Source organism: Mesorhizobium sp. SEMIA396 (genome assembly GCF_024518615.1).
Lineage (GTDB): Bacteria > Pseudomonadota > Alphaproteobacteria > Rhizobiales > Rhizobiaceae > Mesorhizobium.
Window position 1 is genome coordinate 112,572 of record NZ_JANIFC010000014.1, and the last position, 56,718, is coordinate 169,289.

At 61.1% G+C, this 56,718-nt stretch carries 50 protein-coding genes and 5 pseudogenes (2 of these 55 running past the window's edge); 20 read left to right on the top strand and 35 right to left on the bottom strand.

The genetic code is table 11. The features are described from left to right. Positions 1 to 1,252 carry the 3' portion of a glycolate oxidase subunit GlcF gene (gene glcF / locus NP503_RS28385; protein WP_127272185.1) on the top strand. 74 nt of this gene lie to the left of the window's left edge, so the window shows 1,252 of its 1,326 coding nt (coding positions 75–1,326); the start codon falls outside the window, past its left edge; the stop codon is at positions 1,250 to 1,252. A 16-nt stretch (positions 1,253 to 1,268) separates the two neighbouring features. Here the strand turns inward: glcF and NP503_RS28390 are convergent, their stop codons facing one another. Then, a complete protein-coding gene (locus NP503_RS28390) occupies positions 1,269 to 2,189 on the bottom strand; it encodes a bifunctional 5,10-methylenetetrahydrofolate dehydrogenase/5,10-methenyltetrahydrofolate cyclohydrolase (RefSeq protein WP_127268830.1) in 921 nt (306 codons plus the stop codon). Positions 2,190 to 2,450: 261 nt separating this feature from the next. After that, positions 2,451 to 3,188, bottom strand: a complete 738-nt coding sequence (locus NP503_RS28395) for a L,D-transpeptidase (RefSeq protein WP_127268831.1) — start codon at positions 3,186 to 3,188, stop codon at positions 2,451 to 2,453. A gap of 215 nt (positions 3,189 to 3,403) precedes the next feature. Between NP503_RS28395 and NP503_RS28400 the strand changes: the two genes are divergently transcribed. Beyond that, entirely contained in the window at positions 3,404 to 4,042 is a 639-nt protein-coding gene (locus tag NP503_RS28400; RefSeq protein WP_127268832.1) for a DNA-3-methyladenine glycosylase I, read from the top strand. A 2-nt stretch (positions 4,043 to 4,044) separates the two neighbouring features. Here the strand turns inward: NP503_RS28400 and NP503_RS28405 are convergent, their stop codons facing one another. After that, positions 4,045 to 4,296 (bottom strand): hypothetical protein, encoded by a 252-nt coding sequence (locus NP503_RS28405; protein ID WP_127268833.1) that lies wholly within the window; start codon positions 4,294 to 4,296, stop codon positions 4,045 to 4,047. A 459-nt stretch (positions 4,297 to 4,755) separates the two neighbouring features. On the opposite strand from NP503_RS28405, the gene hisS reads away from it, so the two are divergent. The 5 genes from hisS to NP503_RS28430 all read left to right on the top strand — a co-directional run bounded on the left by hisS (position 4,756) and on the right by NP503_RS28430 (position 11,607). Further along, entirely contained in the window at positions 4,756 to 6,258 is a 1,503-nt protein-coding gene (gene hisS / locus NP503_RS28410; RefSeq protein WP_127268834.1) for a histidine--tRNA ligase, read from the top strand. A gap of 255 nt (positions 6,259 to 6,513) precedes the next feature. Next, entirely contained in the window at positions 6,514 to 7,635 is a 1,122-nt protein-coding gene (locus NP503_RS28415; RefSeq protein ID WP_127272184.1) for an ATP phosphoribosyltransferase regulatory subunit, read from the top strand. Beyond that, the gene (gene hisG, locus NP503_RS28420) at positions 7,632 to 8,330 is read left to right on the top strand and encodes an ATP phosphoribosyltransferase (RefSeq protein WP_127272183.1); all 699 of its coding nucleotides are present in this window, start codon (positions 7,632 to 7,634) and stop codon (positions 8,328 to 8,330) included. The genes NP503_RS28415 and hisG overlap by 4 nt, the downstream gene beginning before the upstream one ends. Before the next feature lie 331 nt (positions 8,331 to 8,661). Continuing rightward, the gene (locus tag NP503_RS28425; RefSeq protein ID WP_127272182.1) at positions 8,662 to 10,434 is read left to right on the top strand and encodes an AMP-binding protein; all 1,773 of its coding nucleotides are present in this window, start codon (positions 8,662 to 8,664) and stop codon (positions 10,432 to 10,434) included. A 69-nt stretch (positions 10,435 to 10,503) separates the two neighbouring features. Continuing rightward, on the top strand, positions 10,504 to 11,607 hold the full coding sequence (locus NP503_RS28430; protein ID WP_127269260.1) for a calcium:proton antiporter: 1,104 nt from the start codon (positions 10,504 to 10,506) through the stop codon (positions 11,605 to 11,607). A 420-nt stretch (positions 11,608 to 12,027) separates the two neighbouring features. Here the strand turns inward: NP503_RS28430 and NP503_RS28435 are convergent. From NP503_RS28435 to NP503_RS28445, 3 genes and pseudogenes are all read right to left on the bottom strand, one after another. Beyond that, positions 12,028 to 12,225, bottom strand: a pseudogene (locus NP503_RS28435) (DUF899 family protein); the annotation flags it as partial. 373 nt (positions 12,226 to 12,598) lie between these two features. Further along, the gene (locus NP503_RS28440; protein WP_206517178.1) at positions 12,599 to 13,183 is read right to left on the bottom strand and encodes an N-acetyltransferase; all 585 of its coding nucleotides are present in this window, start codon (positions 13,181 to 13,183) and stop codon (positions 12,599 to 12,601) included. A 459-nt stretch (positions 13,184 to 13,642) separates the two neighbouring features. Further along, complete coding sequence (locus NP503_RS28445) at positions 13,643 to 14,326, bottom strand: glutathione S-transferase family protein (RefSeq protein WP_127269670.1); 684 nt, start codon at positions 14,324 to 14,326, stop codon at positions 13,643 to 13,645. 348 nt (positions 14,327 to 14,674) lie between these two features. Between NP503_RS28445 and NP503_RS28450 the strand changes: the two genes are divergently transcribed. After that, positions 14,675 to 15,568, top strand: coding sequence for an SMP-30/gluconolactonase/LRE family protein (locus NP503_RS28450; protein ID WP_164748887.1), 894 nt, complete (start codon positions 14,675 to 14,677; stop codon positions 15,566 to 15,568). A gap of 45 nt (positions 15,569 to 15,613) precedes the next feature. On the opposite strand, the gene NP503_RS28455 is transcribed toward NP503_RS28450, so the two are convergent. Next, positions 15,614 to 16,537 carry a LysR family transcriptional regulator gene (locus NP503_RS28455; protein WP_127269668.1) on the bottom strand — a complete coding sequence of 308 codons (924 nt, stop codon included), beginning with the start codon at positions 16,535 to 16,537 and terminating at the stop codon, positions 15,614 to 15,616. A 205-nt stretch (positions 16,538 to 16,742) separates the two neighbouring features. Further along, positions 16,743 to 17,420, bottom strand: coding sequence for an MIP family channel protein (locus tag NP503_RS28460; RefSeq protein ID WP_013530368.1), 678 nt, complete (start codon positions 17,418 to 17,420; stop codon positions 16,743 to 16,745). A 181-nt stretch (positions 17,421 to 17,601) separates the two neighbouring features. On the opposite strand from NP503_RS28460, the gene NP503_RS28465 reads away from it, so the two are divergent. The 5 genes from NP503_RS28465 (at position 17,602) to NP503_RS28485 (ending at position 23,454) form a co-directional block, all read left to right on the top strand. Next, positions 17,602 to 18,891 carry an RsmB/NOP family class I SAM-dependent RNA methyltransferase gene (locus tag NP503_RS28465; protein WP_127270409.1) on the top strand — a complete coding sequence of 430 codons (1,290 nt, stop codon included), beginning with the start codon at positions 17,602 to 17,604 and terminating at the stop codon, positions 18,889 to 18,891. Positions 18,892 to 19,017: 126 nt separating this feature from the next. Continuing rightward, positions 19,018 to 19,476: a PaaI family thioesterase gene (locus tag NP503_RS28470; protein ID WP_013530371.1), complete on the top strand. Its 459-nt coding sequence runs from the start codon at positions 19,018 to 19,020 to the stop codon at positions 19,474 to 19,476. A 141-nt stretch (positions 19,477 to 19,617) separates the two neighbouring features. After that, positions 19,618 to 20,286, top strand: coding sequence for a 5'-methylthioadenosine/S-adenosylhomocysteine nucleosidase (locus NP503_RS28475; RefSeq protein WP_127270410.1), 669 nt, complete (start codon positions 19,618 to 19,620; stop codon positions 20,284 to 20,286). 55 nt (positions 20,287 to 20,341) lie between these two features. Then, positions 20,342 to 21,904: a glutamine-hydrolyzing GMP synthase gene (gene guaA, locus NP503_RS28480; protein ID WP_127267909.1), complete on the top strand. Its 1,563-nt coding sequence runs from the start codon at positions 20,342 to 20,344 to the stop codon at positions 21,902 to 21,904. A gap of 293 nt (positions 21,905 to 22,197) precedes the next feature. Further along, entirely contained in the window at positions 22,198 to 23,454 is a 1,257-nt protein-coding gene (locus tag NP503_RS28485) for a site-specific integrase (RefSeq protein WP_127267910.1), read from the top strand. Positions 23,455 to 23,573: 119 nt separating this feature from the next. Here the strand turns inward: NP503_RS28485 and NP503_RS28490 are convergent, their stop codons facing one another. The 5 genes and pseudogenes from NP503_RS28490 to NP503_RS28510 all read right to left on the bottom strand — a co-directional run. Further along, entirely contained in the window at positions 23,574 to 24,908 is a 1,335-nt protein-coding gene (locus tag NP503_RS28490; RefSeq protein ID WP_127267911.1) for a hypothetical protein, read from the bottom strand. A 174-nt stretch (positions 24,909 to 25,082) separates the two neighbouring features. Continuing rightward, positions 25,083 to 25,516, bottom strand: a pseudogene (locus tag NP503_RS33450) (TfuA-like protein). 99 nt (positions 25,517 to 25,615) lie between these two features. Then, positions 25,616 to 25,870, bottom strand: coding sequence for a hypothetical protein (locus tag NP503_RS28500; protein ID WP_127267914.1), 255 nt, complete (start codon positions 25,868 to 25,870; stop codon positions 25,616 to 25,618). 207 nt (positions 25,871 to 26,077) lie between these two features. Beyond that, a complete protein-coding gene (locus tag NP503_RS28505) occupies positions 26,078 to 26,362 on the bottom strand; it encodes an AlpA family transcriptional regulator (RefSeq protein ID WP_127267915.1) in 285 nt (94 codons plus the stop codon). Between the two features lie 162 nt (positions 26,363 to 26,524). After that, positions 26,525 to 26,757: pseudogene (locus tag NP503_RS28510) on the bottom strand (hypothetical protein); the annotation flags it as partial. 2,122 nt (positions 26,758 to 28,879) lie between these two features. Here NP503_RS28510 and NP503_RS28515 point away from each other — a divergent pair. Then, positions 28,880 to 30,466 (top strand): FAD-dependent oxidoreductase, encoded by a 1,587-nt coding sequence (locus NP503_RS28515; RefSeq protein WP_127270412.1) that lies wholly within the window; start codon positions 28,880 to 28,882, stop codon positions 30,464 to 30,466. Between the two features lie 126 nt (positions 30,467 to 30,592). On the opposite strand, the gene NP503_RS28520 is transcribed toward NP503_RS28515, so the two are convergent. After that, positions 30,593 to 30,925 (bottom strand): hypothetical protein, encoded by a 333-nt coding sequence (locus NP503_RS28520; RefSeq protein ID WP_236383374.1) that lies wholly within the window; start codon positions 30,923 to 30,925, stop codon positions 30,593 to 30,595. Between the two features lie 211 nt (positions 30,926 to 31,136). After that, positions 31,137 to 32,023 (bottom strand): annotated as a pseudogene (locus NP503_RS33455) (hypothetical protein). A gap of 369 nt (positions 32,024 to 32,392) precedes the next feature. On the opposite strand from NP503_RS33455, the gene xth reads away from it, so the two are divergent. Continuing rightward, entirely contained in the window at positions 32,393 to 33,184 is a 792-nt protein-coding gene (xth, locus tag NP503_RS28525) for an exodeoxyribonuclease III (protein WP_127266514.1), read from the top strand. Between the two features lie 459 nt (positions 33,185 to 33,643). Here xth and NP503_RS28530 read toward each other — a convergent pair whose 3' ends face one another. The 8 genes from NP503_RS28530 to NP503_RS28565 form a co-directional block, all read right to left on the bottom strand. Continuing rightward, complete coding sequence (locus NP503_RS28530; RefSeq protein WP_127266515.1) at positions 33,644 to 33,946, bottom strand: hypothetical protein; 303 nt, start codon at positions 33,944 to 33,946, stop codon at positions 33,644 to 33,646. A gap of 103 nt (positions 33,947 to 34,049) precedes the next feature. After that, positions 34,050 to 34,364: a DUF982 domain-containing protein gene (locus tag NP503_RS28535; RefSeq protein WP_127266516.1), complete on the bottom strand. Its 315-nt coding sequence runs from the start codon at positions 34,362 to 34,364 to the stop codon at positions 34,050 to 34,052. A 515-nt stretch (positions 34,365 to 34,879) separates the two neighbouring features. Then, positions 34,880 to 35,248, bottom strand: coding sequence for an SPW repeat protein (locus NP503_RS28540; RefSeq protein WP_127266517.1), 369 nt, complete (start codon positions 35,246 to 35,248; stop codon positions 34,880 to 34,882). A gap of 31 nt (positions 35,249 to 35,279) precedes the next feature. Continuing rightward, positions 35,280 to 35,591 (bottom strand): RNA polymerase rpb6, encoded by a 312-nt coding sequence (locus tag NP503_RS28545; RefSeq protein WP_127266518.1) that lies wholly within the window; start codon positions 35,589 to 35,591, stop codon positions 35,280 to 35,282. A gap of 12 nt (positions 35,592 to 35,603) precedes the next feature. Then, the gene (locus tag NP503_RS28550; protein ID WP_127266519.1) at positions 35,604 to 36,371 is read right to left on the bottom strand and encodes an NADH dehydrogenase ubiquinone Fe-S protein 4; all 768 of its coding nucleotides are present in this window, start codon (positions 36,369 to 36,371) and stop codon (positions 35,604 to 35,606) included. A 71-nt stretch (positions 36,372 to 36,442) separates the two neighbouring features. Continuing rightward, positions 36,443 to 36,952 (bottom strand): Hsp20/alpha crystallin family protein, encoded by a 510-nt coding sequence (locus NP503_RS28555; protein WP_013525023.1) that lies wholly within the window; start codon positions 36,950 to 36,952, stop codon positions 36,443 to 36,445. A 73-nt stretch (positions 36,953 to 37,025) separates the two neighbouring features. Next, a complete protein-coding gene (locus NP503_RS28560) occupies positions 37,026 to 37,496 on the bottom strand; it encodes an Hsp20 family protein (protein WP_127266520.1) in 471 nt (156 codons plus the stop codon). A gap of 238 nt (positions 37,497 to 37,734) precedes the next feature. Continuing rightward, entirely contained in the window at positions 37,735 to 38,088 is a 354-nt protein-coding gene (locus NP503_RS28565) for a hypothetical protein (protein WP_127266521.1), read from the bottom strand. 285 nt (positions 38,089 to 38,373) lie between these two features. Between NP503_RS28565 and NP503_RS28570 the strand changes: the two genes are divergently transcribed. Beyond that, positions 38,374 to 39,714, top strand: coding sequence for a Do family serine endopeptidase (locus NP503_RS28570; RefSeq protein WP_236383373.1), 1,341 nt, complete (start codon positions 38,374 to 38,376; stop codon positions 39,712 to 39,714). 1,125 nt (positions 39,715 to 40,839) lie between these two features. Here NP503_RS28570 and NP503_RS28580 read toward each other — a convergent pair. The 3 genes from NP503_RS28580 to NP503_RS28590 all read right to left on the bottom strand — a co-directional run bounded on the left by NP503_RS28580 (position 40,840) and on the right by NP503_RS28590 (position 44,854). Next, entirely contained in the window at positions 40,840 to 42,093 is a 1,254-nt protein-coding gene (locus tag NP503_RS28580; protein WP_127266537.1) for a diguanylate cyclase, read from the bottom strand. A 1,381-nt stretch (positions 42,094 to 43,474) separates the two neighbouring features. Beyond that, positions 43,475 to 43,906, bottom strand: a complete 432-nt coding sequence (locus NP503_RS28585) for a Ku protein (RefSeq protein ID WP_236383371.1) — start codon at positions 43,904 to 43,906, stop codon at positions 43,475 to 43,477. Positions 43,907 to 43,993: 87 nt separating this feature from the next. Then, positions 43,994 to 44,854: an ATP-dependent DNA ligase gene (locus tag NP503_RS28590; RefSeq protein ID WP_127266525.1), complete on the bottom strand. Its 861-nt coding sequence runs from the start codon at positions 44,852 to 44,854 to the stop codon at positions 43,994 to 43,996. 41 nt (positions 44,855 to 44,895) lie between these two features. On the opposite strand from NP503_RS28590, the gene NP503_RS28595 reads away from it, so the two are divergent. Beyond that, positions 44,896 to 45,165 carry a hypothetical protein gene (locus tag NP503_RS28595; RefSeq protein WP_236383369.1) on the top strand — a complete coding sequence of 90 codons (270 nt, stop codon included), beginning with the start codon at positions 44,896 to 44,898 and terminating at the stop codon, positions 45,163 to 45,165. On the opposite strand, the gene NP503_RS28600 is transcribed toward NP503_RS28595, so the two are convergent. The 6 genes from NP503_RS28600 to NP503_RS28630 form a co-directional block, all read right to left on the bottom strand. Continuing rightward, entirely contained in the window at positions 45,090 to 45,314 is a 225-nt protein-coding gene (locus NP503_RS28600) for a KTSC domain-containing protein (protein WP_164748849.1), read from the bottom strand. The genes NP503_RS28595 and NP503_RS28600 overlap by 76 nt on opposite strands. A gap of 693 nt (positions 45,315 to 46,007) precedes the next feature. After that, positions 46,008 to 46,196, bottom strand: a complete 189-nt coding sequence (locus NP503_RS28605) for a hypothetical protein (protein WP_236383367.1) — start codon at positions 46,194 to 46,196, stop codon at positions 46,008 to 46,010. Continuing rightward, positions 46,196 to 46,336: an entericidin A/B family lipoprotein gene (locus NP503_RS28610; protein ID WP_127266527.1), complete on the bottom strand. Its 141-nt coding sequence runs from the start codon at positions 46,334 to 46,336 to the stop codon at positions 46,196 to 46,198. Before NP503_RS28610 ends, NP503_RS28605 begins: the two co-directional genes overlap by 1 nt. 12 nt (positions 46,337 to 46,348) lie before the next feature. After that, complete coding sequence (locus NP503_RS28615; protein WP_127266528.1) at positions 46,349 to 46,540, bottom strand: hypothetical protein; 192 nt, start codon at positions 46,538 to 46,540, stop codon at positions 46,349 to 46,351. Between the two features lie 722 nt (positions 46,541 to 47,262). After that, entirely contained in the window at positions 47,263 to 47,460 is a 198-nt protein-coding gene (locus NP503_RS28625) for a hypothetical protein (RefSeq protein ID WP_127266529.1), read from the bottom strand. Positions 47,461 to 47,502: 42 nt separating this feature from the next. Beyond that, positions 47,503 to 48,324 (bottom strand): hypothetical protein, encoded by an 822-nt coding sequence (locus NP503_RS28630; protein ID WP_236383366.1) that lies wholly within the window; start codon positions 48,322 to 48,324, stop codon positions 47,503 to 47,505. A 558-nt stretch (positions 48,325 to 48,882) separates the two neighbouring features. Between NP503_RS28630 and NP503_RS28635 the strand changes: the two genes are divergently transcribed. The 3 genes from NP503_RS28635 to NP503_RS28645 are packed head-to-tail and all read left to right on the top strand — an operon-like array spanning position 48,883 to position 54,345. Beyond that, positions 48,883 to 49,647, top strand: coding sequence for an ImuA family protein (locus NP503_RS28635; protein ID WP_127266530.1), 765 nt, complete (start codon positions 48,883 to 48,885; stop codon positions 49,645 to 49,647). Next, positions 49,559 to 51,082, top strand: coding sequence for a DNA polymerase Y family protein (locus NP503_RS28640; RefSeq protein WP_127266531.1), 1,524 nt, complete (start codon positions 49,559 to 49,561; stop codon positions 51,080 to 51,082). Before NP503_RS28635 ends, NP503_RS28640 begins: the two co-directional genes overlap by 89 nt. After that, the gene (locus NP503_RS28645; RefSeq protein ID WP_127266532.1) at positions 51,079 to 54,345 is read left to right on the top strand and encodes an error-prone DNA polymerase; all 3,267 of its coding nucleotides are present in this window, start codon (positions 51,079 to 51,081) and stop codon (positions 54,343 to 54,345) included. The genes NP503_RS28640 and NP503_RS28645 overlap by 4 nt, the downstream gene beginning before the upstream one ends. A gap of 85 nt (positions 54,346 to 54,430) precedes the next feature. Here the strand turns inward: NP503_RS28645 and NP503_RS28650 are convergent. The 3 genes and pseudogenes from NP503_RS28650 to NP503_RS28660 all read right to left on the bottom strand — a co-directional run. Beyond that, a pseudogene (locus NP503_RS28650) lies at positions 54,431 to 55,284 on the bottom strand (alpha/beta fold hydrolase). Between the two features lie 154 nt (positions 55,285 to 55,438). After that, positions 55,439 to 56,149 carry a hypothetical protein gene (locus NP503_RS28655; RefSeq protein WP_236383365.1) on the bottom strand — a complete coding sequence of 237 codons (711 nt, stop codon included), beginning with the start codon at positions 56,147 to 56,149 and terminating at the stop codon, positions 55,439 to 55,441. A 5-nt stretch (positions 56,150 to 56,154) separates the two neighbouring features. Continuing rightward, positions 56,155 to 56,718: the 3' portion of an SOS response-associated peptidase gene (locus tag NP503_RS28660; RefSeq protein WP_127266533.1), read on the bottom strand. 30 nt of this gene lie beyond the right edge of the window; the window shows 564 of its 594 coding nt (coding positions 31–594); the start codon falls outside the window, past its right edge; it ends in the stop codon at positions 56,155 to 56,157.

The window sequence follows — 56,718 nt, forward strand, 5'->3', positions numbered from 1 at the left end:
CGTGCATTGCGGCTTCTGCACCGCCACCTGCCCGACCTATGTGACGCTTGGCAACGAGCTCGATTCACCGCGCGGGCGCATCTACCTGATCAAGGACATGCTGGAAAATGGCCATCCCGCCGACAAGCAGATCGTCACCCATATCGATCGGTGCCTGTCGTGCCTCGCCTGCATGACCACCTGCCCGTCGGGCGTGAACTACATGCATCTGGTCGACCATGCCCGCGCCCATATCCAGGAGACCTACAAGCGGCCGCTGCTCGATCGACTGACCCGCGCCATGCTGGCCTTCGTGCTGCCTTATCCCCAGCGGTTTCGCGCCGCGCTCAAGCTGGCGAAGCTGGGCAAGCCGTTTATAGGCTTGTTCGACAAGGTTCCGGCGCTGAAGCCGCTCAGTGCGATGCTCAAGCTCGCGCCGGCCTCGATCCCGGCAGCTTCGCCGATGGGCTCGCCAGGCATCCATGCCGGGCAGGGGAGCAAAAGAGGCCGCGTCGCCATCCTCACTGGCTGCGCGCAATCGGTGCTCGATCCCGCCATCAACGACACCACGATTTCGCTGCTGACGCGGCTCGGCGTCGAGGTCGTGGTGCCGCCGGGCGAGGGCTGCTGCGGCGCGCTGGTGCATCATATGGGGCGCGAGCAGGCCGCGCTTGCCTCGGCGAGGCAGAATGTCGATGCCTGGACGCGCGCCATCGAACAAGGCGGGCTCGATGCCATCGTCATCACTGCATCCGGCTGCGGCACGACGATCAAGGACTACGGTTTCATGCTGCGGCTGGATCCGGCCTATGCCGACAAGGCCGCGCGCGTTTCGGCGCTGGCCAAGGACATCACCGAATATCTCTCGACCTTCGATCTGCCTGAACCGGTGCGCAAGCCGGGCACGGTTGTCGCCTATCACTCGGCCTGTTCGATGCAGCACGGCCAGAAGATCACCCGCCAGCCGAAGGAACTGCTGGCCAAGGCCGGCTTCATCGTGCGCGAGCCGCGTGAAGGACATCTCTGCTGCGGCTCCGCCGGCACCTACAACATCCTGCAGCCCGAGATCTCGGCCAAACTGCGCGACCGCAAGGTGAAAAACATCGAGGCGACGGGGGCTTCGATCGTCGCCACCGGCAACATCGGCTGCATCACCCAGATCGCTTCCGCCGCGAAGCTGCCGGTGGTGCACACGATCAAGCTGCTCGACTGGGCCTATGGCGGACCAAAGCCGGAAGGCGTTCGGGAAGAGAGCCTGATCGCCGCGGAGTAGGGCGCCAGCCCCAGCGCTACTCTGCCGCGAGCCTGTCCGCCGTACCGTAGGTCGCCTCATAAAGCGCACGCTGGCGGCTGAGCGCCACCATGGTGTTGCGCAGCAGGATGGCGACCGTGATCGGGCCGACACCGCCCGGCACCGGTGTGATCCAGGAGGCGACCTCGCGCACGCTTTCGGTGTCGACGTCGCCGACGATGCGGCTGGAGCCGTCGGGGCCGATTTCGGAATTGATGCCGATGTCGATGACGGCAGCACCCGGCTTGACCATGTCGGCCTTGATCAGCCGCGGCTTGCCGACGGCGACGAACAGCGCATCGGCACGTCGCGCATGGGCGGCGACCGACCGCGTCATGTGATGGCACACGGTCACCGTCGCGCCTTCGCTCATCAGCAGGAAGGCGATCGGCTTGCCGACGATTTCCGAATGGCCGACGATGACGACTTCCAGTCCCTTGAGGTCGAGGCCGGTTTCCTTGAGCAGTTCGACCGAGGCGGCCGCCGTGCAAGGCGCGAGATCGAGCTGATTGTAGACGATGTTGCCGATCGAGGCCGGATGCATGCCTTCGACATCCTTGAGCGGATGCACCGCCGCCTGCAATGTCCTGATCGGGATATGCACCGGGACCGGCCGCTGGATGATGATGCCGGTGACGCGCGGATCGGCATTCAGGCCGTGAATGGCCGCTTCCAACTCGCCTGCCGTGATGGTGGCGGGAAAGCGCCGCTCCTCGAAATCGATGCCGGCGAGCTCAGCCTTGGCGCGCTGGTTGCGCACATAAACATCCACCGCATCGGTGTCTCCGACGGTGATCGAGACCAGCTTGGGGGGAAAACCCTCGGCTTTGGCGATCGCTGCGTCCTCGGCAACGGCGGCGATGATGCGCTGGGCGACCGGGCCGCCCTTGAGATAACGGCTGTCTTCGGACAGGGGCATGGGTGAACTCTTTTGTGGAACTAGCCACCGAGATAGCAAAAGAATGCGGTAAAGGGCAGCATGAAAGCGAACCGCTATGCCCGTTGCGCGACGCGTGGGTGACCTTTGCCCTCGATTTCTGCTCAAAAACGGAAAGGGCAGCGCGGTTTCCCGTGCTGCCCTTCCTGACCGGCCGCATCCCCATACGGCCCGTCCCCCGTTATCCCTAAACTGGCCTCGAAAAGCGGACTGCTTTGCTGGCCAGGTGATTCGCAAGGATTATTATATCACCTCGACCGTGGTTCCGACATTGACCCGCTCATAAAGGTCGACGACGTCCTCGTTGCGCATGCGGATGCAGCCTGACGACACCGCGCCGCCGATCGTCCACGGCTGGTTGGTGCCGTGGATGCGGTATTCGGTCGTGCCGAGGTAGAGCGCGCGGGCGCCAAGCGGGTTCTCCGCGCCGCCGGCAAGATAGGTCGGCAAATAGCGGCCCTTGGCGGCTTCGCGCTTGATCATCTGCGCCGGCGGGCGCCAGTCCGGCCACTCGCGCTTGCTGGTGATCTTGTGCGTACCCGACCATTCGAAGCCCGGCTTGCCGGTGCCGACGCCATAGCGCCTTGCCTTGCCGTTCTTCTCGACGAGGTAGAGGAAGTTCTGGGTGGTGTCGATGACGATCGTGCCCGGCTTCTGGCCTCCGTCATAGTCGACTTCCTGCGGCAGGTAGATCGGGTTGATCTGAGGACGCGCGAGCATGCGCTTGGCCGGCGGCTGCACCGCCGCCGTCTGCACCCGGTCGGGCTGCGCCAGGCGCAGGCGCCGCTGTTGCTGCACCACCTGGCGGTTCTGGCGCACGATGCCGGGTGCCTGGCCAAGCTGCAGCACCCAGGGTGCGGAAAGGTCGGGGCTCACCATTACCGGCGGCCTGTCGGCATAGCGGTCGCCGGCGGTGGAGGGTGTGACGCCGGCGGCAAACACAGCCACGGCGCCGAGCACGGGAAACAGAACTGTCTTCATCGTAACGCACCTTGATCGTCTGATACAAAACGGGTGGAAACGTCCTCCCGGTTCGGCGATCATTGGCGCGCAAGCAGCAACCGAAACATGAATCGGAATGCGTAAAATGCGGAACTGTCGGTAAACCTTTTGGTGTGGTTACCGCAGGGTTCAGGAATCTGGTAAAGCCGCAGTAAATGCCGCGCAAAAGCGCGTTAACGAACGGATTTTGGCTTATGGACAAGGAAAACACCGGCCTGCTCGCCGGTCCCGACGGTGTCGCGCGCTGCTTCTGGCACGGCAATCTGCCCGACTATCTGCACTACCACGATCATGAATGGGGCCGGCCTGTGGCCGACGACCGCAGGCTGTTCGAAAAGATCTGCCTCGAAGGCTTTCAGTCGGGCCTGTCGTGGCTGACCATCCTGCGCAAGCGGGAGAATTTTCGCGAAGCCTTCGCTAATTTCGAGTTCGACAAGGTCGCCGCCTTCACCGACAAGGATGTCGAACGCCTGCTCGGCAATGCCGGCATCATCCGCCATCGCGGCAAGATCGTCTCGACCATCAACAACGCCAAGCGCGCCCGCGAAATGGCCGACGAATTCGGCTCGCTGGCCGCCTGGTTCTGGAAGTTCGAACCCGGTAAGGACGAGCGGCCGCAAATCGTCGACCTCGCCCATCTGCGCGCCAACCCGACAACGGCCGTCTCGGTGCGGATTTCGAAGGAGCTGAAGAAACGCGGCTGGAGCTTTGTCGGCCCGACCACGGTCTACGCCTTCATGCAGGCCATGGGCCTGGTCAACGACCACCTCGAGGGCTGCGTCTGCCGCAAAGAGGTCGAGAAGCAGCGGAAGGCTTTCAGGCGGCCGAAATAGGCTCAGGTGCCGTTGGCGCTGGCCAGCACCAGGCCGGCGACGATCGCCACCACCGTGGCCACGGTCGGATAGATCACCAGCAGGCCGGTCATCAACGCGTCGCGCATGGATGGTCCCTTGCCGGTCTCGCCGGGCACTTCGAACGGGCCGGCAGCCTGGCTGATCATTTTCGGGGCGTTGATGTCGGCCGGGCGCAGGCGTGCGGGCAATTCGGCATCGCTGTCGATGGCGTGGAATCTTGCTGTGCTGGTCATGGCCGCGAACCCCTCATTTCCCGCGCTTTATCGGCGACGATTGTGTCGGCACAATGCCGTACCCGTGGCGGGATTGTTTCATTTTCGCTGCGTTTTGTTTCAGAGCTTGGCTCGGTGGTAGGCCCAAATCTTGGTCGTTCTGCGCCGCCCCTCATCGCCCTGCCGGGCACTTCTCCCCGTATAGCGACGGGGAGAAGGACGCCCTCGTCGATGGTTTCGCCAGTCGTCCAGGTTGCAAGAGAATGCCCGAGTCCGCGTTCAGCTCTCTTCTCCCCGTCACTATACGGGGAGAAGGTGCCGGCAGGCGGATGAGGGGCGGCGCTGTACTTGCAAAGCTATCGAACTGTTCCTAGCCACCTCGTAGAGAGGGTGCAAACCCTTGCTGGTCCTCGCCGCTTCGGTTAGGACACGCCCACTCGCAATATGTCATCGATTACTTAGCAAAAAAGACCCCAGCTCATGGCCGACAAATCGGAAAAGACGAAAGCGCGACTGCCGCGCGGTTTTGCCGACCGCAGCGCCGAGGACATCCGCGCCGTCGAGAAGATGATGGCGACGATCCGCTCGGTCTATGAGCTTTACGGTTTCGAACCGGCAGACCAGCCGCTGATCGAATACACCGATGCGCTCGGAAAATTCCTGCCCGACCAGGACCGGCCGAACGAAGGCGTGTTCTCCTTCCAGGACGATGACGACCAGTGGCTGTCGCTGCGCTACGACCTGACCGCGCCGACGGCCCGTTTCGTCGCCGAGAATTACGAGCGCCTGCCCAAGCCTTACCGCAGCTATCGCTCCGGCTGGGTGTTCCGCAACGAGAAGCCAGGCCCCGGCCGCTTCCGCCAGTTCATGCAGTTCGACGCCGACACGATCGGTACGCCGGGCGTGGCCGCCGACGCCGAGATGGCGATGATGATGGCCGACGTCATGGAAGCGCTCGGCATCAAGCGCGGCGACTACGTCATCCGCGTCAACAACCGCAAGGTGCTGGATGGCGTGCTGGAGGCGATCGGCCTCGGCGGTGAGGAGAATGGCGGCCGCCGGCTGACGGTCCTGCGCGCGATCGACAAGCTGGACAAGCTCGGGCCGGAAGGCGTGAAGCTTTTGCTTGGCCCGGGCCGCTGGGACGGCGGCAAGGAGGGCGAAGGCGACTTCGCCAAGGGCGCCGGGTTGAACAACGGGCAAGCCGAGGCGGTTCTTCTCGCGACTGCGAGGACCATACAAGCCGGCCAGGATTCCACGGTCAGTTCGAACGCCATCTACCAGGAAGGCGTCGGCGAACTCGCCACGATTAAAGCGCTGGTCAGGGCGGCGGGATATGGCGAGGACCGTATCGCCATGGACCGCTCGGTCGTGCGCGGCCTCGAATACTACACCGGCCCCGTCCTCGAAGCCGAGCTTCTGGCCGAAATCCCCAACGAGGACGGCCAGATCGTACGCTTCGGCTCGGTTGGTGGCGGCGGCCGCTACGATGGCCTTGTTTCCCGCTTCCGCGGCGAGCCTGTGCCGGCGACCGGCTTTTCCATCGGCGTCTCCAGGTTGATGACCGCGCTGAAGAACCTCGGCAAGCTCGACGCCTCGGACGTGATTGCTCCTGTCGTCGTGCTGGTGATGGACAAGGACACCGACAGCCTCGGCCGCTACCAGAAGATGGTGGCGGAGCTGCGCGCCGCCGGCATCCGTTCCGAAATGTATCTCGGCGGCGCCGGCATGAAGGCGCAGCTCAAATATGCCGACCGGCGCGGCTGCCCGGTCGCCATCATCCAGGGCGGCGACGAGCGCGCCAAGGGCGAGCTGCAGATCAAGGACCTGATCGAAGGCGCGCGCATGTCTGCCGAAATCACCGATAACGCCGAATGGCGCGCCGCGCGCCCGGCGCAGGTGACGGTGGCGGAGGGCGAGCTGGTCGCCGAGGTGAAGAAGATTTTGGCGGCGCAGGCCGAGGAGAGGGCGCGTGGCAAGTAGAGGCCGCGTTCTACGGCGCCCCCCTCTGTCCTGCCGGACATCTCCCCCTCTAGGGGGGAGATTGGCAGCTTGGCCGAAGGCATTCTCCTTGCAACCTTTGAGATTGGCGAAAGCCGAGCCGACATCTGATCTACCCCCTAGAGGGGGAGATGCCCGGCAGGGCAGAGGGGGGCGCCGTAGAGCGCCGGCCTTCGCCTGGATCGTTGGCGCCTCTGGTTTGGGACCAGAGGGTCGTGCAGCACTGAGGTCAGCAAGTTGACCTCCCGCACCCCCGCCATCTCCACCGACATCACCAACCTCTTCGCCACGCGCAACACGCACGCCGTCGAGGTCGCCATATTGCAGCCGGCGGACCCCTTCCTCGACATGGCCGGCGAGGATTTGCGCCGCCGCATCTTCCTGACCGAAAGCGAGACCGGCCAGACGCTGTGCCTGCGGCCGGAATTCACCATCCCCGTCTGCCTCGACCACATAAGCTCGCAGGCCGGCACACCCCGCCGATATTCCTATCTCGGCGAGGTGTTTCGACAGCGCCGCGAAGGCGGCAACGAGTTCTTCCAGGCCGGCATTGAGGATCTCGGTGACCGCGATACCGCTGGAGCCGATGCCCGCTCGGTAGCCGACGCGCATGCGCTGCTGTCGCTGGTGCTGCCTGGTCAGGCGCTGGCGATCACGCTAGGCGACCAGACCATTTTCGAGGCGGTTCTGGCTGCCCTCGGCCTGCCGCGCGGCTGGCGCATGCGCCTTGCCCGTGCGTTCGGCTCGGCGCCGATGCTTGAGACGGCTCTCGCCGATCTCGCCAACCCGCCGCGCAACGGCCAGCTTTCCGGGCCGGTCGCCGCCCTCGTCCTCGATGGTGATCTGGACGGTCTTTCCGCCCATATCGCCAGCGGCATGGAAGAGGCGCGCCTGTCGGCGTCCGCCGGACGCGCGCCGTCCGACATTGCCCGGCGGCTGATCGAGAAAGCCGAGTTGCGCAGCGTTCGGTTGTCGAGCGGGGCCTTTTCCGCGCTGAAGGATTTTCTGGCGATCGACGTTCCGCTTGATGGCGCGGCCCAGGCACTGGAGACCTTCGCCACCGGCGCCGGGCTGTCGCTCGATGTCGCGCTGGAAAAGTTCGCTGCCCGCGCCAAGGCGATCGAGGCGCACGGCTTGCCGGCCGATAAAATCCGCTACGACGCCGCCTTCGGCCGCCCGCTCGATTACTACACCGGCCTGGTTTTCGAAATCGCGGCCGACAATGGCGACCGGCCGCTGGTCGGCGGCGGCCGCTATGACCGGCTGCTGACCCTGCTTGGCGCGAAGACGCCTATCCCCGGCGTCGGCTTTTCCGTCTGGCTCGATCGCATCGAGGCATTGCGGGAGACGGCGCCATGATCACGCTGGCGATCCCGTCGAAAGGCCGACTGAAAGAACAGGCGCTGGAAGTACTGGCCAAAGCCGGCCTCGCCGTCAGCCTGCCCGGCGACGAGCGCAAATACCACGCCCGCGTCGAGGGCCTGGACGATGTCGAAGTGGTGTTCCTGTCGGCTTCCGAAATATCAGGGGAGATCGGCCAGGGCGCCGTCGATCTCGGCATCACCGGCGAGGACCTGGTGCGTGAAAACCTCGCCGACTGGGAGAGCCGCGCCGAAATCGTCGCCCGTCTCGGCTTCGGCAATGCCGATGTGGTGGTTGCCGTGCCGGACATCTGGCTCGACGTCGACACCATGGCCGATCTCGACGACGTCGCCGCCGATTTTCGCCAGCGCCATGGCCGGCGGCTGCGCATCGCCACCAAATACTGGCGGCTGACGCAGCAATTCTTCTCGCAGAAGCACGGCATCCAGGTCTATCGCATCGTCGAAAGCCTCGGCGCTACCGAAGGCGCGCCGGCGGCCGGTCTGGCCGATGTCATCGTCGACATCACAACCACCGGCTCGACGCTGCGCGCCAATCATCTCAAGGTGCTGGGCGATGGCCTCGTCCTGCGCTCGCAGGCCTGTCTGGTGGCGTCGAAGAAGACACGGGCGGCGGCCGATGAAGCGGTCCTGCGCGACATCGCGGCGAAGATGGCGGCTGCGGTCGGATAGGAATTATTTCCTTGACCGGTGAGGGCAGCTATGCTACATTTTTGCCCATGGTGCTGATTTGCGCCGGTGACCCGCCGCCCAGGCGGGTTTTTTCGTTTTGGCGCGCTTCGTCAGCCAACGCGAAGCTCCGAAGCATCGTTGACCGGATCGTTGCCCTTTCACGACCATCGGCGGGATTTCCTCCACTCCGGCAGGCTGATAGGCTCGGCTAATGCATGTCGCCCAAAGTGATCTCGGTTTTGGGAGAACGACATGCATAAAAACAAGGACCTAGAACGCGTCGCATGATTCTGTTTCAGCGCGACGCACTTAGTCCCGGGAGGAGAGAGCGATGCCGGTCAATCTCGACGAGCTGAAGAACGCCAGCAATCTGCGCGGACCCGGCGCGCGTGCTGGCGGTGTCTTCGTCGCACCCGTCGACAACAGGGCGCATGTCTCTGGCGAACGCAGCGTGCCGCTGCTCGACAAGACCATCCCCGCGCTGTTTTCCGACACCGTCAGCAAATACGGCACGCTCGACGCCGCTGTCTTCGTCGATCAGGACAAGCGCTTCACCTGGAGCGAACTGTCGGACACGGTGGACGCGCTGGCTGCCGGCTTCCTGGCACTGGGGTTGGCAAAGGGCGATCGCGTCGGCATCTGGTCGCCCAACCGCTGGGAATGGCTGGTGACGCAGTTCGCCACCGCCCGCATCGGCCTGATCCTGGTCAACATCAACCCCGCCTATCGGTTGACCGAGCTCGACTATGCGCTGAACAAGGTCGGCTGCAAGGCGCTGGTCACCGCTGCCAAGTTCAAGACGTCAGACTATCTCGGCATGATCGAGACGCTGGCGCCCGAGATCGCCAAGGCCACACCGGGCAAGCTCAAGGCGCAGAAACTGCCGGCGCTGAAGATCGTCATCCGCATGGGCGACGAGAATTCGCCCGGCATGTTCAATTTCGGCGACGTGCTGGCCATGGCCGGGCGTGACGAGCATGACAGCCTCGACCGCATCTCGGAGAAGCTGAAGCCGGGCGAGGCCATCAACATCCAGTTCACCTCAGGCACCACAGGAGCCCCCAAGGGCGCGACGCTGACCCACAACAACATCGTCAACAACGGCAATTTCGTCACTTCGGCGATCAAGCTGACCGTCGACGACCGGCTGTGCATACCGGTGCCGCTCTATCACTGCTTCGGCATGTCGATGGGCACGATGGGCTGCGTCACGAAGGGCGCCACGATGGTTTTCCCGGGCGAGGGCTTCGATGCCGGCGCGACGTTGAAGGCGGTGGCTCAGGAACGTTGCACCGGGCTCTACGGCGTGCCGACCATGTTCGTCGCCCTGCTGGATCATCCGGATTTTTCCGCCTTCGATCTCTCCAGCCTGCGCACCGGCATCATGGCCGGCTCGCCATGCCCGATCGAGGTGATGAAGAAGGTGGTGTCGCTGATGCATATGGAACAGGTGACCATCGCCTACGGCATGACCGAGACCAGCCCGGTGTCGTTCCAGAGCGGCGTCGACGACCCCTTGGAAAAGCGCGTCTCGACCGTCGGGCGCATTCACCCCCATGTCGAGGTCAAGGCGGTCGATGCCGATGGCGCTACCGTTGCGGTCGGCGTACCGGGCGAGCTTTGCACGCGCGGCTATTCGGTGATGAAGGGTTACTGGGACGACGACGACAAGACCCGCGAGGCGATCGACAGCGACGGCTGGATGCACACCGGCGACCTCGCCACCATAGACGCCGAGGGCTATTGCAACATCGTCGGCCGGGTCAAGGATATGGTTATCCGCGGCGGCGAGAACGTCTATCCCAGGGAGGTCGAGGAATTCCTCTACCGCCATCCAAAGGTCAAGGAGGTGCAGGTGTTCGGCATTCCCGACGCCAAATATGGCGAGGAGCTGTGCGCCTGGATCGTGCTCAAGCCCGGCCAGATCTCCACCGAGCAGGAGGTCAAGAACTTCTGCGCCGGCCAGATCGCCCATTACAAGATCCCCCGCCACATACGCTTCCGCACCGAATTGCCGATGACGGTGACCGGCAAGCCGCAGAAGTTCTTGATGCGCGAGGCGATGGTGGAGGAACTGGGGCTGGTGGCGCAGAAGACGGCGTGAACGGGTGAACGCTTCGATCTGTCGGTGCGCGAATGCAGCCACGGTTCGCAGCAGCGCGCAGGGGCTTGCATGAGCGGTTTCGGACGTTCGGTGACTTCGTATGCGATGCCCTTGGCCGCCTTGGTGATGGCTGTCGCCGTCAGAGCCGGCGGACTGTCGGCGGACGAAGGTTCGCTGAGCGCCAGGATACTCGTCGGAGCGCTTTCGAGTGCGATTATGTTCACCACCATTTTCGTGGTCCTCGACCACGCCGAGGCGGTGGCTCGGCGTGTAGGAGAGCCCTACGGCACATTGGTGCTGACTTTTGCCGTGACGGCAATCGAGGTGTCGATCATCGTTTCCATGATGCTGCATGGAGAGAACAACCCTACGCTTGCACGTGAGTCTGTCTTTTCAACAGTGATGATTGCATCCACCGGCGTCGTCGGCACCTGTCTCGCGCTTGGCGGCTGGCGTCATCGCAAGCAGGCAATTGTTCGACAAGGGACCAGCGCATATCTCGCGGTTCTGATCGCGCTGACCATCATGACGCTTATTCTGCCAACCTACACACAAGCTACGGGGCCGGGCACATTTTCGGCAGCTCAACTTGGCTTTGTGAGCGTGCTTTCGGTGCTGCTTTATGCAAGTTTTGTGTTCGCGCAGACTGTCCGCCACCGAGAAGACTTTGTCGAAGGGCAGGCCCACGGTGTTTCGCTGCGGACTGCCCCTCACGAAAGCGTCTTTGCCGGCGCATTGCTGCTTTTGATCGGGCTGATTGGCATTGTCATGCTCGCCGAGCAGGTCGCCGCAAGCGTCGAGGATACGCTCGTTGCCTATCAGGTGACCCAGGCTGACAGCATTGTGGGGGCATTGATCGCCGGGCTGGTTTTGATGCCAGAGGCCATTTCGGCGGTTCGCGCTTCACTCAACAATGAGCTGCAACGCGGTTTGAATGTCGCGATGGGTTCCGCTTGCGCCACAATCGGTTTGACAATACCGGCGGTCGCGGCCGCCAGCCTGCTGACGGGAAGAGGGTTAACCCTGGGGCTTCCAGCGACTGACACAGTGCTTTTGATTTTAGCGCTCTTCATATGCAATGTGAGTTTTAGCACTGAAAGAACAACATTCTTGACGGGCGCTGTCCATATCGTGGTATTTCTTACATATATATTTCTTATATTTGTACCATGAAAACTTGGCCCAGGCTGGCAATTAGATACAGTGGCGCGACTGGTCGTCAACGGACTGCTTGGGTTCTTCAGTCTGGAAGCCGACAGCGAACTGCAGCCCGTTGCCTGAGATGGCGTTTCCGCTTCCGCACCGAATTGCCGATGACCGTGACCGGCAAGCCACAGAAGTTCCTGATGCGCGAGGCGATGGTGGAGCAACTGGGGCTGGTGGCGCAGAAGACGGCTTGAGGGCTGGCTTCGCGGTGCGGCTGGGTTGCTTTGAGCCAACTGTCGACGACGGCGACGAGGTAATGACGTCTCAATCGGGCCGAGAGCGGACTGGCGGCTTTGGGCGGCTTCCGCACAAAGCTGCCGGCCGTGAGCCGTGACGCAGAAAGGCTCATTTGTCATCCGAGCGTCATTCCACGGCTTCCCGGAGTGGCTACTCGTATCGATCGTGGCGACGTACCCAGTCCATTCCCTCCTTCTCGTTGCGGCCTTTCGGCATGAGGTCGAGCATGGCGTAGGTGCCCATCATCACCTCAACGCCGCGCCCGTAGGTGGAGTAGGTGCGAAAGACCTCGCCCGCGTGCTTGAAGAAGGCGCTAACGCCGGGCCATTCCTCGCCGGTCTCCCGCCATGGGCGTTCCCCGTTGCTGCAAACATCGTCATTTCCGGTCCTCGGTCGAATTCGGCGTTTCCAACGGTTGCGATCCGGAAACGCTATTTCGGACGGAGGCCAGATGGGAGTTACAAGTGTGACGTGATTTCAATGGGGGCCGTCTGCAGAATGGCGGTTCACCGCGCGGCAAGCGAGATAGCTGTCATAAGCTGATCTATAGGCGGGCAGCGGCCCTATCATCCCGCGAAGTTGGCACAGTTGCCAAGAGGTGCCCGCGATCCGCTTTCCCACCGGCGAGAAGGGCCAGGTGTGCGGCTTCGACGGTGTGCTCGACAGCTCCGTGGACGCCCTGAACGTCCCACAGGGTCAAACTATCTGATCAAACTGACGCTTAACGAGGTCGCCGCAGCATCGGGATGAGCGTCGGCGACGAACCGACCTGGATCGCGCCGAGCGATTCGAAGCCGTGCCGCTGGTAGAATGATATGTTGCGCGGGTTCGAGGATTCCAAATAGGCCGGCGCGTGATCGCGGTCGCACTGCGCGAGTGCGTACGCCATCAAGGCATCGCCGTGACCTTCGCCTTGATGCGCCGGGTCGACGCCGATCAGGGGCAAGTACCAATGCGGTTCGGTCGGGTGGTACGTGGCCATCTGCTCGAATATGGCCGCGGTTTCAGGGGCGAGAGAGGATTCAACCGTGCTCTCGATCACGGCGCCAAGCTCTTCCTCGTCGGAATGCACGCCGGGCGGCAGCCACAGCGCCGTCCCGGCGTAGCCGTCGGTGCAAAAGGCGCTTCCGTTAGAGAATGCCCTGCGCCCGAACGCGCGGGCCATTCGCGGCATGGCTGCAAGGTACGGGTGTGCATGCGGCCAGGTCCACCGCGCCATAGGGTCCGCTGCAAACGCCAGCACGATTATCTCGACCGCTGAATCTTCATCGGCTGCGTCCATAACTCTCACTGTCGGCGACTTCACGCTGCCCTCCTGACGTAGGTGGTTCGACGAGGCGCCCGCGCCCGTTCTCAGCAACGCATCGTAACCCGGATGGAGTGGGAGCGATACCGGTTGCTGTCGGCTCAGCGGTTCTGGAAAAGCTGAAGCTGCCCGGATCGTGCTCAAGCCCGGCCAGATCGCCCGCGACAAGATCCAGCGCCACATCCGCTTCCGCACCGAATTGCCGATGACGGTCACCCGGCAAGCCGCAGAAGTTTTTGATGCGAGGCGATGGTCGAGGAACTGGGGCTCGTGACGCAGAAGAAGGCTTGAGGGCTGGCCTCGCGCCGACGTCGAGCCGTGAACTCGATTGGCGTCTAATATCGCTGGGTCGTCCAGGCTGACATTGCACTGCATTGGTTGGGCATCCGAGCATCGCACTGAACCCGGCCGCCAGCGGTGCTCGAATCCACCGGCAGCAGAAACTGCCGGTGGCACGGGTCATACGGCATCTGCCTCGTTTTGCGGGAACATGGCGCGACGTGATTCCGCATCGAGATCAGCCTTGAAGGTATGCCTTGCCTTCATGTCCAGGGCTCGCTGGACCGCAGGGCGCTTGGTCGCCTCGTCCATGAAGCGCACGACATTGGGATAGTCGCCAAGACCCTTCTCGCCGAATGCATATCCGGCGGAGGCGGCCCAGCCCCAAAGCGCCATGTCGGCGATCGTGTACTCGTCGCCGGCCAGATAGCGGGCCTTTCCAAGCCGACGGTCCAGAACCGCGTAGTGGCGCTCGAGCTCCTTCACGTAACGATTTTTCGCATAGGCGATATCTTCCGGCGCGTAATGCAGAAAGTGGATTGCCTGGCCGGAAAACGGCGATAGGCCCGTTGCCACGAACTGAAGCCATGACAGCATCAAAGCCTTGGCCTTCAGTTCGCCCGGAATGAATTTTCCGTGCTTCTCGGCGAGGTAGAGGAGGATGGCGTGGGAGTCGAATATCGTCACCTCCCCGTCAACCATCGCCGGCACCTTGCCATTTGGATTGATCTCCCTGAATTCCGGCGTGTGCTGCTCGCCTTTGAAGATATCGACCGGCGAGACGTCGAAGGGCAATTCCAGCTCTTGCAGCAGCACCGCCACCTTCATCGAATTCGGCGTGGCGTGAAAATACAGATTGAGCATCTTTTTCTGTTCCATCGTTGAACATCCACCCAGTCCGCCCGATCGGCGTCTGCTGATGTTGAGCGCCTGAAACATGCTGGCCTGCCCGCCACCACGCCAATCGATCTTGCGGATTGGTGGCATCGAGCCCGTTCATGGCAGGTCGGGCGATCGGACGGGTTTGGATTTTGACAAGTCCCAAACCCATGAACGCGATCGATTCGTCTCATCGTGAAACGCGATTTCTCGAGGCGCGCTCAGAGTTCTAGAGCGGTGACATCAACCGACCGAAAGGAACCAATCATGATCTCTCGTTCTCTAATGTCTGGCGTCGCAGCCATGATTCTCTTCAACATTGTATCGCCATCGATGGCCGGCAGCACGGCTCAGGGGATTTCGTTCGCCTCCGACCAGAGTTATCCGGAGAGCATGACATGGTCGGCCAGGCAGGACACCTTTATGGTCGGCTCGGTGCGTCATGGCCTGGTGGCCAAGGTCGACAAAACCGGGAAGTACACGGTGTTCGTGCACGATGCGAGGCTGGTTTCCACGGCGGGTCTGCTCGTCGACGACAAGCGCAACACGCTTTGGGTGACGAACTCCGACCCGGGCGTCGGCGATCGCACCGGTGCGGCGAGCAAGGGCAAGCTTGCGGCGGTGGCCACCTACGATGCCACGACCGGCCAGCCTCGGGCCTATTACGATCTCGGCAGCCTCAGCGAAGGTACGCATTTTGCCAATGACATCGCGCTCGATGCCGACGGAAACGCTTATGTGACCGACAGTTTTGCTCCGATCGTCTATCGGATCGACACAGCGGGCAAGGCGGCGATCTTTGCGCAGGATCCACGGTTCACGAATGGCGACGGCTTCAAGCTGAACGGCATCGCCTGGCACAAGGATGGCTATCTGCTCGTGGGCAAATACAATACGGGTGAGCTGTTTCGCGTCAGTATCGCCGACCCCCGCACGGTCGAACCGGTTAAACTGCCCGAGGCCCTCACGGGTGCCGACGGCATTCAGTTGATCGATGACCAGCACCTCATCGTGGTGCAGAACCTGGGCGCAGATCGCACCGTCGAACTGGTATCCGCCGACGGGTGGGCATCGGCGACGATTGTCCGGCAGGAGCGCAGCATCATGTCGATGCCGACGGCCGCGGCGATCTTGGGCGACGATGTCTACGTACTGAATTCGCGGCTCGACACGCTGTTCGATCCGGCTGCCGACAAGGTTGGCGACTACCTGCTTCAGAAGCTCTGATTGCACGGCATGTGGTAGCCGGAACGATTGCGTGGTGTTCGGCCACTACCCCTCGTGACCGCTGCGAGCGCTCTGTATCACCAGTTTGCGCAGCCATATGTGGGCGGGGTCGCTGCGCATTCGTGGGTGCCAGAACAGGTTCATGGCGAACGGCGAGAGCTCCAAGGGGGCTTCGAACAGATCGAGAACTTGAGCGAAGCGCCTCAGGAAACGCCGGGGCAGGGTGCAGATCAGATCGCTGTTTTCCAGAACGAGCGGGGCCAGTGCGTAGCTCTGGATGGAGACCGTCACATTGCGCGAGCGGCTGATCTCGGCAAGCGCGTCGTCGATCATCCCTGCAAAATGCCCGCCGCTCGTCGAAATGAGCAGATGGTCGAGGGCACAGAATTCGTCCAGGGTGATTGACCCCTTGCCACGCGGATGGCCGTGCCGCTGGGCGGTAACGAATTCTTCTTCGAACAGCTTCTGCCCGATCAGACCACTCGAACCGTCTTCCGCGGCTCCGATGAAGAGATCGATGTCGCCCTGCTCCAGATGCTCGACGATCCTCGGCTTGTTGGGCACCGTAAAGGCGACCTTTGCGTTGGGAGCTTGGGATTTGAACCGCGGAATGAGGTCCGGCGCCAGGATCGCTGCCGGATTGTCCGTGGCGGCAATGCGATAGACACGTTTGCTTGTCGCGGGGTCGAACAGATGAGCAGTATTCACGAAATCGCTCAACCGTTCGAGCAGCCGGGTGAGTTCGGGCTCAAGTGCCAGAGCGTGAGGCGTCGGGATCATTCCCCGTCCGGACGCCGCCGTTGTGAAGAGGGGGTCGTTCAGCAATTGACGCAGACGCGTCAGGCGGGCCGACAAAGCCGATTGGGTAATGTTCAATCTCGCCGCCGCATGGGTGACGTTCTGGTGCTTCAACAGCGCGTCGAGTGTCAGCAGCAAGCCAATGTCGAAATCCGATAGCCGTTTTGTCAATGGGACCTCGAACCAGCAGGCGCTATTCAATCGGTAGCTCTAGACTAGCACGGTTCCGGGTTTGAAGGGCATGCGGTTCCAGTCAACAGTCAGCCGGCGTGGCCGGATTTGACCACCCATACTGAGGTCTGTTCGGCCTCTTGCACCAACCATCTAAGGCGCGGGCCATGGCCCGCGCCTTTTCATATTCAGCCTTCCAAAGAGCTCAGTCCTTCTCGAAGATGCGCGCCTTGGCGACCACACCGGCAATGGCGCCGCCGATCAGCGGTGCAACGATGAACAGCCAGAGCTGACCGATCGCGGCAGTTCCCGAAAACAGTGCCGGACCGATCGAGCGGGCCGGGTTGAGCGACGTGCCGGTCACCGGGATGATGGCGAAGTGCAATCCTGCCAGCGTCAGGCCGATGACCAGTCCGGCGAACGCCGTCGAGTGCTTTTCAGCCGTGACGCCAAGGATCACGGTGACGAAGGTGAAGGTGCCGATCACTTCCCACAGGAATGCCGAGCTGACACCCCATTTCGTCACATCCCAGCCATTGGCGCCGAAGCCGGTGGTGTGTCCGCCAACCTGGCCGGAAACGATGATCCACAACGCCAGCGAAGCAAGGACGCCGCCGATGACCTGCGCGATCCAGTAGGGGATCACGTCCTTGGCCGGCAGCCGGCCGGCAAGGAAGACGCCGAGCGTCACCGCCGGGTTGAGATGCGCGCCCGAAATCGGGCCGATCGCATAGGCCGCCGCGATGAGGCCGATGCCGAACGCCAGACCGATGCCTTCCTGGCCGAGCGGCAGCGCGCCGCCGAAGCCGCCCGTCACCACAGAAGCCGTACCGATGAACACCAATAGAAATGTGCCTAGAACTTCCGCCAGATAAGTCTTCATTGCCCTCTCCTCGTGTCGATCCGCCGGTCCACCTTTGCGCGCCGCGAATCACAACCGGAAGAGTATTCGCAACCAGAAAAGTTGGAAAGCAGAGCGGTTGTGCAGGCCGACCTGCTTGTGCGCGCCGGTTGCGCGCTCTAGAGCAGGGCCGGAATAATTTTCTGCGTGACGGAACAAGACCATGCGACTGGGCGGACGGCTGGCTGCGGCCATCGAAGTGCTGGAAGACATCGGCCGGCGCCACCGGCCGGTGGCGGACGCGCTGAAGGATTGGGGCCTGTCGCATCGCTTCGCCGGCGGCGGCGACCGTGCGGCGATCGGCAACATCGTCTATGACGCCTTGCGCCACAAGCGTTCCGCCGGCTGGCTGCTGGGGCAGGACACGCCGCGCGCCATCGGCTTCGGCGCGCTGCTGCTCGAATGGCGCCAGACGGCACAATCGCTCAACGAGGCGCTCGATGGCGACAAGTTCGCACCGCCGCTGCTGACCGCCGCCGAGCTTCAGGCCATCGCCGAACGCCGGCTTGACGATGCGCCGGCCGCGGTGCGGGCGGATGTTCCGGACTGGTGCGCGCCGCTTTTCGAGCGAGCCTTTGGCTCGACCTGGGCCGACGAGGGCGCCGCGCTGGCAACGCGCCCGCCGCTCGACCTCAGGGTCAACACCTTGCAGGCCAACCGCGACAAGGTACTGGCCGAACTGACGGGAACCGGCGCGAAACCCTCGGCAATCGCGCCACACGGCATCCGCATCCCGCCGATCGACGGCGACGGCCGGCACCCGAACGTGCAGGCCGAGCCGGCTTTCCAGAAGGGCTGGTTCGAGGTCCAGGACGAAGGCTCGCAGATCGCGGCCGCCCTTGCCGGGGCCGAAGCCGGCATGCAGGTGCTGGATTTTTGCGCCGGCGCCGGCGGCAAGACGCTGGCACTGTCGGCTTCGATGGAAAATCGCGGCCAGATCTTTGCCCATGATGCCGAAAAAGCACGGCTGGCGCCCATCTTCGACCGCATCCGCCGCTCTGAAAACCGCAATGTCCAGATCGTCACCAAGCCGGCCGAACTCGCGCCGCTCGGCAACCACATGGACATCGTGCTGGTCGACGCGCCTTGCACCGGCAGCGGCACCTGGCGGCGCCGTCCCGATGCCAAATGGCGGCTGACGCAAAGGCAGCTCGATGCACGCAAGGGCGAGCAGTCGGCGATCCTCGATGCGGCCAAAGTCTATGTCAAACCAGGCGGCCTGCTGGTCTACATCACCTGCTCGGTGTTTGATGAGGAAAACGGTGAGCAGATCGCGGCCTTTCGGGACCGTAACAGCGGCTTTGTTCCCGTCGACCACCGCCAGCTCTGGGACAGCCGTTTTCCCGGCCATGAGGCAGCCGCACGCATCGGCGCCAGAGGCGACATCTCGCTGTCGCCGGCGCTCAGCGGCACCGATGGGTTTTATCTCTGTGCGTTACGCAGATCGGCCTGAATCCTATTCCTGACGGACGCGTGGCGCCGGCCGGCAGGCCAGGTCGATTGTGCAGTGCAGCAAAAGCATTTGCCTGCCGTCCATGCCTCTGCAATAAGCTTATCCGCGTAAAGGAAGGCAGCGGCAATGGCAGCAAAGATCGTACCCGCCCCGGACTATGAGGATCGCGTCAGGACCTCCTTCGCGCGTCAGAAGGCGATGGCCACGATCGGCGCCGAACTGACGCTGGTGACGCCCGGTATTATCGAGATCGAGATGCCCTATTCGGCGGCATTGACCCAGCAGCACGGCTTCCTCCATGCCGGTGTCATTTCGACGGCGCTGGACTCGGCCTGCGGCTATGCCGCCTTTTCGCTGATGCCGGAAAACTCCGGCGTGCTGACCATCGAGTTCAAGGTCAACCTCCTGGCGCCGGGCAGGGGCGAGCGCTTCCTGTTCCGCGGCTCGGTGACGAAGCCCGGCCGCACCATCATCGTCGCCGACGGCCAGGCCTACGCCTTTGCCGCCGACGGCGAGGCCAAGCTGATCGCCACCATGACTGGCACCATGATGACGGTGGTCGGGCGTGATGGGATTGAAGGGTGAGTGGCCGGTTCGCCGCAGGCGAATTCATCGTGCCGGTGGCACGATGAAAGGCCACGAACGCCGGGAGCTGCCGGAGGCAGCGGGTCCCGGCGAGCGGCGGTGCAGATAAGCAGATGATCGGGCGGAGAGGAATAAATCATCATGGCCGATAAAATCTCGCGCCTGTCGGGCAAGGACGTCCTCTTCGTTATGGCGGCGCAGGCCGAATACGGCCCGCACCTCAAGCAGCTGTTCACGCCGCTGATGACCGGTGTCGGTCCGGTCGAGGCCGGCGTCAGGCTGGGTGCTGAACTCTCCTGGCTGAAATCGCAAAAAGCACTGCCGGATCTCGTTGTTTCGCTCGGTTCAGCCGGCAGTCGGACGCTGCAGCAGACGGAAATCTACCAGGCGGTTTCGGTCAGCTACCGTGACATCGACGCTTCGCCGCTCGGCTTCGAGAAGGGCGCCACCCCCTTCCTCGACCTGCCGGTAACCGTGCCATTGCCCTTCAAGATACCGGACATCAAGCAGGCGACCCTGTCGACCGGCGGCGCGATCATCACTGGCGCGGCGTATGATGCTGTTAGCGCCGACATGGTCGACATGGAGACCTTCGCCTGCCTGCGCGCCTGCCAGCTGTTCGACATTCCGCTGATCGGTCTGCGCGGCATTTCCGACGGGGCGGCGGATCTCAGGCATGTCGGCGACTGGACCGAATATCTTGAAGTCATCGACGAGAAGCTGGCGGACGCCGTCATGCGGCTCGAACGGGCGATCGGCGACGGCGCCCTTCGGACGGAACCACCCCATGAAGATGCCGGACCAGCCTGAAAGTCGGGCTACGCAACCCATTGCGTCGACTCGTTTCTTTCTCTAAACGCTCGCCATGAAAACAGCCAATCATCCCGACACCGTCCTGATTGTCGATTTCGGCAGCCAGTTCACCCAGCTCATCGCTCGCCGCATCCGCGAGGCCGGTGTGTTTTCCGAGATCGTGCCGTTCCAGTCGGCCGAAGCGGCATTCAAGCGCATCAATCCGAAAGCCGTGATCCTGTCCGGCGGTCCGGCTTCGACCGGCGATATCGGCAGCCCGCGCGCGCCGCAGATCGTCTTCGACGCCGGCGTGCCGGTGCTCGGCATCTGCTATGGCCAGATGGCCATGTGCGTGCAGATGGGCGGCGTCGCCGAAAGCTCCGACCATCGCGAGTTCGGCCGCGCCTTCGTCGAGATTCAAAAAGACAGCCCGCTGTTCGAAGGCCTGTGGGCGCCCGGCCAGCGCCATCAGGTGTGGATGAGCCATGGCGACCGCGTCATCTCCTTGCCCAAGGGCTTCGAAGTGTTCGGCAAGTCAGAGGGCTCGCCCTTCGCCATCTTCGGCAACATCGAGCGCAAGATGTACGGCATCATGTTCCACCCCGAGGTGGTGCATACGCCCGACGGCGCCCGGCTGCTCAGGAATTTCGTCCACAACATCGCCGGCATCGAGGGCGACTGGACCATGCGCGCCTACCGCGAGCACGCGGTCGAGACGATCCGCAAGCAGGTTGGCAAGGGCAAGGTCATCTGCGCGCTGTCGGGCGGCGTCGATTCTTCCGTTGCGGCGCTGTTGATCCACGAAGCGGTTGGCGACCAGCTGACCTGCATCCTTGTCGACCACGGCCTGATGCGCAAGGACGAGGCCGCGGGCGTGGTGGCGATGTTCCGCGAGCATTACAATTTGCCGCTCATTCTGGTGAACGCGTCGGACCGTTTCATTGACGCCCTCGAGGGCGAGTCGGACCCGGAGAAAAAACGCAAGACCATCGGCCGGCTGTTCATCGAGGTGTTCGAGGAAGAGGCCAAGAAACTCGGCGGCGCCGAATTCCTGGCACAAGGCACGCTCTATCCCGACGTCATTGAAAGCGTCTCCTTCTCCGGCGGCCCGTCGGTGACGATCAAGTCGCACCACAATGTCGGCGGCCTGCCCGCGCGCATGAACATGCAGCTGGTCGAGCCGCTGCGCGAACTGTTCAAGGACGAGGTGAGGGCGCTCGGCAAGGAGCTCGGCCTGCCCGAAAGCTTTATCGGCCGCCATCCATTCCCCGGCCCAGGCCTCGCCATCCGCTGCCCAGGCGGGATCACCCGCGAAAAGCTGGAGATCCTGCGCGAGGCCGATGCCATCTATCTCGACGAGATCCGCAAGGCCGGCCTCTACGACGCCATCTGGCAGGCCTTTGCCGTGCTGCTGCCGGTGCAGACGGTCGGCGTGATGGGCGACGGCCGCACCTACGAGTTCGTCTGCGCGCTGCGTGCCGTCACCTCGGTCGACGGCATGACGGCGGATTTCTACCACTACGACATGGCCTTCCTCGGCGCCGCCGCCACCCGCATCATCAACGAAGTCCGCGGCATCAACCGTGTCGTCTACGACGTGACGTCGAAGCCGCCGGGAACAATCGAGTGGGAATGATTCAGGCCTACTCAAACGCCGCCGAGAATACGCCAATCTGCGATGTAACATACTGAAAACGAAAATAAATCCTTTCAGAGACAATCAGCGACAATCGGCACGCAGAGATTGGCTTTGACGGGCCGCCTGACGGACCTTCCGCATATTGCCCCCCCGAGTTTTTCTAAGTACCGTCAGAGCCAATGAGGCTTGTGACGGTACTTTTTTGTGCCTTAAGGCATTGAAGAAAAAAGGAACTTTCTGTCACGAAGCTTCGAAATTGTACTGACGGTACTTTTTAGGAGGCAATGGGTATGCTGACGGACGCCGCCCTTAAGGCACTGAAACCAAAAGAAAAAGCCTACAAGATTGCTGACCGTGACGGCATGTACATTCGCGTCATGCCCAGTGGCACGATCTCGTTTCGGCTGGATTACAGGCTGAATGGACGCCGTGAGACGGTCTATCTAGGCAGATATGGCAGAGATGGAATCTCGCTCGCGTTGGCACGAGAGAAGTGCCTTGATGCCAAGCGCGCCGTCAGCGAGGGACGTTCGCCGGCGATCGAGAAACAGCGCGACAAGCGCCGCCTGAAAGAGGCAAAGAGTTTCGGCGAATTCGGCGAGAAGTGGCTCGCGGCCGCGCCGATGGCCGACAGCACGCGCGCCATGCGACGCGCCATCTTCGAACGGGAGCTTCTTCCGGTCTGGCGCAATCGCTTGCTGACGGAGATCACGCCCGATGACCTGCGGGCCCATTGTGGCGCGATCGTTGAACGCGGTGCTCCGGCGACCGCCATCCACGTTCGAGACATACTGAAGCAAATCTACGGCTTCGCGATCTTGCATGGTGAGAAGGTCGCCAATCCGGCCGAAGAGGTTGGACCGGCATCGATCGCCACCTTTGTTCCAAAGGATCGCTCGCTTTCGCCCGCGGAAATTCGAGTGATGCTGAAGCAGCTGGAGCATATCGCTACACTCCCCACGATCCGTTTGGGAATGCGGCTTTACCTGCTCACTATGGTGCGCAAGAGCGAGCTGCAGGACGCGGTATGGGACGAGGTCGATTTCGAAAATGCGGTCTGGACGATCCCGAAGGAACGCATGAAGCGCTCGAAGGCGCACAATGTATACCTGTCACGCCAGGCGCTCGACATTATGATCGCCCTAAAGACCTGCGCGGGAAATTCCAGATACTTGCTGCCGTCGCGGTACGACGCAGATGCTCCTATGTCGCGCGCCACCTTTAACCGGGTCACGTACGCCGTCATCGAACGCGCGAAGTCCGAGGGGCTGCCTCTGGAGCCGTTTACGGTTCATGACCTGCGGCGCACGGGCTCGACGCTGTTGAATGAACTTGGTTTCAACAGTGATTGGATTGAAAAGTGCCTGGCGCATGAGGACGGGCGCTCGTCGCGCGGTGTCTACAACAAGGCCGAGTATGAGGTGCAGCGTCGGCATATGATGCAGGAGTGGTCGGACATTTTGGACGCCTGGGTCCAAGGCAAGAAGTATGTGCCAACGCTCATCCCGCCGTCGATGCCGATCTTGCAGGCCGACCCGGCGTTTTGACTGGAGCCCCGGTGTTGCCTTCACGCGACGCGTCTTGACAATTGATCAACGTTTCCGCTGCCAGAGTTGGTGCAATCGCCACATCGCCTTGCTTGTCCGAGCGCCGTCCGGACCACCAGCTACGGGCTTGGGCAGATTTTCTCGACCTTGCCCGAACAGACGGACTTCAGTTTCACCAGACTTGGAAAGTAGTCTGCCAACGGGGCAAATTCTTTTGCAAAGCAGCCGTTGGCGTCGGGCCAAAACCATGGTCCCCCCTTCGGTTCGGGAGGCCAGTGCCCGGGAGGCATGGTCCTGTTAGCGGCCATCTCGATGATGCTGCTGCAGAACTTGTGGTTCGTCGTCACTTGGGGCAGGCCGTGGCACCTGAAACACCCACCTGCGTCTGGGGGAACGATCGGGCCAAAATTAGACCAAGGCTCGGGTTCGTCCCCAAGACCGACAAACTCAAACGTTTGCGACTTCGGCACGTCCTCCGCGTACATTGACTTGATGGTCTGACTAAGCATCGTCTTCGGGTGCACAATGAACGGGTTATTGCCGAGGCGGCAGACGTTGCAACGATCTTCACCGTCTTTGGGATGCACCAGTTCACCGAAATCCCGCGTCTTGAAATCATCCCAGGTGATGCGGCTCGTGCCGGAACCTTCGTAGACAATGTTGTCGAATAAACACGCCTTCTTTTGCAGCTTGTCTGCACAGATCGTGCCGACATATTGCACAGGCCAACCGGGTTTGCGCCTGACGAGCGCTACGCAGAAACCGCCGGAGATATCATCCCTATAGGTCCACACCTCGGCGTCAGTCCAATCTGAAGGGAAGAAATACCTATGTGTTTCGGAACCGAGGTCCTCCCTATGGACCCAGCGCTTGTCCGCCGCGAATGAGCCGGGCACGGGTACTCCCGCATCGCGACACGCCTTCAGGTATGCTGGAACGTCGTCGCGGAATTTCGCCTCGCCCACTGCGGGCCAGCCACTCTCCGTGAGCGCGGGGCCGGCACCTTGTCGCTCGATGATGTCTTTGGCCTTTTGCCATTTGCTGACGAGCCGGCGAGCAACATCTCGCTGCTGTATGGCAGCATCGGTGTTCGCCAGAGCCGCTGCAAGTTCGATCTGCACAAAGCTTCTTTCTGCCTGCTGCGCCCGCGAAACGACTGGTCCCTTGAGCGTATCGATCATCTGCCTGTATCGGTCAGACGCTTCTTCAACGAGCAGCCCTTCGACGCAACCGCGAGCGCGTTCCAGCAGCTCCCCGCGATTCTTGTCGGTGACGTTGACCTCTACTCCTGAGGGCACTTCGAAAATGCCGCCATACGCGGCGACGAGATCACATGACATGGCCAACGAAGAGAGGCTTCCTGATCCTTCATCGGCCGCCATCAATAGGGTCGAGACGTAAGCGACGATCAGCAACGCCCCAGAGGCTGCGACGGTTCTCCAACGCATCAGCATTCAGTTCCTGACAAGCTTGAGCAACCGGGCCGAAACGGTGTGTGAAGGAAAGTCCCTGTAGCGATATTGCATGAAGATGTTTCGCCGAGCCTGTCGATCAGCAAAAGGGCATCGCGGGTTTTCACTGCGGGTCCGCTTGCGGCGATCCAGCGAAGCGCGGCCTCCTGAAGCCCTTTATGCATGCCTGCTTCGTCCAATACCTGTTTCCAGGTCCGCGACTTGAAATGGGTCTTGCCGGCTACAGCCATGACGGCGGGCGAGCGAGCCGTCCAGAATGTCCGCCGCAACCATTCGCTGCAGAACGTCGGCCACATCGACGAGCGGAACCGTCAGCGGCAGATAGCCAATCTCTGCCGGACCATGAATCATGGCGACATCGGCATCGGCACTGCGGCGTCCTGTGAGATAATCCTCGAAGACTTTCCGATGCCGATCATCCCGAACTGCCAGCATTCAGCTGCTCTGAGGGCACCCATGCTCGCCGCACCGAGTAGGCGGCAGCCGGCGTCAAGCGCGAACAGAATTTCCTTGTGCCATACTGCAGGTCCCGATTCGAATAGGCCGTCGATCAACCCGATGACCTTGCGCCCCTCGAGCACCGCGCGCATGACATCGCCGCACCGGGCCGGTGGCGCAATGTCAAACGCCTGCCCACCTTGCACACCAGCGAGCGCGATACAGGCTTGGACCGACGAAGATCAGAGGCCTTATGCGAGGCTCCATTGCCGCAGTAGCTTGCGGGCAGCTCGTCCGGACTGTGCATAGGATTCGGGTTGGTGCGTGCTGACCAGGTCGTCGGCAAGCACGCGTACCGCTTCGATCCCGAATCTGCCGCCGCCGAGCGGGAAAACATAGATGTCGCGGACGCCCTCCGTCACGCTGCCGACGGTATCTTGCAAACTCAGATCCTGGCGTTGGTTCAGGAGGCCACCTTGCGGCAGAAGCCGGTAGCTGCCGAACAAGCACGATCCAAGGTCGGGATTGTAGGTGAGATAATAGGAGCAATGGACATTGTCGAGTGGACGCGATGGATCCCATATATCCTTCGTTCCTAGGACATAATCATTCCTCGTGCGCAGGACGGTGGCGGATTGTCCGGCCTCGAGATCGTCCAGTTGAACAAGCCTCCTGTTTCAGTCTTAGTATCGGCGCTAACCATCCAGATCGCGCTATGCCGTTCTTGCCGCGTGATCCAGGCCTTTGACAGGACGGGCTCGGCGTTGTTTCACGTCGGGATTTGGTGCGCGGAGGATAGGTTTCGAGCGGCGGGCCGAAAGCCATGCCTGAACCTCGCCGAGGTCCCAAACCACGCATCGGGCGGTCAACGCGAAGCGTCGCGGAAATTCGCCCCGCTGTTCCATTTCGTAGATCGTGCTGTCTGCAAGGGGCACCATTTCACGCAATTGGTGTCTCCGGATTGTACGCTTCAGTACCTCTTCATTCGATCGACCCATTTCGCACTCCTCAGCATGGGCCCAAATTCAAGGCGAAGGTGTTCGATAATGAAAGAGCGTCCTGTCCCGCGTCGCATCATCGGCGGTTTTGACCTGCAAAAGGGACAAGTCACGCGTTGTGGTGGTCAACTTTTCGCAAATGGCTTCTGCCGCCACGACACTCGCGCCAACCCGCATCTGCAATCTCGGATCGATCTCCAGCGTGCGCAGGAAGGCGATTCGTTCTGTCAGCCCGGACTAGGTTCGACGCACCAGGTGCTTCCGGCGCCGAGCGCAGCCAATGAAAGCGGGTTTGGCCGATTCGACGGATCAACCTCCAACAGCCTGTCCATTGAGGCAAGCCGATCCAGCGAGATACCCGCAATGATCGCGTTCTCTGCCCGTCGGCGGGCAATCCGTATGCAGACCTGGTTTCTGATCGGCAATGATGTCGCCGAACTCATGACCGTTCTTTGGCAAGCGGCCTCGGCCGCACGATGCTCAAATCAAATTTGGTTGGCAGGTCAGGTCCCGTATTGTTGACGGCGGAGGTGGGCATTCGATGGGCGGGCGGGATGATTACCATCCGGACGTGTCGTTCAGGCCAGAGCGGCTTCCCGAAGAGTAGGAAAACGCCTGCTACGAGAACGATGATCAACCCCGCTGCGAACGCATTCGCGATGATATGACCAAGCCGCATGCACCCTCCACAGAAGAGTACCCGCCACGCCAAGCGAGCCGTGGCGGGTAATCAACCAACCGACGATGAAGGGACGATGATCGACGGTCACATTCCAAATGTCGAAAAGGCTGTGTTGTTTCACGGGTCAGACCTTTGCGCTTCTGCATTGGAGGTTCGTCGGTGCTACACGCGTGCCTGCCCGAACAACCATCTGCGCACGGCAAAGGACCGCCACCGATCAGCAATGACGGGCCCTGCCTCGAGACTGCTCGGCTGTAAACCAAGCTATGGACTGAACTTCGATTTCAGAAGCAGGTTCCCTTGATCTCCGAACTTGAACTTCAGTGGGTCGGCCCCTACTGGGGCGCCGAGGCGGACCCGGCCGAGGCTTGGGGGCCTCGACAGGCAGCGGGGGGACGCTGCCGCTTTCGAACCTGCCTCGTCATATCAGGACTAGCGCACAAAAAAGCCCGCCACCTTTCGGCAGCGGGCTCCTGGAGAGGCAGGCCATTTGGGGGACGGGTGCTGCCCCAACGAGTTTCCTTTTTGTCACGGCCCGATCTTTGTCAATAATGAAACGTTGCTTGGCTCGATGCGGACTGCGCCAAGGATGCTACAAGATTTTTGGATGCGGTGCGGACGAGAGATGGGGGCATCACTCGGACGCGACTGGCTCAGGCGGGCTACCGCATCCACTCCACCATCGCGTAATCTGAAAGTCCGCGCCCCAATGCCTCCACGGATGGAATGCTGATGGCATCCAACTTGCGCCATTCGGTTCCTGGCTATCAAAAAAGCCCGCCGCCTCTCGGCAGCGGGCAGTGTAGGTCCCTAGGATCACCCCGCGGTAACTAAAGTACACCCCGCCTCGCCAAAAGGGAAATGTTAGATTTCTCTAATGGATGATTCGGACCCTTGGGGCTCGCCGTGGCGTATCAAATACGGGAGCTTCTTGCGGGGCGGGTGATAGCCGAGTATCGCGCAGAAGCGCCGACCTCTTTCCGTGCAGCCGAAGGCGCAACTGGTCGACCTTTGACACTTCACCGGACGGGGGACTACTTCCTTGAGGTGACCGATGAGACCAGCGGGACAGTGTTCGCGTTTCAGTACGCCGACTTGCTCTACTGAGAGGGCTCGCCTCCGTTCGGCGCACTGTTGGGTGTTGCTGATTGAGCAGTGTGCACAGCGCCGTAATGATCTGCGGGGGGGAAGAACGGCTTGACAATCATCACGCTGTCTGGGACGCCTTCAGACCCCCAGGAAAACGCACCATCGCCGCTGATGTAGACCACAGGTAGGGTTGGGTTGGCTCGCCTGACGTGCCCGGCTACTTCCCACCCAGATTCTCGAGAGCCGAGACGGATGTCCGTAAGGAGGCCGGCGAACTTGTTTGGACCCTCATCAAACGCCTTTACGGCGGCTTCGGCACTCGGCACTCCTACGACGAGAAAGCCAGCGTCCTGCAAAGCAGATTCAAGGTCGAGCAGGAGCCTGTGGAATTCCAAACCCGTCGCCACCATCTCCCGTGAGGGTCTTCTGCGCCGCTTGCCTTGATGCAGTGTATGAATTCTTGGTGACCTAGTTGCTGGTCTCGGCAAAGAGCCGCTCCCGGTCCAGAAGGTCAATAACTTGTTCCGTTTTTCCTTACCCCAGAGCGTGGAGAGGCGCGCGCGGTTCCAGTCGCCTTCACCCTTGATGATCTCCTGAAGTGCCCCGCGGTCAATCACGATCTGCGACGGTCTACCCCTTGGTAGTCCCATTTCCGCGCAAGGGAGCAAACAATTTGGATTCGTCTGCGCATTTCGGATCAAAATGCAGTTCCGACCGTTAGACGCGCAGCCAGGTTGGAGGCAGCGATGAACGTCAGTGACGAAGCCACGAAATCTCTTTGGATGAAGGACACGGAGTTGCCCTCGGCCCCGCAACTGGAACAGGATGTGCTATGCGACGTGGCGGTGGTGGGGGCTGGCATGGCCGGCGTTTCTATTGCCTACGAACTTGCGCTGGCGGGACAGTCAGTGGTGCTGGTCGACAGGGGGCGGCTGCTCGGTGGGATGACTTGCCGCACGACCGCCCACTTGGCCCCGATCTGCGACGACGGCCTAAGCGAACTCGTCAAAATCCGCGGCGAGGATCTCGCTCGAGGTTTTCAAGAGAGCCAGCAAGCCGCTGTCGACCGGATCGAGGAACACGTCAGCGATCTTGAAATAGACTGCGACTTTCGTCGGCTCGACGGATTTCTTTTTCCCGCAGCCTGGATGGACGAAAAAGAAGCCACCAAGCAATGTGATGAAGAGTATGAAGCGGCCGGCAAGGTCGGCGCAGTCGCGGAACACGGCCGCGGCGTTCCGCTGAAAGGCCATGAAGCGGCGCCGGTGCTACGCTATCCCGATCAGGCCACGTTTCACCCACTGAAATATCTTCGTGCCCTGCTTGACGATTTCGGGGAGCGCGGAGGCAAGGCTTTTGCCGAAAGTGCCGTGACCGAGATCGAGGAGGGTGAACAGATCCGCCTTCGCGTGGAAGGGGGCGCAACCATCACCGCCGACAACGCCGTGTTTGCCACAAACTCGCCGGTCAATACGGTGGTGGCGATCCACAGCAAGATGGCGCCCTATCGGACCTATGCGATGGCATTCGAGCTGCCCAAAGCAACTCTTCCGGACGCGCTCTATTGGGATATGGACGATCCCTATTACTACGTTCGTCTCCAACCTGGGGAGGGTGACATCGACTATCTAATTGCGGGCGGTCGTGATCATAAATCTGGTGAAGCCGATGACGGCTCGGCGCGTTTCGATGCATTGGACGCCTGGATCCGGGCCCTTGTTCCGGAACTGGGCCAGGAAGCAGCGCGTTGGTCTGGCCAGGTTCTCGACACGATCGATTATTGCGGCTTCATCGGCCGTAATCCTGGCAGCAAGAACGTCTTTATCGCTACCGGGGATTCAGGACAAGGAATCACCCACGGAGCGTTGGCTGGCCTGCTCATCCGGGACCTTGTCGTCGGTGGATCCAGTGTGTGGGAGGAGGTTTATGCCCCCGATCGCAAGCCTCCCTTGGCATTGGTGAACTACGTTAGCGAGAACCTGACGGCGTTGAAGAATTTCGCGGAGTATCTGTTGCCCGGCGAGATCAAATCAGCCGCCGATCTGGAACCCGGTCAGGGCGGTATTCTCCGCGACGGTTTGAGCAAACTCGCCGTGTGCCGTGACCAAAACGGTGGAACGCACATGCATTCCGCCAGTTGCACGCATCTCGGCTGCATCGTCCATTGGAATTCGACCGAGCAGTGCTGGGACTGCCCCTGCCATGGCTCCCAGTTCGCGCCGGATGGAGCCGTTCTCAATGGTCCCGCTATCCGTCCTTTGTCGGCCCGGACCGGAACCGCCTCAGATTGGTCCAAGAGATCACACGCACAATCCCACAGCGGCGCAGACTGAAACTCCCGGTCCGGTCATGAACACCAACATTTCAACCGGGCGGGGCGCTTTTCCCACCTGGACACTCTTCATCGTTCAAAATATCTCGCTGAACACGAGGATCGCGAACGCGACGACGGTGTCGCGCTAGACCAATGCCATCGGCATGTAACGGATGATTACCCTGTCTTGCCGGAAACGGCGCTCCAGTTCGGAGCGGCGGGCGCACCAATCGGACAAGTCGACTTCTTCCGCCATGACCTCGAAGATGACAATTTCGTCGATGGCGGAGTCGGCACCCTTTTGCCACAACCCCTCCGCTGGCGCCTGAAGGTAGGCAGTCACGCCATCGAACCGGGCAGCCAGCTCTTCCTTGACCCGATCGAAAGCTTCCCGCTCAAATGGCCGGCCGTCATTGTCCGCGCGCGGAAGCAGGATTTGGAAGAGGTGCATGACGACTTCTCGCTGAAAAGCATCCAACGGCTTTCATGGCGCCCCGTTCCTTCGGGAATAGCTCGGCCGGAGTGAAACTGGCGAAGCTGACGCTTGAGCGGGGGGCTGAATTCTCTGCCGAAACACACGCCCATCATTCAACGCTACGACCTCGTGCTGCCGTAAACGTGCCTGAGGTCCGCTCGACGGAGAGCCCGATTAGCGACCTTCGTGCCAGCCGCACGGCCGGATGCGAGCGTCACATCTGCCGGCTGCGACTTCGCCCAATACGCTCTCGACTGCGGGCTTTTCGACGGGCAACTCTAAGCTCGGCAAGTGTTGGCCACCACCAACCCCTCAGGCGTTCGGTCGGGCCAGCGGCCACCCTTGCGGGCCATGTCCTTACAAGTTCGCCCAGTGTAGCGGAGCGCCATCTGCCCCAAACGAATTCGCCGTTCGAAGCCATTGCGTGAGGATAAAGGGAAGTTGCGTCTGATGGCGCGACCACTTCACCGGAAATGTCGGTGAAGACGACGACCCCGTAGAGCTCGGTTGCGACAGCGCGACCCAGGTGAGGTTGATCGTGAGTTGGCAACGGGTAGCGGTGACGCCGGCGTTCAGCAGCCAGTTGGCGCGAGGCTCTGTAGCCTTCAGTATTTCTGGCGTCCACACGTCGCCGTTTTCTTTCCTCCGGCTCGGCATGGCGAGCAGCTTTTTCGATGCTTGGCCACCGGCGCCGGAGCTCGTCATATGAGCGAAATGGAACTCTCCAGGCCCGCAATTCGTCGTCCCAACTCGACCACGGGACGGCACGCAACTCTTCAAGCACTGTCCTCGAGTAGGGCGTACGAATGCGCAGGTCGTCCGCGATGTCCAGATATTGGCTCGATATTGGATCGAAGGCGAAGGCATCTCGTCCCTTGCTGTCGTCGTCGGGCGTCGTAGCGCTGCCTCTTGCGCTAGCCACCGGTCAATCCGCCGGGCTGCCGTTGTGCCGGGCACGAACCAGCTCTTGCGCTCGTCACTCCATCTCGCGCGCGGAAAAGCCTGCTGAAACCGCTCGACCGCCATTCGATCGAAGGAAAAGCGGGCTTCGGCGCCACTTGCCTCCTGCTTCTGCGGCCCGGGACGTGGGTTGTAATCCATCACAATGCATCGTTCGCGTTTTGTCGCAGGCAACGCAGTGACGGCCCTAAAAGTTCATCTGCCTAGCAAGCCTCCGGACCCCTGAACCCACGCGAAATGCCAAAGCTGTAGTGAAACTTTCCCCCCGTACCGCGGTTAAGGAGCTGAGAGGACAACACCGTCTAAATCGAACGAGAGAGCGGCTGCGGGCGAGCCTCCCCAAAGGATCGGTCGCGTGCCAGAAGAGGGGAGGGCGCAGGAGGTAAAACATGGCATCGAGACACATCGGTCGCCAGCCCAGGCGCGAGATTTGCGCCGGTATAGAAAAGGAGCGGCGGTTATTGGCGAGGCTGCCTGCAAGACTGACAACCCCGCCGCCGGCATAATGCAATGACACGCATCGCGACCTTCAATTTGAATGGCGTGAACGGTCGCCTGCCGGTGCTCATCAGATGGCTAGGTCAGACCAACTATGACATCGTCTGCCTTCAGGAGTTGAAGACCTCGGATGAGAAATTTCCCGCCGAAGCCATCAGGAACGCCGGTTACGGTGCCGTCTGGCATGGGCAGAAGTCTTATAACGGTGTAGCTGTACTCGCCCGAGGGAAAGAGCCGCTGGAGCGTCGGCGTGGCCTCCCGGGTGATCCTGACGATACTCACAGCCGGTATATCGAGGCGGAGGTGGATGGGATCGTGATCGGCTGTCTGTACCTGCCCAACGGCAATCCAGCGCCTGGCCCGAAATTCGACTACAAGCTCCGATGGTTCGATCGTCTGATCAGCTACAGCCAGGTACTGCTCAGGGAAGGCTCCCCGAGCGTTCTGTGCGGCGACTATAATGTCGTGCCAACGCCGATCGATGCCGCGGTGCCAGGACGTTGGCTAGGCGATGCGGTCTACTTTCCGGAGAGCCGGCAAGCTTACGCCGAAATGCTTGGTTATGGCTGGATCGATGCTGTCCGCCGTATCCATCCGGAGAAGGGCATCTATACGTATTGGAACTTTTCGTATCGTGGCGGTTTCGACAGGAGCTCCGGCCTGCGCATGGACCATCTCCTCGTCAGCCCGTCACTTTCGTCCAGATTACGTGATGCCGGCGTGGACGCTGATTTGCGCGGCTGGGAAAAACCGAGTGATCATGCGCCAGCCTGGATAGAGCTCAACCTACCCGGCCGTGATTGAAGGGTGCCGTTGTTCGCCAGGATGCCGGGCTTTCGCTATTGCAAAGCTGGTCTCTGCACTTGAGCATGGGATCTACCAATCTCGTGGTGGCAAAAGCTTCGCATTCACTGCTGAACTGGCCGACAAGCGCAGGCAGTTTGCGGGCGCCGAGAAGTCGCTTGCGGCCGAAAGCGATGGCAGGGGGGATGTCCTTCGGCCGCCCGATCCAATTACTTCTCAGGCCGAGCCGCGCCATCACGCGCGACCGGCCATCTCTTTGTCGCTCCCCACTAACTATTCCTGTCGGCAAGCTAAAGGATGATGCAGGAGTGAAGGCAGCCAGCGCCGAGGGTACCCGCTGGAGCTCATGGGCTTGGCTTCGGGTGGCACCAGTACGGCAGCGGCCGCGTGGGATCGCTGGTCACGGCCTGTCAGTCAGGCATCTGGCGCATGCCGCGCGGCGGGTGAACTCGCGCGGAGCTAGGTGATCTCATAGTAAAAATCGCAAATCAGATCCGCGACCTTAGTCGCTTCAAAATCAGTCATATGCGCGGCGGTCTCAAGAGCGACAGTCTCCATATCGTCCTGATCGACGGCCAGAAGGTCTAACAATTTCGCAAACTTGAATTTGAGCTCTCGGTCGCCGTCGAATTCATCGATCGTGACGTTCAAAATATTTACGTTGGCGTCTATCAGCCGCGTTTGAATGCTGTCGGAAGAGGCCGCTAACGCGCGAACGGCCGCAAAAAAGTGCTCACGCGCTTTGGTGTATTTTTCGCCCATTTAGAAACCTCGGTGGGTTAAAATGCCTTGGACGTGAGGGCGGAGCCGGGACTTAGGCTTTCGATAGCGCCGAAGTCAACGCATGATTGCCGCCGCAGGGCGTTTAACGGTCACTTTCTATAAGTTCGTCTGCACCGCCAATCTTCGGCCCTGTCATCCAAGGCGGCGCCACGGGAATGTCTTCGATCACACCCACCCTGCGTGCCCAGGTCACAAACGTCTTGTGCGCGGCCTCGACAGACTTGCGACCATCATATGCCGAGTAGCATGTATCACACGCCGCCCCGTGGAGAAGGCCGCGCCTTTCGACCGGCCATTCTTCCAGAAATTCTATGGCATCCATGACGCAACCGATTTTTCTGAGGACGAGACTGTCATCTCGTACAAAAATCGGCTGTTTGAACGTAGCGCTTTCCATCGTGACCTCCCTTCCAGCCTAAAGCGACGCTTGTGCCTCTTCGGGTGACGCAGGATTTTCCTCGGCAAAAGCATGCCGGTCCGCGTGACGCCTTCTCGGCACAGAGAGGATATTGGAAATGCCTCTTTTCAGTTCAAGAGAGAAGTGGCCGGCCGAGCCCAGCAGCCTCTTGGCAATCGTGTCGCCGTGCACCCCATCCCGCTGCCGCGCGTCGGTTCAGTCCGCGAGGGCTTCGAGCCACCAACCTGCACGTCGGCGATCTTGCCCTCGCGTAGCAGGGCGGCCTCGAACCGGCTATGGGAATTCGCGTCAAGATGTACTGGAGTGCAGCAGCCCCGCGAAGGGCCGATCCAGTACCAGAGGTTGAACTGTGTTTCCTGTTACTCATGTCCATGGCGGCCACTTCACACAAACGCGGGATAGATCGCCGAACCGGAACGGCATCAGCATCGATTGTGGTCTCGCGCGTAAAAAAAGAGCGGGCCCGGAAGATCCGGACCCGCCAGCGGCTATGATCAGGCTGCAGAAAGCGGTCGGTTGTTCGCGAGCCAAAGGCTGGCTGCTGCCAGGGCCGCAACCACAACGCCAGCGATGACGTGCGACCACATTGCTGCCGCCAGGCCGGCAAAGCCAAGCACCCAAGGTGCGGCCACAATCCACAGGCCGACGACAAGGTTCGCCCATTCTTCAAATTTGTGGAACGCCACCAACGCGCGCGCCGCGATCAGAACGGTGATTACGCCCGCGATGAAGGCGTGCCAGACGGCAACAGCATCGGCAGCATAGCCAAGGAGCCAGGGCGAGAGCGCCAGCGCGATGCCGGCAAGGATATTTACGACATCGAGCGCCGGCCTGCTGCTGTCGGAAGTGAGATTCTTCAACATCGATCATTCTCCTTTCCTGCGTTTCAGTACGTCAATGTACCGCCCTTGAGTCGAGGGCGGGTGCGGCAGCGGGCCTGTTCGGCCCGATGCCGCAAAGCTTCTTGGGTCCCGATTTGAAACGGACGCAGCCCTTCGGCGAGATCGGCTCAGTCAGGAGGAAGGATTCGATCTCCCGAGGTTCGAACGCATTGCCGGCGATCTCACTCAATGCGAGATGCGGCCGGCTCTTCGGGCTGGCCGCCAACCGGGGCGCTGCGCCGCGCGCCCGGCCCGCTGCCGCGACCGCAAGCGCGAAGGGGTTCGGGATCGTACGTTGGGCGTCGAAGTCGATCAGTGGGTCCATTCTTGCCTCCAGTCATGCGGCTATCCGGGAGCATACCGGGCTGAGCCGAGTCTGGAATCTCTGGGTGCGGCCCTCCAAGGCCAGCAGAGCGAGTTCAACCTCGTCCCGTCGCGTCGGACGTGCATTTTCCGGCATGCCTTCTGCGGTGGCCAGGTCGATCAGGTACTCGTTCCAGGCCCAGTTCTTGAGCACGGCAAGTTTCTCGTCGAGTGCGAGTACCGGGTCATCCACGACCTCCATCGGAGAGGCGTAGAATGTCTCGGGCTCGGAAAGCGCCGTCTGTATGTGCGCTGCCTTTGCACCAGCGCCATAGTTGTGGCTTGCCTGAAGCCATGCCAATTGCAGCCGTTGCCAAACCACGTCGGAAAAGACGTGCCTCTGCTCCGATGCTTGCCTGTTGCTGACCTTGGCCTGGCAGCCAGAAGATGGAGCCTGCACCACGTGGTTGAGGCCTTGGCGCTCCGCATAACGGATCGCCGCCTCAAGCGTCGGAAAATCCAGTTGAACCTGGGTCAGGGTGTCCCGGCCGCCCGTATAGCCCATCAGCGGCTCGATGAACGGGGCTGTGCGAGGTTCGAAAATCAATCGCCAGTCCTTGCGGGGCTTTGCTGAGGTCGTGGCCGAGCGGCATGGCTGGTAGATCCGTGCCGTCACGCCATCCGGAAACACTGACCGCCCCATTGACAAAGCCGGCTCGTCGAGACGAGGCCGATTGTCATTGTCCGGCCGGCCGGAGGTCTTGGTTGGGTTTCTGATGTCGCTGCTTTGAACTGTCTCCATTGTCTGTCCCTCCCATAATGAAGGGTGGTATGAGCAGCGGCCGTTACGGCCGCTGCTCATACTGCCGTGCGTCAGTTCTTGCCGTTGATTGCGATCCGCTTGGCCTTCGCCTGCGCCCGCTCGGTCTTGGGCAAGGTCACGGTCAGCACCCCGTTCTTGAAGGCGGCGTTGACCTTGTCTTCCTCGACCTCGTAGCCGAGCGGAATGAGGCGCTCGAAGCGACCGTAGAAGCGCTCGGAGAACTGCCGGTCTTTGTCCTCGGTCTCGGAACGCTTCTCGCCTTTAAGCTTGAGCGCCCCGTTGTCCAGCAGGACTTCTATGTCGCTCTCGTCCAGGCCAGGTATTTCCGCCGTGACGCGGACTTCCTTGTCCGTGTCAGAAATCTCCACGCTGGGCCAAGTGGCGGCAAAAGAGGGACTGAAGGCCGGCAGTCTGGCGCCAAAGCTGCGGAAGGCGTCATCGAACAGCCTGTTTACCTCCCGGTGGAGGGAGACGAAGGGGTCTCGATCTCCATCAGGGAAGAGACTGGGCGCCGAGTTTCCGTTGCCCCGGCCCCATGGGATCAAGTCACGTACGCTCATTGTCTTTCTCCTTTCGTAGGTCTCTGAGCCGGGCCGGACGCCCGGCTCAAGCGATGCCTTCATAGTGGATTGCTCAGGCCGCCAGCTTCTCGGTCTCGACCTTGGGCGCTTCGATCTTCGGCATGCGAGCCCCGCTGGAGATCTCGACCTTGCGCGGTTTCATCTCCTCGGGAACCTCGCGCTTGAGATTGATGCTCAGCAGCCCGTTCTCGAGGCTGGCGCCAGCAACTTTGACATGATCGGCCAGTTCGAACCGACGCTCGAAAGCGCGCCCGTTAATGCCGCGGTAGAGATACTGGCCGTTCTCATCGCCCGATTGCGACCCGCTCACGACCAGCATGTTGGGCTGGTAAGTGATGGTGAGCTGGTCCTGCGAGAAACCGGCGACCGCCATGGTGATGCGATAGTCATCATCATCAACCTTGGCGATATCGTAGGGCGGCCAGTTGTCGAACGAGGCCACACGGCTCGCATTCTCAAGCATGTCGACCATGCGGTCGAAGCCGATGCTGGACCGGTACAGGGGGGTAAAATCGAGGTTCATAACCACATCCTCCTTTGAGCAACATGGATCATAGGAGGCGCCAAGAGCCTTGCCGCCTCCTGGTCTGCCGGCCCCATCGGGCGACCGGCGACTATCAAATTTAGAATCGCGACTTGCACCTTCAAGAGGAAGAATAGGAAAATTTTCAGCGGCAGTCCGGGCGACGCACCCATGCCGCCCTCCCGCCGGCGGGGTCACTCGCCGACGGATCCATGGTGCAGGAACAATTATGTGGCGCTTAAATCCGATCGATGAATGGCACGAACCCGGCCACCACCGCGCTGTCACTGCCATCAGGACCGGCAAGCTCTTCCGATTGATCCAATTGTTGCAACGCATCCATGATCGCATCGAAGCTGACCGGTTCACCCGCCCCCGGCAGCATGCGAAGCGCTGGCACGGATTCTACCGCGCAGGCATCCGACGCCCATGACGAAAGGATGGCGCGCTTCTCCTGAACGTCCAGGGCAACGTCGGCCAAAACGTCGTGGGGGTGTTTGAAATGCCGTGCCGGATGCAGCAAGCGGTCCAGAAAAACGTCAGGGGCCACGGGTTCAATCGAGGCAAAATGGGTCGAAATGGCTGCTTCCATTGATGGTCCTCCGCTTCAGACAATCTCCTGCGTGGTTGAGTTTGGCGGCTCTCGCGATTCCCGCCAGACGAAATTTTGGAACGTCTCAAGCAGGTTTCAATGGCTCGGCACGGGTCACATCCCCGTCGTCAACGCCTTAGAACCATTTTATCGGGCCGGTGAAACAATCGGCGAGAATCTCAGTTCTGGCGTCGGACGAAAATCAAGGACCCGAATCCGGCAGGAGAACCAGTCATGTCTTACCTCTCCAGGAACTTGTGCATTGGCTTGATCACAGGAGCCCTGATGCTCTCGACTGGCGGCCTTGCTCCGGCCACCGCACAGGAAATTCCGAACGACTTCAGCGCAATTGTGCGTCAGAAGCTGCCAGCCGTTGTCGCCATCACGACCAAGCAGATCATCCAGGATCAAACGACGCTCAACGGCTTTCTCAATCCCTTCGACGGGGCAGGGCGTATCCAGCCCCAGGTGCGGGAAGCACTCGGCTCCGGCTTTGTGATCAGTCCCGAAGGCTACATCGTCACCAATAACCATGTCGTCGCCGACGCAACTGAGATTCATGTCGTGTTCTCCGACAAGGAGACGGCGCCCGCCAGGGTGGTGGGCCGCGATCCGGCAACTGACATCGCGGTATTGAAAGTCGATCCTCGGCCCAACATGACGGCGACGGCCTGGGGGGATTCGGACGCGATGCAACCAGGGGCCTGGACCATCGCCATCGGCAGTCCCTTCGGCCTCGGGGGCACGGTCACTGTCGGCGTCCTTTCTGCCCGCTCTCGCGATATCCAGGCCGGTCCTTACGACGATTTCCTGCAGACTGACGCCTCGATCAACAGAGGTAACTCGGGAGGTCCTTTGTTCAACGCGCGCGGCGAAGTCATCGGCGTCAACACGGCAATCGTGTCGCCGTCAGGCGGCAGCATAGGCATTGGGTTCGCGGTGCCCTCGCGTACCGCTCGGACTATCGTCGACCAGCTGATCAGCACTGGCCGCATCGAGCGCGGCTTCATCGGCGTGCGTCTTCAGGAGATCACGCCCTCCATCGCCGAGGCGCTCGGAATGCCGGGCGCCAAGGGAGCGCTGGTTGCCTCTGTCGAGGCTGGCAGCCCGGCGCAGAAAGCGGGAATCCAGGCCGGCGACGTGATCACCCGGTTCAACGGCAAGGACATCCAAGGCGTCCATGACCTGACGCTGGCGGCAGCAAGCCAAAAGCCGGGATCGAAAGTGACCGTAACAATGAACCGGGGCGGCACACACCAGGAATTGTCACTGACTGTCGATCAGCGCAGGGATCAGGAGGAACCGACCGGTACCATTCCAAGCCTGGGGACAGAAGACCAGCGCCTTGGTCTATCACTGAGCCCCATTCCGGACGATGCGCGCCAGCAACTCGGCCTGCAGGCCGACAGGACGGGCGTGTTCGTCCAGGATGTCGCTCCCAACAGTCTTGCAGCCGAAAGCGGCATCCGGCCAGGCGACGTTATCGTGTCGGCCAACAACCGAAACATGACCCAGCCGTCCGACGTCCGTGAGGAATGGGCGAAATCCCGTCAGCAGAAAAGACCAATGCTGTTCCGTATCGACCGGCAGGGACAATCGCTTTTCGTTGCTGTGGCAAACTCCTGACTGACAGGCCAGAGGGCGTCGCGATCTGTGCTGCTGGCCTGGCCCCCTACCGGGCGCACCAGAGTTGTGAAGCTGATGAGCGGTGTGTTTTAGGTGGCGGTCCGTTTCAACATGCGGCTGCCGGAGCTGTTCTGCAGCTTTGCACACGCGACCTGCGACGCATCGGTCGGCGAGACCAAAGTCGACCTTAGGTTCGGCGCATCGGTGAGCACATCCTGGACAAGAACAAGGTGCGATCCGCTCCTGAGCGCGTGCGCGGCCTTGTGATGCTACTCGTACGATGGTGGGAAGTCTGAAGGCCACGCGCAAGCCCTTTGACTGAACTGAACCGGGCCCAAAGGTCGGCTTCATTGAGAAAGTGCCTGCAACGCTGCCGTGGATGACAGGGCCGAATTGCACATTCCATTGCTGATCTATTCCAGACGGGTGCCCGGTTCAGCCGGGTCGTCCTCGTCGGGCTTAAGCAAGTCAATAAGCGCGGCCCCTCGTGTTCCCGGAAGTGGGCGCCCCTGTCCCATTAACGCGTCGTCAGCAAAAGCCCACGCCCACGCCTCGCTCAATTCCTCGATCGACGCACCCGTTGCGATGATCTCCGCAACTGTAATATCGTCGGCTAATCCAATGACGGAGAGAACTTCTTGCCGTGTCATCGTTTGACCGCGTTCTGACTACAACCCAACTAGATGGAGATTTCATGGAGCACTTGCAACCGATCTAATGAGGGCTGTTGCAAGATTCCCTTGCGCAAGATCAGAGGCTGCGTAATGGCGCCATTCACCTGGCCAAACGCGCGCAACATAGGGCGCAGGGCGCAGAAATCGACGGAGCCCATGCGCTCGGCATTTGCGAAGACTCGGCAAATCATCCAGATGATCGCCCATCACTGAGGCCACTTGGTGGAACTCCTACTGGACCATCCACGCAGCGGGAATCGGCTATGGGTGTTCGCAACAACCCGGAAACTCGTTTCAGGGGATTATTCTCGAAAATCGTGGTCTGCCGGGCGCGATGTGGAGATACAGGGGAACCCTTGGGTCGTCTCGGTGGACCAAAGTCCCTGAACTAACCTGTTATCATCGACGCACGGGAACCCCGCGATTCAGAAGAGCAGATCTCGGGCCACGCCTATGCCCCAAGGCTGCCCGGCCGAATATGTTTGCGCGCGGATAACTCCGGTCTGTGAAGCAGCACCCTGTTGCGGCCGGTCTGCTTGGCCAGGTAAAGTGCGGCATCCGCCCGTTGCTGTAACTGCTCCGGCGAGATCGCCTCAGCGGTCTGAACGGCAACTCCAATGCTCAGAGTGACCCAGCGCGACACGCGGGATCCAGGGTTGGGCAAAGCGGCAGCCTCGACGCTCTTACGCATTCGTTCAGCCACAGCGGCGGCCTCTTCCTCGTTCACCCCGGGCAGGAGCACGAGGAATTCTTCGCCGCCATAACGGGCAACGTGATCGCGATCACGCCTGACGTTTTCCTTCAAGATAGTTGCGACCTTTACCAAACACCGATCTCCCTCCGCATGGCCGAGGTGGTCGTTTAGCTTCTTGAAGTTATCAATGTCGCACATCAGCATCGCGGCACCGGCAAGGCAACGTTTATCACTTCCCCATAGGTGCTCGAGTGTTTCCGTCATCCAGCGACGGTTGGAGATGCCGGTGAGTGGATCGGTCCTCGCCAGGAGTACCAGTCGATCATTGGCTTTCGCCAGTTCGGCGACCCTGCGTCGGTCGCGAAGCTCAAACAGGAAAGTCTTTTGAGCGAGAATTGTCATGATGCGCCGCGCGGCCACCGTTGCAAAGATACCGCTGGCGAAGAACAGCGTCCCAGCCACTGCACTCCCATGCGCGATGGCCGGGTTCTGCAGTTGAAGCATGAGATAAAGTCCGAGCGCCAGCGCAGCGATAGTCATCGTCCAGGCCAGGGGGATCCCGAAGATTATGATGGCTGTAATGGCCACGAACAACATGACGTTCAATTGCCGTTCGTAGAACTCGCCACCAGCGCTTGCTCCGACCAATGCGACTGACAACAAGATAAGGAACATGCCTGCGATCAGCGAGGTTCCTTGGAGCCAAGGCGCCTGCGGTTTACGCCAAACAAGGACGACGGCCAACGCCACGGGCGGGATGATGGCGCCGGGCAGGAGCATGGACTGCGCTACGACCCATGGAAGCAACGCCGCGTTCAGTGCCAACGTCAGCACATCCAAAAATGCCACCCAGATCATCCACGCGCGGATGATTTTGGCCGTTTGCGACCAGACACGTACTCGAAATAGGCGTTCGATCTCGCCACGCAGGCTGATTTCGCGCGTACGGCGCGCCAGAAGCCGGTCGACCTCAGCGGCTAGGGCAGGATCATCCTGCACATCGGGGGGCATCAGATCTGACAAGTCGATAGGCCTTACGCTGCTTTCTCCTGAACATCTATCCAAGCCATAGGCGGTCGGCGGTGGGCAATCATGTCAACTTACCCTGAAGATTTGATTTATAGCTGTGATTTGCGAACACTCGGTCCCAAACCATCTGATCCTCGATGCGCGTAGCCGAATTAACCTTTGTAATTGCGGTGGCGCTGCACCGCGGTTATCCACGCCGCCGCCGGGCTCGGCGAGATGTCCCGGGAGCTTCTGAAGTCGAGCACGTGAAGGAATGGGGGTGATGCCGATTCTCGTCATCATTGACCTTTCGAGTATTGCCTGCAGACCAACAGGATGGATTTGGCCATGAAAGGAAGCCGACCGGGTATTTCGTTGTTGGATTTCGACATACTCTCCCGGGCTCTTACGTCAGCCATCAGGGAGAGCCCGGAATCCGATTCGACGGTCCAGGCCCGCGAGCTTGTGTGCCTATACACCGGCAAAAAGTCAGCCGACCAAAATTTGATCGCGGCCTTGCTTCACGCCAGTCGCGCCCAGCTGGACTTGGAAGCATCCAAGGAAAATCGGCCCGGCAAGAATTGACTGAGTGCCTGCATCTGCTCGACGTGATCTCTCACCGGTTGTCTCCTCAACGGAGCTACGTTCCGAGACGAAGCCCAAAGGCCCGACCGACTGAGACGCAGCGCATAATTCCCGCGGGCGACAGGACGAATATCCTGACCGCGACACGATAGCCAGAAGGTCACCGAATGGACCTTTAAAGTCATGGCAGCGGGTTGGACTTCGATCGAGATAGCCGAGGCCATCGAGCATCCGGCCGTGGCCGACCGTCGTGGGCGCGAGGAAAACGCCGCTCTAGATGCCTGCTGCTCGCACGAGCATTTTGACCCCAGGGCGATAAATTTGAACTGACCTGAGGAACATGCATCTGCAGTCGAAGTTCGGGATGTGCTTGGTGAGGACGACTCCCTCCTTGAAACGACCAAGCTCTGGTGCGAGGGCCCGCCTCTGGTTCCGAGACCCGGTGGCGGGCCTATGCAATGCCAGCAAGCGTTAAGTTTTTTCTGCAGGCCTGGAACCTGTTTCTGAAATCGAAGTTGGGTTTGCAGCTTGGCTCCCCGGGCCAGGTCTCAAAGCAAGGCCCGCCGCTGTTTGTGTCCTCAGTGGCGGGCCTACTTCGTTTCCGCTCAACGCTACATTGCGCTAGATTAAAGCAACGATCATCCACGCAATCTCACATGGCCTCGGTCCATGGCCAGGTCGGCACGATCATTTTTTGGGTGACGGTGACCACGCCGACCAGTTGGTCACAAGGAGTGACCAAACGACGAGACCTATAGCTACGGGCACAACGGCAATCCGGCAACAAAGCCCGATGTGTCTAGGCTGCCCGTAACCTCCGGGATTTGGCCATCGCGTCGCGCAGGACGCCAAAGGCCTCCAGCGAGGCGCCGTCAGCCGGGATCAAGTAGTATGGCTTTTCGAGATAGCGCGTGTCGATCTCGGCAACCGGAACAAAGGAATCGACATCGAGTGTGTGCTGCGACGTCAGTTTCAGTTTCTTGATCTCGTCCGGCTCGACGTGGATGAACTCGCCCTTGTCCGCCTCGTAGCCTTTGATCTGATCCGCGACTTCGACAACATCGCCAGTCCCTTCGTCGACATAGGCACTCTTGACGGGTAAACCGTCGCTGCGGTTCAAAATCTTGAAGTGGATTTTCGATGCCTCGCTTGTGGCACCCACTATCTTGACCCCGCACGACACGGAACCGACCCTCAGAAAGCCCTTCCACACCGCGCGGGGCGCAACCATGCCGTTTCTCCTAGACCTTGATCTCGGCACAACGTCAGTCAGGCACACGGTTCTGTTCCGCGTCATGGGCAGCACCTTGTCGCCAGCTTATTCCTCACGGTAGTCCAGCAGCTTGGCGTGGCGGAGCCTTTCCTCGCCCTTTAGGAACCGCACGCGACCGACCAGACCAGGCTTAAGCCATTCGGCCTTTTCTTTCTTTAGACCGATGGGCACTGGTCCGCCGACCTTCCCTTGCACGCGATCCCATAGTCGCTGACGCTTGTCGGCTTTAAAGGCAACGAAAGCGCCGCCAGCATAGCGACCCTTGTCGGCCATGAGCACCATCGCGGGCTTTCCGGCCTCGCGCTGCACGCCAATGATGTCCATTTCCTTTTCGGCATAGCACTTGATCTTGCGCCAGTTCATCGTCGGCCCGCTGCGGTAGACGCTGTCCTTGCGCTTTGAGATCATGCCCTCCAGCCCTGCCTTGTCGACCAGGTGATAAACCGCATCGCCAGTGCCGGGCATGGCTTTGCTGACCTGAATGCGCCCGACGGCTGGTATCAATGCCTGCAGGATCTCGCGGCGGTCTTCCACCGGCATGTTGCGCAGATCATGCCCGTTCAGGTGCAGGAGATCGAACGCCACCAAATACAGGTCCCGCGACGGCTCACGGCGGGTAACGGCTGATTGCAGGGCGTGGAAGTCGGACAGGCCGGCCTCGTTGACCGTGATTGTCTCGCCATCGATGATGAAACTTTCCGCCTCGATCGCCTCCGCCTCTCCGGCAAGTTCGATGTAGCGGCCGGTCCAGTCGTAACCATTCTTGGTGAACAGCCGGATCCCGTTTTCATCCTTGATAATTTGGGTGCGATACCCGTCGAATTTGATCTCGTGGAGCCATTCGTCGCCTTGCGGTGGCGTGTCGACCAGCTCGGGCTCCATGGGCTTGATGAACTTCAGAGGCATGCGCCGACTCGCATAGTGCGATTCAATTAGCGCGCGCTAAAATGGTTCCGGAACATTTTAGACGAATTGAATGTTTGACAGTTATGACGAAGCTATCCGACCTTGGACCGCCGATTCCCGGCAAGCAGCACGGCGGCGAGCCTGCCGACGAGCTCAACAATTTTATGACCTGTCCGGTGTGCGGCCAGCAGTTCGACATGCGCGACTTCCGCCAGGTCGCTTGGCACAATCTGCCTCAGCATGAGCCGCTGGAGCCGGAGCTTGCCACAGGCCGGAACGCGAAATGGTTGCGGATGCGATCGTTGAAATAGCGGCCCTTGGCAAAGGCAGTTTTAAAATCGGCGTAGGTATCAGGCGGCACGTCCAGAAAGTCGTACTGCCTGCCGCTCGCTACAAACCACACCGATAGAACCCTGGTGCCCGGATTGTATTCGAACCTGCGTATCGAGGTTGACGGCATGGTGCACCAGATGCTGCTAGCGAGCGGCCCGCGAGATGGCCCGCCCACTGAGGAAGCGGGAGCGGGCCGACCACGGCTGTACGTCCATGGCCATCATCGCCTCCACGGAAGGGGCGGTGACAGAATTTCAACTCCCATTGGATTGCGGCGTTCCACAGATAAACAAAAAGGCCCGCCACCTCTCGGCAGCGGGCAGTGTAGGTCGCTAGGATCACCCAGCGGTAACTAAAGTACACCCCGTCTCGCCAAAAGGGAAATGTTAGATATCTCTAATGTATGATTCGGACCCCGGGGGCTGACCGTAGCGTATCAAATCCGAGAATGTCTTGCGGGCCAGGTGATAGCGGAATACCGGGCTGGGGCCCCGACATCCTATTGCGCCGCCGCACAGGCAACGAAAAGGTCCCTGACGCTCCACCGATCCGGAAACTACTTTCTTAAGGTGACCGACGAGAGCAACGGCAGAGTGTTCGCCTACCAATACGCCGACTTGCTCTGCTGAGTGGGTCTGAGTAGCGGCTGCTGCTCACCTCCGGGTCAAAAACCCGCCGCCCCATTCATAGCAGCGGCGGGCCGTGCCTAGGGATAGTTGGACTAGACGGTGTGTTGATTCACCGCTGATGGATGGCTGAGGTGCAAAACCATGCAACCACAAACCCCGATACGCGACAGAAAGCCGTCGCAACGTCAACTTTACTCAAGCCGGAATTCAACCGCATGCTTGTCGGCCTCACTAATAAGGCCGCTGTCCATGGCGGCTTCGAACGCCTTGGTGAAATACTGATCATCGGAAGCCTCGTGATTCTGCTGCGCAAGATCGATCGGCAGAGCTCCGATCACGCGGCCCGTTGTCTTCTCGATGACCGTGACGGTCCTCTGCATCAGGGTTTATTGACCGTGTCGTCGACTGCGTTGGCCGTCGATTTGACGTCCCTGCCGACGCCTCGGACGGTGTTGGCGCAGGCCGCAAGGGCCAAGGCACAGGCAAGAATGACAACCGGTGTGATGCGTAGCAGTCTCATGGACGGGTTCTCCTATTTGTGGTTATCAAGTCCGCTTTGCCGTATCGCACCTGTAACCGCCATCACCTTGTTGTGGGCGGCCGCTTCATCTGCGGTGTCAAAGGGCGTTGCGATGGTCGTCCCATCCAGAGCCAGTAGCACAGCCAGGAACGGAAGGCCGATCAGCGGTGGTGCGTAGACGTACGCTGGGCGGGCATTCTTCATCGCCCATGTAGCACCCTTTGTCGGTCAGGACCTAATCCACGCCCTGAAGACCAAAAAGCCCGCCAGCCGGAGCCACCGGGCTTCCAGTGGTCAAAGACCTGCTCAGGTCGCAGAAAGACCCGACTCGATGACTTGCGCCGTGATTGAGGAAAGAATTCCCCGCTTGGTCAGGACTGGCTTTTCATAGGCTTTTTTCATAGCTGTTCCTCCCTTTTCACCCACCGAAACTGCTTTGGGGCAATTAACTTGTCAAGCTGATGCTAAAATGGCCGCCAGTGACGCACGCCACGCGTCGCGATCGTCGCAGAGAAGACGGAGAATGATCCGGTGCGAACCAGCGGGCGAAGAACTTCGGTCGCGTTGGACGGCAAACGGGCAATCCAGATCGACGGCTGTCCTGTCGAAATTGGTCGACCAAGACTTAGCCGGCCCCCCCAAATCCGGGGAACGATGCTAACGGGAGAGCGCTACATGGCCGGGCCCACCTACCGCCGGCATGCAGCGTGAGCAAGTCGTGATCGATCGCAGCGGCAGTCCGTCAACCCGGCGCCGCGAGTCGTGCGCGAGAGCACTGGCTTCCGAGCGTTTCCTCCAGCCGAGCCAGTCGGCGACTGACAACGGATTTGCGACGCCCAGCCGCCCCTCCGCACGATGCCTGGTCCCTGCGTGATCTCCCGAAGGTCCTGGCTTCGGCTTTTCTGATCTGGCACATCGTCGGACACTCAGCGCGTCTTGCCGGAGCGAAGATGCATCTCGATCTTGTTGATGGCCTTGGTGAGGATATCGACCGCCTGCAGATTGACTGCGAAGTCGAAGTTCCCTTGCGCCGTTTCGAATATCAGAACGCCGACCTTGGTCTCGTCGTCGCTCATCATGCCTGTTCCAATGCCGGTCGGCATATAGGGTGGTTTTTCTGACATGGTTCTCTCCTCGGGTGCGGTGTGGGCTGGTCAGGTTTTTAGCTATCCAGCGTGCGACCTGGAGTGGCCAAGCACGATCGATCGACGATGGCCGTGTAACCCGTTCACCGCTAATCGAAATGCATCGACTGGCCGCGCATCCGCCAGGGTCAGTGCGATTGCAGGATTTGCAGGTGGCTTCTCCATAAGCAGGGAGCCGTCGAAATCGCGCCATGCCGCCATCCGCAATTCTTCACCGTCTTCGCTGGCTGCAGGATCGAAAACGTGGGCATCGTAGGGGTCCTGGTCAATCTCGATCGTCCAGTCCTTGAGCGCCTTGCGAGCCATTTCTTCCACCTGGGCGAGGTTGCTGGTGAAGAAGGGGATACGGTCGCCATTTTCCGAAAGCGGCTCGACCTGATCCAGCGTCGGCCGCTCGGGCACCCAACCAAGAACGAAGGCAATATCGAAATCGATCTGGCGGTCCGGCCCGGTCGTGGTCTCCAACCGGGTGACAACATCGGGATAGAGCTGTTTGCGCGCCGGCCACGTGTCCGGGAGCGCCTCGGCCTGCAATCTCGTTCGGGGCACGTCGATCAACTCCATGATCTGATGGCCCGGAACTTTATCCTCCGGCCAGCCCGCACAACATGCAGTCGTCGCAGCCTCGTCGGCTTCCATCCAGACCGAAGCAGCCTGGTCCTCGTCCTCGGTTGGCTGGTCGTCTTCCGGAAAGCCTTTGATATCCCAGCCTTCCAACGCGAACAAACCTTCCGCGCCTTGCAAAGCCGTAATCCCGGCGCGCGCGAAGACTGCTTCGGCTGCCGTGACCCCGCGTGCCAGTTCCTCGGGCGTTGCACCTTCAATGTTCAAGCGAAGTTCCATGGTTCGCCTCCATTATCAAACTCCCACAGTGAACAAAATAAGAACAAAGGTGTCAATAGACTCCTGATGGCTTGGAAATAGGGTAGTTTTTTCAATAGGATAGCGTACATCAGGCAATCGGTTGAGGCTTCGTGCTCAATCCCAACGCAACTGCATTCATGGCCGCTGCTACACGGACCACTGCGGACGGGGACAGTCGGTCCCGCGTCCCGTCCTGCGGCCGGCGCTATGCTGACGCTCCTACGGCTGTCCTGTTAACCGCCCGCGGCGGGGGCGAATTTCCTCCGTCCCGCGCGCGACAATGTCCGCCATTGCGGGCGCGCGCGGGACTGCGGTTTATACGCCGTTTTTCCTTGTGCGCCGCCAACCGCCGGCGCGAACATCCCAACAGGACAGGTGGCCTCGACGCCTCGTCCTGCTGGCAAACGGTTCTTTCGGTGCCACCGGGCGGTCGCGACAAAATTTCTTCCGCGGCACCACCTCGCCATGCCATTGACTCTTTATTAGGAAGGGAACAAATGAGGAACATTCCGCCAGCATGTCGCGTTCAGGGGACAGATGAGTGCATCGACGCCAAACGCTGCTATTTCCGATCTGCGAGGTCGCATTGCGCGTCTCGAAGGCGGTAATGCGCGCAAAAGAGCGGTGCTCCCATTCGGAATCTCCTCGATCGACAGTCATCTGCCAGGCGGGGGTGTGGCGCTTGGCGCACTTCATGAAGTTGCCGGCGGCGGCAATGGAGCGATCGATGGCGCTGCAGCGTCGCTTTTTGCAGCCGGGATTGCAGCGAGGACGCAAGGCAAGGTGCTGTGGTGCGTGACGCGCCAGGATCTGTTTGCGCCGGCAATCGCACAGGTCGGACTGCATCCCGACCGGGTGATCTATGTTGAAGCCGGTGACGACAAATCCTTGCTCGCCTGCTTCGAGGAAGGTCTGCGGCATGTCGGTCTTGGAGCGGTGGTCGCGGAAGTGGCGCGCCTGTCCATGACTTCCTCGCGCCGGTTGCAACTGGCATCGGAAGGCTCCGGCGCGATGGGCATCGCCATCCGCCGCTGGCGCCGCCAGACCGAAGCCGCCGATTTCGGGCAGCCGACGGCGTCTGTCACCCGCTGGCGGGTTTCCGTGCTGCCGTCGCGACCGCTGCCTGTGCCCGGCGTTGGTCGGGCGCGATGGCAACTTGAACTGATCCGGTCTCGTGGAGGGGAAACACTCGATATCGAAGTGGAGGCTTGTGATGCCAAGGGTCGTCTCGCTATTCCTTCCAAGCTGGTCGACCGACCGGCTCAAAAGGAAATTGGGCGACGTCTCGCCGCCACCGGATAAGCCTTTGGTGCTGGTCGGGCGGCACGGTAATCGTCGCCTGGTGACTGCGGTGGATCGCGCGGCACTGGAAGCGGGCCTGCGCGTCGGAATGCCCGCGACCAAGGCACAGGCCCTCGTCCAGGGGCTGGCGGTCATGGATGCCGAACCTGAAGCAGACGCGCAGGCATTGGATCGGTTGGCCCTGTGGGCTTTGCGGCGGTACGCGCCGATTGTCGCAGCAGAACCTCCCGACGGATTGGTGATGGATACCACGGGCGCCGATCATCTTCATGGCGGTGAACGCTTGATGCTGGCCGATATGGTCGAACATCTCGGCAAGGTCGGCTTCTCGGCGCGCGCAGCCATAGCGGATAGCTGGGGTGCTGCTCATGCGGTGGCGCGATACGTGAAGCAGACCGTCAGCGTGGTCGCCGTCAACGCAACGCAGGATGCGATTCTTCCACTGCCCATCGCGGCACTGCGGTTGCCCGACGCAATCGTCAGGGGTTTGCGGGTTCTCGGCTTCGACAGGGTAGGCGAGCTTCTGCAGCAGCCGCGCGCGCCACTGACGTTGCGCTTCGGGCCGGAACTCGGCCGCCGGCTTGACCAGGCTGCTGGACGCCTCGCCGAGCCGATTGAGCCGGTGCGATCAGCGGATGTGGTCGAAGTCCAACGTGCCTTTGGCGAGCCCATCGGTGCGGCCGAGACAATCGCGCGCTATGTCGGCAAGCTTGTTCAAGCGCTGTGTGTCGATCTCGAGACCAAGGGCCTCGGGGCCCGGCGGCTCGACCTGCTGCTCTACCGCGTCGACAACCGCATCGAAGCCGTTCGCGTCGGCATGGCCTTGCCTGTCCGCGATGTGAAGCGGCTGACACGGTTGCTCTGCGACAAGATCGAGATGGTCGATCCGGGTTTCGGCATCGAGTTGATGCGCCTGTCCGCGCCCTTGGCGGAATCACTCGCCCCCAGGCAGACCGTTTCGTCGCTGATCGAGCAACGGGATGCAGACATCTCGGATTTGATCGACACACTCGGCAACCGTGTCGGTGAGGAAAAGCTCTATCGGTTTACCCCGGTTGCCAGCGATGTGCCCGAGCGTTCTTTCCGGCGTGTAGCCGCTGCATCCGCTGAGACCGGCGACGCATGGCCAGACCATTGGCCGCGTCCGGCTCGCTTGTTTGCCGTGCCGGAGCCGATCGAGGCCATTGCGCTGCTACCGGACCATCCTCCGGCGAGCTTCACCTGGAAAGGCATCCGTCGACGGATCAAGCGCGCCGATGGTCCCGAGCGGGTTTTCGGCGAATGGTGGAAGCGCGACGCCGAGCTAACTGCCGTGCGCGACTATTTCCAGGTCGAGGACGAAGCCGGCGAGCGGTTCTGGATTTATCGCGCAGGCGACGGCGAGGATACCGCGACCGGCTCGCATCGCTGGTTCCTGCACGGCATCTTCGGATGAACGCGTGCTATGTCGAGCTGCAATGCACCTCGCATTTTTCCTTTCTGCGGGGCGCGAGTTCCTGTGAGGAACTGTTCGCGCAAGCAGCCAGCATGGGAATGCCCGCCCTTGCCATCTGTGATCGCAACAGTCTGGCCGGCATTGTCCGCGCGCACGAGGCTGCAAAGGCAACCGGCGTCAGGCTGATCGTCGGCTGCCGGCTGGATCTGGTGGAAGAGATTTCCATCCTGGTCTACCCGACCGGTCGCGCGGCCTACTCGCGGCTGTGCCGCTTGCTGTCGCTGGGCAAGAAGCGTGGCGGCAAGGCGAAATGCGTGCTGCATTGGGCTGACGTTGTCGCCTATGGCGAGGGGCTCCTTGCAGTGCTCGTGCCCGACCAGGCCGACGACGAATGCGCGCTCTGGCTCAGGCGGTTGCGCGAGGCATTTGGCGATCGCGCCTATATGGCGCTGACGTTGCGGCGCCGTCCCAACGAGGCGCTGCGGCTGCACGATCTGGCCAATCTTGCCGGACAGGCGCACGTGCCAACGGTTGTCACCAATGATGTCCTGTTCCACGAACCGTCACGGCGCATCCTGCAGGACGTCGTCACCTGCATCCGGCACAATGTGATGATCGATGATGCCGGGTTTCGGCGCGAGCGGCACGCCGACCGATATCTGAAGCGGCCCGATGAAATGGCACGGCTGTTCAGCCGCTCCCCCGAAGCGCTCACGCGGACGATCGAGATCGCCGAGCGCTGCCGGTTCTCATTGGACGAGCTTGCCTATCAATATCCCGAGGAGCGGATGCTGCCGGGTCTGACACCGCAGCAAGCCTTGGAGAAACTCACCTGGGAGGGCGCGACGGAGCGCTTTCCCGAGGGCGTGCCGGACAAGGTCGTTGGCACGCTCAGGCACGAGTTGCAGCTCATCGAGAAGCTGCAATACGCGCCGTATTTTCTGACGGTCAACTCGATCGTTCGCTTTGCCCGCAGCCAGGGCATTCTCTGCCAGGGCAGGGGATCAGCAGCCAACAGCGCCGTCTGCTATGTGCTCGGCATCACCTCGATCGATCCCGACCGCAATGACCTGCTGTTCGAACGCTTCGTCTCGGAGGAGCGGCGTGAGCCGCCTGACATCGATGTCGATTTCGAGCATGAGCGTCGGGAAATCGTCATGCAATGGGTGTTCGAAACCTATGGCCGCGAACACGCCGCGCTCTGCTCGACGGTCATCCGCTATCGCTCGAAGGGCGCCTTGCGCGATGTCGGCAAGGCGCTTGGACTGCCCGAAGACCTCATCAAGATGCTGTCCTCGCAAGTGTGGGGCTGGTCGGACGAAGGCGTCCAGCCGAAACATGCCGAGGAGCTGAACCTCAACCTCGGCGACCGTCGCCTGCGTCTGGCGCTGGACTTGGCCAGGCAGCTGATCGGCGCGCCGCGGCATTTGTCGCAACATCCGGGCGGCTTCGTCCTGACCCGCGACAGGCTCGACGATCTGGTGCCGATCGAGCCAGCCGCGATGAAGGATCGTCAGGTTATCGAATGGGACAAGGACGACATCGACGCGTTGAAGTTCATGAAGGTGGACGTGCTGGCGCTCGGCATGCTGTCCTGCATGAAGCGCGGTTTCGATCTGCTGGCCGAGCACAAGGGCATCACTCTTGATCTCGCGACGATCCCTGCCGAGGATCCACGCACCTATGCGATGATCCGCAAGGCCGATACGCTCGGCACCTTCCAGATCGAATCCCGCGCCCAGATGTCGATGCTGCCGCGCATCAAGCCGCGTACTTTCTACGATCTCGTCATCGAAGTGGCGATTGTCCGGCCGGGTCCCATCCAGGGCGACATGGTGCACCCCTATCTGCGCCGCCGTGAAGGCAAGGAAGACGTCGTCTATCGCAAGCCAGAGCTGGAAAAGGTGCTCGGAAAAACACTGGGCGTGCCGCTGTTCCAGGAGCAGGCGATGCGGGTGGCGATTGAATGCGCCGGCTTCACGCCAGGCGAAGCGGACCAGTTGCGCCGCGCCATGGCGACCTTCAAACACACCGGTGGCGTTTCCAGCTTCGGCGCCAAGCTGATCGGCGGCATGGTGAAGAACGGCTACGAGCGCGAGTTCGCCGAAAAGACCTTCAAGCAGCTCGAAGGCTTCGGCAGCTATGGCTTTCCCGAAAGCCATGCCGCCAGCTTCGCCCTGATCGCCTACGCCTCGTCCTGGATGAAATGCCATCACCCCGATGTCTTCTGCGCCGCTCTTCTCAACGCTCAGCCGATGGGCTTCTACGCGCCGGCGCAGATCGTTCGCGATGCACGTGACCATGGCGTCGAAGCGCGCCCTGTCTGCATCAACGCCTCGCGTTGGGATTGCACGCTCGAGCCCACCGCCGATGACGGTCGGTTCGCTGTCCGGCTTGGTCTGCGCATGGTCCGGGGTCTTGCCAACGCCGATGCTGCGACCATTGTCATCGCACGCGCAGACCAGCCCTTTGCGTCGGTGGATGACCTCTGGCACCGCGCCGGTGTTCCTGCTGCCTCTCTGGTTGAACTCGCCCAGGCTGACGCTTTCCAACCATCCCTATTGCTGGCGAGGCGTGAGGCCCTGTGGGCGATCAAGGCACTGCGCGACGAACCGCTGCCACTGTTTGCGGCGGCCTCCGGCCGCGAGCAGCGGACGGTATCGGAGATCCAGGAGCCCCTTGTCGCGCTGCGTGCGATGACCGCCGGCGGCGAAGTGGTCGAGGACTATGGACATGTTGGACTGACCCTGCGCGACCATCCTGTTTCCTTCCTGCGCGCCGACCTGGGGCGCAAGCGCATCGTCTCGTGTCGCGAGGCCATGCAGGCGCGCGACGGGCACTGGCTGGAGGCGGCTGGCCTCGTGCTGGTCCGCCAACGACCTGGCTCGGCCAAGGGCGTCATGTTCATCACAATCGAGGATGAGACGGGCATTGCCAATCTGGTCGTGTGGGTCAAGGTCTTCGAAAAATATCGCAGGGTCGTGCTCGGCGCCGGCATGATTGGCGTTTATGGTCGCATCCAAAGGGAAGGCGAGGTGGTCCATCTTGTCGCTCATCGTTTGAGCGATCTTTCCGCCGATCTGGCCAGCGTTGGCGATCGTGAGTCTGCCTTTCCCCTGCCGCATGGCCGCGGCGACGAATTCCATCATGGCAGCCCGACGCCCGATCCGCGCGGCATGCCGAAGGGGCCGAGGCCGCGGAATATTATCGATCCCTATCTGCACATCGACCAGATCAAGGTGAAGACACGGGATTTCAAATAGGGCGGTGCAAGAACGGGTCTGCCGAACAATGGCTGGGTTCGTCGACACGCATGGGCGATCGCTCAATCGGTGCTTCTGTCATTTTTCAGAGAAAGGCCTTGAACGCTGCTGCGAGAGCGGCGGGATTTTCTTCGGCGACATGGTGCCCGCTCCTGATTCCGTAGCCCCCCACGTCGTCGGCCCAGTGCTTCCAGATGGCAACCGGATCGCCATAAATCTGCTCCAAATCGTCGTCGAGTGACCAAAGACAGAGCATCGGACAGCGCACCTCCTGCCGGCATCTCGATCTTCGCGGTCGTGGCGATGGTCGATCCTTATGCCAGCGCGGTAGTCTTCGACCATGCCATGGACGATGGCTGGATCGTGGATGAATGAAACCAATTCGTCATAGGCATCGTGTCCCATCTCATCTGGCCGCAAGTCACTATACCATGCCATCGGGTCTGCCAGGATGGCCCGTTCCGGCTTCTCGGGTTGAGCAAAGAAGAACCAGTGGTACCAATCGCGGGCAAAGTTCCAGTCGGCCCGTTCCAGATGCTCGATAACTGGCAACCCATCCACGGCAATCAGCTTTCGCACCAGGTCGGGATGGTCCATCGCCATTCTGAAAGCGACCAGACTTCCACGATCATGCCCGGCGACGAAGAAAGCGTGGTGGCCCAACCTTTCCATCACCTCCACCAGCGCCGAAGCCTTTGCCCGCTTGGACGAGAACCTGCTCTCGGGGTCATCGGCCGGTACGTAGGAGCGACCGAAGCCCGGAAGGTCGGGGCACACGATCCTGAAATCTGCTGACAGCAAGTCCGCGACCTGGCCCCACGTCATATGCGCGAGAGGATGGCCATGGATCAGAAGCAGAGGCGGCCCAGATCCGCCATGCCGAAGCCTTGTCGGCCCGCCCTCGGTTTCCATCATTTCAAGCACGAAGTTGTCGAACATTGGCCATCCTCAAAAACGGGCTGTTGTCGGCTTGAAGAACTCCTTCAGCATGGAATGGTTCGGGACCGGCCAATCGCGACTGCAGATCGTTTCGGCTCCCGGTTAGCTTTCGCTCAGGGTCCATTCTGGACGCGCGAGTGGCTACAAGGCGGATCTAACGGAGCAGGCCCTCGTCGTCGAACGCGTCCCAGCCCTTCAACTTGGGCCGGGGAGCGTCATCTCTGGGGTTATTCCCGGCGCCGCGAACCTTCTCGCTACCCTTTCCCGCCCGCGTCAGGGCAGCCTTGCCGGCGCCACGTCGCCTGTTCTCTGTAACTTGCTGCGCGTCTTCTTCGCGCCAAAGGCTTGGCAGATCACGATCAAGGATGTCCTCGATGTGCTTGGGATCGAACACGTGGAAGGTGACGGCCTTGGATCGACCGCGCATCTTCACGGTGCGGGTGCCAATGCTTTGCAGCCGTCCGTCTTTCAGCCACTTGTGACGCTCACGCGAAGAAATTGCGAGGATGTCCTCCGCCTCGCGCGGCAGGACCGGGAGTACTTCGATGGTTTCCAGGGTCTTGGCGATCTTGTTCGAGGCGGCCTCGAACTCTTCGGCATCGTCTTCGCGCATCCGCAATGTGATGCGACCCGTCTCGGCTTTGATGTACTTCCTCACCGCCCATGGCAGGCGGGCACGTATTTCACGCTCGATACCTTTCGTGCGCACCGACGAGCCAAGCGTGGCTGATGGCGGAAGTGGCCACTCGGCAATCAATGACAACGAGGTGCTGACGCTTTGGCCCGAGCCGCGATCTCGAGGGGCCGCAATTGCCGCAGCGATGCCGCTAAGAATCTTCCGTGTTTGCGCAAAACGCACCGGCATCTGAGCTAGTCGCTTCCTTGTCGCACGGTTTCTACCGCCAGCGACCCGGCCGGCAGGGCCTTCAACAGCTCCACCTCGGGTTTCGTGAGGTAGATCCATGCCGCCCAATCGTCCGGGCGCAGAACCACAATCTGGCGATTGTGGATGGGCGCCACGTCCGGGCCGGGTTCCGTCGTCAGCATAGCGAACGTCGGGGGCTTGTTGCCTTCGCCATCGCGCCACAGGCCGGCGATCGCCATGAACGAGGCGCCGTTGAGCGTGAAGCGATGCTTAGCCTTTGGAGACTTCTTTCCGGTGAATTCGAAGAAAGCCGACGCCGGAATAAGGCAGCGCTTGCTGTTGGAGAAGTTCCGTCCTTCCGAGCGGAAGTTGAAGATCGGCCCGCCTTTGGGCCCGGAGGGCGGAAAGGCAAAGGTCATGCGCGTGAGTTCGATCGTGTCGCCGGCGGCGCGCATGATCGGGGCGGGATCACTGATGCGGATGTCATCCGCCTGCGGCAAATCCAGTTCGGTTTGATGGGTGGGAATGTCGAGCGCCAGCAATTGCATCATCCTGCAATATTCGGCCCA

What these genes read in the sequence shown, in the direction of transcription:
- NP503_RS28470 (WP_013530371.1), top strand. Translation starts at nt 19,018, where the DNA reads ATGGCAGCAAAGATCGTACCCGCCCCGGACTATGAGGATCGCGTCAGG.
- NP503_RS28605 (WP_236383367.1), bottom strand. Translation starts at nt 46,196, where the DNA reads ATGCAGAGGACCGTCACGGTCATCGAGAAGACAACGGGCCGCGTGATC.
- NP503_RS28465 (WP_127270409.1), top strand. Translation starts at nt 17,602, where the DNA reads ATGCGACTGGGCGGACGGCTGGCTGCGGCCATCGAAGTGCTGGAAGAC.
- NP503_RS28530 (WP_127266515.1), bottom strand. Translation starts at nt 33,946, where the DNA reads ATGGGCGAAAAATACACCAAAGCGCGTGAGCACTTTTTTGCGGCCGTT.
- NP503_RS28430 (WP_127269260.1), top strand. Translation starts at nt 10,504, where the DNA reads ATGAGCGGTTTCGGACGTTCGGTGACTTCGTATGCGATGCCCTTGGCC.
- NP503_RS28515 (WP_127270412.1), top strand. Translation starts at nt 28,880, where the DNA reads ATGAACGTCAGTGACGAAGCCACGAAATCTCTTTGGATGAAGGACACG.
- NP503_RS28540 (WP_127266517.1), bottom strand. Translation starts at nt 35,248, where the DNA reads ATGTTGAAGAATCTCACTTCCGACAGCAGCAGGCCGGCGCTCGATGTC.
- hisS (WP_127268834.1), top strand. Translation starts at nt 4,756, where the DNA reads ATGGCCGACAAATCGGAAAAGACGAAAGCGCGACTGCCGCGCGGTTTT.
- NP503_RS28425 (WP_127272182.1), top strand. Translation starts at nt 8,662, where the DNA reads ATGCCGGTCAATCTCGACGAGCTGAAGAACGCCAGCAATCTGCGCGGA.
- NP503_RS28405 (WP_127268833.1), bottom strand. Translation starts at nt 4,296, where the DNA reads ATGACCAGCACAGCAAGATTCCACGCCATCGACAGCGATGCCGAATTG.
- guaA (WP_127267909.1), top strand. Translation starts at nt 20,342, where the DNA reads ATGAAAACAGCCAATCATCCCGACACCGTCCTGATTGTCGATTTCGGC.
- NP503_RS28505 (WP_127267915.1), bottom strand. Translation starts at nt 26,362, where the DNA reads ATGGGTCGATCGAATGAAGAGGTACTGAAGCGTACAATCCGGAGACAC.
- NP503_RS28565 (WP_127266521.1), bottom strand. Translation starts at nt 38,088, where the DNA reads ATGGAAGCAGCCATTTCGACCCATTTTGCCTCGATTGAACCCGTGGCC.
- NP503_RS28395 (WP_127268831.1), bottom strand. Translation starts at nt 3,188, where the DNA reads ATGAAGACAGTTCTGTTTCCCGTGCTCGGCGCCGTGGCTGTGTTTGCC.
- NP503_RS28390 (WP_127268830.1), bottom strand. Translation starts at nt 2,189, where the DNA reads ATGCCCCTGTCCGAAGACAGCCGTTATCTCAAGGGCGGCCCGGTCGCC.
- NP503_RS28445 (WP_127269670.1), bottom strand. Translation starts at nt 14,326, where the DNA reads ATGCTCAATCTGTATTTTCACGCCACGCCGAATTCGATGAAGGTGGCG.
- NP503_RS28475 (WP_127270410.1), top strand. Translation starts at nt 19,618, where the DNA reads ATGGCCGATAAAATCTCGCGCCTGTCGGGCAAGGACGTCCTCTTCGTT.
- NP503_RS28655 (WP_236383365.1), bottom strand. Translation starts at nt 56,149, where the DNA reads ATGCCGGTGCGTTTTGCGCAAACACGGAAGATTCTTAGCGGCATCGCT.
- NP503_RS28630 (WP_236383366.1), bottom strand. Translation starts at nt 48,324, where the DNA reads ATGGAACTTCGCTTGAACATTGAAGGTGCAACGCCCGAGGAACTGGCA.
- NP503_RS28645 (WP_127266532.1), top strand. Translation starts at nt 51,079, where the DNA reads ATGAACGCGTGCTATGTCGAGCTGCAATGCACCTCGCATTTTTCCTTT.
- NP503_RS28550 (WP_127266519.1), bottom strand. Translation starts at nt 36,371, where the DNA reads ATGGAGACAGTTCAAAGCAGCGACATCAGAAACCCAACCAAGACCTCC.
- NP503_RS28490 (WP_127267911.1), bottom strand. Translation starts at nt 24,908, where the DNA reads ATGCTGATGCGTTGGAGAACCGTCGCAGCCTCTGGGGCGTTGCTGATC.
- NP503_RS28595 (WP_236383369.1), top strand. Translation starts at nt 44,896, where the DNA reads ATGGTTCCGGAACATTTTAGACGAATTGAATGTTTGACAGTTATGACG.
- NP503_RS28560 (WP_127266520.1), bottom strand. Translation starts at nt 37,496, where the DNA reads ATGAACCTCGATTTTACCCCCCTGTACCGGTCCAGCATCGGCTTCGAC.
- NP503_RS28555 (WP_013525023.1), bottom strand. Translation starts at nt 36,952, where the DNA reads ATGAGCGTACGTGACTTGATCCCATGGGGCCGGGGCAACGGAAACTCG.
- xth (WP_127266514.1), top strand. Translation starts at nt 32,393, where the DNA reads ATGACACGCATCGCGACCTTCAATTTGAATGGCGTGAACGGTCGCCTG.
- NP503_RS28535 (WP_127266516.1), bottom strand. Translation starts at nt 34,364, where the DNA reads ATGGAAAGCGCTACGTTCAAACAGCCGATTTTTGTACGAGATGACAGT.
- NP503_RS28545 (WP_127266518.1), bottom strand. Translation starts at nt 35,591, where the DNA reads ATGGACCCACTGATCGACTTCGACGCCCAACGTACGATCCCGAACCCC.
- NP503_RS28635 (WP_127266530.1), top strand. Translation starts at nt 48,883, where the DNA reads ATGAGTGCATCGACGCCAAACGCTGCTATTTCCGATCTGCGAGGTCGC.
- NP503_RS28625 (WP_127266529.1), bottom strand. Translation starts at nt 47,460, where the DNA reads ATGTCAGAAAAACCACCCTATATGCCGACCGGCATTGGAACAGGCATG.
- NP503_RS28615 (WP_127266528.1), bottom strand. Translation starts at nt 46,540, where the DNA reads ATGAAGAATGCCCGCCCAGCGTACGTCTACGCACCACCGCTGATCGGC.
- NP503_RS28460 (WP_013530368.1), bottom strand. Translation starts at nt 17,420, where the DNA reads ATGAAGACTTATCTGGCGGAAGTTCTAGGCACATTTCTATTGGTGTTC.
- NP503_RS28580 (WP_127266537.1), bottom strand. Translation starts at nt 42,093, where the DNA reads ATGCCCCCCGATGTGCAGGATGATCCTGCCCTAGCCGCTGAGGTCGAC.
- NP503_RS28450 (WP_164748887.1), top strand. Translation starts at nt 14,675, where the DNA reads ATGGCCGGCAGCACGGCTCAGGGGATTTCGTTCGCCTCCGACCAGAGT.
- NP503_RS28600 (WP_164748849.1), bottom strand. Translation starts at nt 45,314, where the DNA reads ATGCCGTCAACCTCGATACGCAGGTTCGAATACAATCCGGGCACCAGG.
- NP503_RS28400 (WP_127268832.1), top strand. Translation starts at nt 3,404, where the DNA reads ATGGACAAGGAAAACACCGGCCTGCTCGCCGGTCCCGACGGTGTCGCG.
- NP503_RS28590 (WP_127266525.1), bottom strand. Translation starts at nt 44,854, where the DNA reads ATGCCTCTGAAGTTCATCAAGCCCATGGAGCCCGAGCTGGTCGACACG.
- NP503_RS28585 (WP_236383371.1), bottom strand. Translation starts at nt 43,906, where the DNA reads ATGGTTGCGCCCCGCGCGGTGTGGAAGGGCTTTCTGAGGGTCGGTTCC.
- NP503_RS28640 (WP_127266531.1), top strand. Translation starts at nt 49,559, where the DNA reads ATGCCAAGGGTCGTCTCGCTATTCCTTCCAAGCTGGTCGACCGACCGG.
- hisG (WP_127272183.1), top strand. Translation starts at nt 7,632, where the DNA reads ATGATCACGCTGGCGATCCCGTCGAAAGGCCGACTGAAAGAACAGGCG.
- NP503_RS28610 (WP_127266527.1), bottom strand. Translation starts at nt 46,336, where the DNA reads ATGAGACTGCTACGCATCACACCGGTTGTCATTCTTGCCTGTGCCTTG.
- NP503_RS28570 (WP_236383373.1), top strand. Translation starts at nt 38,374, where the DNA reads ATGCTCTCGACTGGCGGCCTTGCTCCGGCCACCGCACAGGAAATTCCG.
- NP503_RS28485 (WP_127267910.1), top strand. Translation starts at nt 22,198, where the DNA reads ATGCTGACGGACGCCGCCCTTAAGGCACTGAAACCAAAAGAAAAAGCC.